At 43.6% G+C, this 57,671-nt stretch carries 57 protein-coding genes, 1 tRNA gene and 1 riboswitch (1 of these 59 cut by a window edge); of the genes, 6 read left to right on the top strand and 52 right to left on the bottom strand.

Annotated features, from left to right (window positions below; all coding sequences use genetic code 11):
- Nucleotides 1–27: 27 nt before the first annotated feature.
- Nucleotides 28–1,827, top strand: coding sequence for a M3 family oligoendopeptidase (locus FGL80_RS04115; RefSeq protein WP_147001817.1), 1,800 nt, complete (start codon nt 28–30; stop codon nt 1,825–1,827).
- Nucleotides 1,828–1,837: 10 nt separating this feature from the next.
- On the opposite strand, the gene thiE is transcribed toward FGL80_RS04115, so the two are convergent.
- From thiE to FGL80_RS04090, 5 genes are all read right to left on the bottom strand, one after another.
- The gene (gene thiE / locus FGL80_RS04110) at nt 1,838–2,491 is read right to left on the bottom strand and encodes a thiamine phosphate synthase (protein WP_147001982.1); all 654 of its coding nucleotides are present in this window, start codon (nt 2,489–2,491) and stop codon (nt 1,838–1,840) included.
- Complete coding sequence (gene thiD, locus FGL80_RS04105; protein WP_055308358.1) at nt 2,481–3,314, bottom strand: bifunctional hydroxymethylpyrimidine kinase/phosphomethylpyrimidine kinase; 834 nt, start codon at nt 3,312–3,314, stop codon at nt 2,481–2,483. The genes thiE and thiD overlap by 11 nt, the downstream gene beginning before the upstream one ends.
- Entirely contained in the window at nt 3,304–4,083 is a 780-nt protein-coding gene (gene thiM, locus FGL80_RS04100) for a hydroxyethylthiazole kinase (RefSeq protein ID WP_055308359.1), read from the bottom strand. Before thiM ends, thiD begins: the two co-directional genes overlap by 11 nt.
- A 21-nt stretch (nt 4,084–4,104) precedes the next feature.
- Nucleotides 4,105–4,629 carry an energy coupling factor transporter S component ThiW gene (thiW, locus tag FGL80_RS04095; protein ID WP_244297959.1) on the bottom strand — a complete coding sequence of 175 codons (525 nt, stop codon included), beginning with the start codon at nt 4,627–4,629 and terminating at the stop codon, nt 4,105–4,107.
- Between the two features lie 117 nt (nt 4,630–4,746).
- Nucleotides 4,747–4,836, bottom strand: a riboswitch (TPP riboswitch).
- 53 nt (nt 4,837–4,889) lie between these two features.
- Nucleotides 4,890–5,399 (bottom strand): hypothetical protein, encoded by a 510-nt coding sequence (locus FGL80_RS04090; protein ID WP_055308360.1) that lies wholly within the window; start codon nt 5,397–5,399, stop codon nt 4,890–4,892.
- A gap of 214 nt (nt 5,400–5,613) precedes the next feature.
- Between FGL80_RS04090 and FGL80_RS04085 the strand changes: the two genes are divergently transcribed.
- Nucleotides 5,614–6,225: an NAD(P)H-binding protein gene (locus FGL80_RS04085; RefSeq protein ID WP_055308361.1), complete on the top strand. Its 612-nt coding sequence runs from the start codon at nt 5,614–5,616 to the stop codon at nt 6,223–6,225.
- Nucleotides 6,226–6,254: 29 nt separating this feature from the next.
- Here FGL80_RS04085 and FGL80_RS04080 read toward each other — a convergent pair whose 3' ends face one another.
- Nucleotides 6,255–8,309, bottom strand: a complete 2,055-nt coding sequence (locus FGL80_RS04080) for a peptidoglycan D,D-transpeptidase FtsI family protein (protein WP_055308362.1) — start codon at nt 8,307–8,309, stop codon at nt 6,255–6,257.
- Nucleotides 8,310–8,405: 96 nt separating this feature from the next.
- Between FGL80_RS04080 and FGL80_RS04075 the strand changes: the two genes are divergently transcribed.
- The gene (locus tag FGL80_RS04075) at nt 8,406–11,012 is read left to right on the top strand and encodes a YfhO family protein (protein ID WP_055308363.1); all 2,607 of its coding nucleotides are present in this window, start codon (nt 8,406–8,408) and stop codon (nt 11,010–11,012) included.
- A 68-nt stretch (nt 11,013–11,080) separates the two neighbouring features.
- Nucleotides 11,081–11,563 carry a transcription elongation factor GreA gene (gene greA, locus FGL80_RS04070; RefSeq protein ID WP_010003959.1) on the top strand — a complete coding sequence of 161 codons (483 nt, stop codon included), beginning with the start codon at nt 11,081–11,083 and terminating at the stop codon, nt 11,561–11,563.
- Between the two features lie 81 nt (nt 11,564–11,644).
- On the opposite strand, the gene FGL80_RS04065 is transcribed toward greA, so the two are convergent.
- The 22 genes from FGL80_RS04065 to FGL80_RS03960 form a co-directional block, all read right to left on the bottom strand.
- On the bottom strand, nt 11,645–12,610 hold the full coding sequence (locus tag FGL80_RS04065) for a GRP family sugar transporter (protein WP_010681820.1): 966 nt from the start codon (nt 12,608–12,610) through the stop codon (nt 11,645–11,647).
- Nucleotides 12,611–12,883: 273 nt separating this feature from the next.
- Nucleotides 12,884–14,212, bottom strand: a complete 1,329-nt coding sequence (locus tag FGL80_RS04060) for an endolytic transglycosylase MltG (RefSeq protein ID WP_055308364.1) — start codon at nt 14,210–14,212, stop codon at nt 12,884–12,886.
- A gap of 108 nt (nt 14,213–14,320) precedes the next feature.
- Nucleotides 14,321–15,583: an acetate/propionate family kinase gene (locus FGL80_RS04055; RefSeq protein WP_055308365.1), complete on the bottom strand. Its 1,263-nt coding sequence runs from the start codon at nt 15,581–15,583 to the stop codon at nt 14,321–14,323.
- A gap of 117 nt (nt 15,584–15,700) precedes the next feature.
- The gene (locus tag FGL80_RS04050; protein ID WP_055308366.1) at nt 15,701–16,711 is read right to left on the bottom strand and encodes a class I SAM-dependent methyltransferase; all 1,011 of its coding nucleotides are present in this window, start codon (nt 16,709–16,711) and stop codon (nt 15,701–15,703) included.
- 31 nt (nt 16,712–16,742) lie between these two features.
- Nucleotides 16,743–17,039 (bottom strand): hypothetical protein, encoded by a 297-nt coding sequence (locus FGL80_RS04045; RefSeq protein WP_055308367.1) that lies wholly within the window; start codon nt 17,037–17,039, stop codon nt 16,743–16,745.
- Complete coding sequence (locus FGL80_RS04040; protein ID WP_055308368.1) at nt 17,032–17,457, bottom strand: hypothetical protein; 426 nt, start codon at nt 17,455–17,457, stop codon at nt 17,032–17,034. The genes FGL80_RS04045 and FGL80_RS04040 overlap by 8 nt, the downstream gene beginning before the upstream one ends.
- Nucleotides 17,458–17,627: 170 nt before the next feature.
- On the bottom strand, nt 17,628–18,014 hold the full coding sequence (locus FGL80_RS04035; RefSeq protein WP_055308369.1) for a prepilin-type N-terminal cleavage/methylation domain-containing protein: 387 nt from the start codon (nt 18,012–18,014) through the stop codon (nt 17,628–17,630).
- Nucleotides 17,998–18,309, bottom strand: a complete 312-nt coding sequence (locus tag FGL80_RS04030; protein ID WP_055308370.1) for a prepilin-type N-terminal cleavage/methylation domain-containing protein — start codon at nt 18,307–18,309, stop codon at nt 17,998–18,000. Before FGL80_RS04030 ends, FGL80_RS04035 begins: the two co-directional genes overlap by 17 nt.
- Nucleotides 18,306–19,352 (bottom strand): type II secretion system F family protein, encoded by a 1,047-nt coding sequence (locus tag FGL80_RS04025; protein ID WP_055308371.1) that lies wholly within the window; start codon nt 19,350–19,352, stop codon nt 18,306–18,308. The genes FGL80_RS04030 and FGL80_RS04025 overlap by 4 nt, the downstream gene beginning before the upstream one ends.
- Nucleotides 19,294–20,250 carry a competence type IV pilus ATPase ComGA gene (comGA, locus tag FGL80_RS04020; protein WP_055308372.1) on the bottom strand — a complete coding sequence of 319 codons (957 nt, stop codon included), beginning with the start codon at nt 20,248–20,250 and terminating at the stop codon, nt 19,294–19,296. The genes FGL80_RS04025 and comGA overlap by 59 nt, the downstream gene beginning before the upstream one ends.
- An 86-nt stretch (nt 20,251–20,336) precedes the next feature.
- A complete protein-coding gene (locus FGL80_RS04015) occupies nt 20,337–21,689 on the bottom strand; it encodes a glucose-6-phosphate isomerase (RefSeq protein WP_055308410.1) in 1,353 nt (450 codons plus the stop codon).
- A gap of 84 nt (nt 21,690–21,773) precedes the next feature.
- Nucleotides 21,774–22,475, bottom strand: coding sequence for a glucosamine-6-phosphate deaminase (nagB, locus tag FGL80_RS04010; protein ID WP_055308373.1), 702 nt, complete (start codon nt 22,473–22,475; stop codon nt 21,774–21,776).
- 123 nt (nt 22,476–22,598) lie between these two features.
- Complete coding sequence (locus tag FGL80_RS04005; RefSeq protein WP_147001816.1) at nt 22,599–23,711, bottom strand: sensor histidine kinase; 1,113 nt, start codon at nt 23,709–23,711, stop codon at nt 22,599–22,601.
- Nucleotides 23,711–24,400 (bottom strand): response regulator transcription factor, encoded by a 690-nt coding sequence (locus FGL80_RS04000; RefSeq protein WP_009999749.1) that lies wholly within the window; start codon nt 24,398–24,400, stop codon nt 23,711–23,713. The genes FGL80_RS04005 and FGL80_RS04000 overlap by 1 nt, the downstream gene beginning before the upstream one ends.
- A 12-nt stretch (nt 24,401–24,412) precedes the next feature.
- Nucleotides 24,413–25,117, bottom strand: coding sequence for a DUF1129 domain-containing protein (locus FGL80_RS03995; RefSeq protein ID WP_055308375.1), 705 nt, complete (start codon nt 25,115–25,117; stop codon nt 24,413–24,415).
- Between the two features lie 64 nt (nt 25,118–25,181).
- On the bottom strand, nt 25,182–26,282 hold the full coding sequence (gene ychF / locus FGL80_RS03990) for a redox-regulated ATPase YchF (RefSeq protein ID WP_055308376.1): 1,101 nt from the start codon (nt 26,280–26,282) through the stop codon (nt 25,182–25,184).
- 76 nt (nt 26,283–26,358) lie between these two features.
- Nucleotides 26,359–26,565: a DUF951 domain-containing protein gene (locus FGL80_RS03985; protein ID WP_055308377.1), complete on the bottom strand. Its 207-nt coding sequence runs from the start codon at nt 26,563–26,565 to the stop codon at nt 26,359–26,361.
- Nucleotide 26,566: 1 nt separating this feature from the next.
- A complete protein-coding gene (locus FGL80_RS03980; RefSeq protein ID WP_055308378.1) occupies nt 26,567–27,466 on the bottom strand; it encodes a ParB/RepB/Spo0J family partition protein in 900 nt (299 codons plus the stop codon).
- Nucleotides 27,456–28,217: a ParA family protein gene (locus FGL80_RS03975; RefSeq protein ID WP_147001815.1), complete on the bottom strand. Its 762-nt coding sequence runs from the start codon at nt 28,215–28,217 to the stop codon at nt 27,456–27,458. The genes FGL80_RS03980 and FGL80_RS03975 overlap by 11 nt, the downstream gene beginning before the upstream one ends.
- Nucleotides 28,218–28,293: 76 nt before the next feature.
- Entirely contained in the window at nt 28,294–29,013 is a 720-nt protein-coding gene (gene rsmG, locus FGL80_RS03970; RefSeq protein WP_055308380.1) for a 16S rRNA (guanine(527)-N(7))-methyltransferase RsmG, read from the bottom strand.
- Between the two features lie 76 nt (nt 29,014–29,089).
- On the bottom strand, nt 29,090–30,043 hold the full coding sequence (gene rihC / locus FGL80_RS03965; protein ID WP_055308381.1) for a ribonucleoside hydrolase RihC: 954 nt from the start codon (nt 30,041–30,043) through the stop codon (nt 29,090–29,092).
- Between the two features lie 305 nt (nt 30,044–30,348).
- Nucleotides 30,349–31,983, bottom strand: a complete 1,635-nt coding sequence (locus FGL80_RS03960) for a peptide ABC transporter substrate-binding protein (RefSeq protein WP_055308382.1) — start codon at nt 31,981–31,983, stop codon at nt 30,349–30,351.
- A 253-nt stretch (nt 31,984–32,236) separates the two neighbouring features.
- Between FGL80_RS03960 and FGL80_RS03955 the strand changes: the two genes are divergently transcribed.
- A complete protein-coding gene (locus tag FGL80_RS03955) occupies nt 32,237–32,446 on the top strand; it encodes a hypothetical protein (protein ID WP_055308383.1) in 210 nt (69 codons plus the stop codon).
- 55 nt (nt 32,447–32,501) lie between these two features.
- On the opposite strand, the gene FGL80_RS03950 is transcribed toward FGL80_RS03955, so the two are convergent.
- Nucleotides 32,502–33,356, bottom strand: a complete 855-nt coding sequence (locus FGL80_RS03950) for a glycosyltransferase family 8 protein (RefSeq protein WP_147001814.1) — start codon at nt 33,354–33,356, stop codon at nt 32,502–32,504.
- Between the two features lie 97 nt (nt 33,357–33,453).
- Here FGL80_RS03950 and FGL80_RS03945 point away from each other — a divergent pair, with 97 nt between their 5' ends.
- On the top strand, nt 33,454–34,614 hold the full coding sequence (locus tag FGL80_RS03945) for a DUF2075 domain-containing protein (protein WP_147001813.1): 1,161 nt from the start codon (nt 33,454–33,456) through the stop codon (nt 34,612–34,614).
- Between the two features lie 89 nt (nt 34,615–34,703).
- Here FGL80_RS03945 and FGL80_RS03940 read toward each other — a convergent pair.
- The 23 genes from FGL80_RS03940 to acpS all read right to left on the bottom strand — a co-directional run.
- Nucleotides 34,704–34,787: transfer RNA gene (locus FGL80_RS03940), tRNA-Leu, on the bottom strand.
- A 66-nt stretch (nt 34,788–34,853) separates the two neighbouring features.
- Nucleotides 34,854–35,186, bottom strand: a complete 333-nt coding sequence (locus FGL80_RS03935) for an ArsR/SmtB family transcription factor (RefSeq protein ID WP_029510288.1) — start codon at nt 35,184–35,186, stop codon at nt 34,854–34,856.
- Between the two features lie 7 nt (nt 35,187–35,193).
- Nucleotides 35,194–35,805 carry a cadmium resistance transporter gene (locus FGL80_RS03930; protein ID WP_055308386.1) on the bottom strand — a complete coding sequence of 204 codons (612 nt, stop codon included), beginning with the start codon at nt 35,803–35,805 and terminating at the stop codon, nt 35,194–35,196.
- A gap of 367 nt (nt 35,806–36,172) precedes the next feature.
- Nucleotides 36,173–36,634 carry a universal stress protein gene (locus tag FGL80_RS03925; RefSeq protein WP_009999766.1) on the bottom strand — a complete coding sequence of 154 codons (462 nt, stop codon included), beginning with the start codon at nt 36,632–36,634 and terminating at the stop codon, nt 36,173–36,175.
- 26 nt (nt 36,635–36,660) lie between these two features.
- A complete protein-coding gene (locus FGL80_RS03920; protein ID WP_055308387.1) occupies nt 36,661–38,064 on the bottom strand; it encodes an Nramp family divalent metal transporter in 1,404 nt (467 codons plus the stop codon).
- A 438-nt stretch (nt 38,065–38,502) separates the two neighbouring features.
- The gene (locus FGL80_RS03915; protein WP_055308388.1) at nt 38,503–39,207 is read right to left on the bottom strand and encodes an NAD-dependent protein deacylase; all 705 of its coding nucleotides are present in this window, start codon (nt 39,205–39,207) and stop codon (nt 38,503–38,505) included.
- Between the two features lie 12 nt (nt 39,208–39,219).
- Nucleotides 39,220–40,161: a hypothetical protein gene (locus FGL80_RS03910; protein WP_055308389.1), complete on the bottom strand. Its 942-nt coding sequence runs from the start codon at nt 40,159–40,161 to the stop codon at nt 39,220–39,222.
- Entirely contained in the window at nt 40,158–41,372 is a 1,215-nt protein-coding gene (locus tag FGL80_RS03905; RefSeq protein WP_055308390.1) for a hydroxymethylglutaryl-CoA reductase, read from the bottom strand. Before FGL80_RS03905 ends, FGL80_RS03910 begins: the two co-directional genes overlap by 4 nt.
- The gene (locus FGL80_RS03900) at nt 41,365–42,285 is read right to left on the bottom strand and encodes a Ppx/GppA phosphatase family protein (protein ID WP_055308391.1); all 921 of its coding nucleotides are present in this window, start codon (nt 42,283–42,285) and stop codon (nt 41,365–41,367) included. Before FGL80_RS03900 ends, FGL80_RS03905 begins: the two co-directional genes overlap by 8 nt.
- Before the next feature lie 156 nt (nt 42,286–42,441).
- Nucleotides 42,442–43,458 (bottom strand): phosphatase PAP2 family protein, encoded by a 1,017-nt coding sequence (locus tag FGL80_RS03895; protein ID WP_055308392.1) that lies wholly within the window; start codon nt 43,456–43,458, stop codon nt 42,442–42,444.
- Between the two features lie 117 nt (nt 43,459–43,575).
- Nucleotides 43,576–44,760 carry an LCP family glycopolymer transferase gene (locus FGL80_RS03890; RefSeq protein ID WP_055308393.1) on the bottom strand — a complete coding sequence of 395 codons (1,185 nt, stop codon included), beginning with the start codon at nt 44,758–44,760 and terminating at the stop codon, nt 43,576–43,578.
- Between the two features lie 35 nt (nt 44,761–44,795).
- Nucleotides 44,796–45,473: a metal-dependent hydrolase gene (locus FGL80_RS03885; protein WP_055308394.1), complete on the bottom strand. Its 678-nt coding sequence runs from the start codon at nt 45,471–45,473 to the stop codon at nt 44,796–44,798.
- A gap of 62 nt (nt 45,474–45,535) precedes the next feature.
- Nucleotides 45,536–46,789, bottom strand: a complete 1,254-nt coding sequence (locus tag FGL80_RS03880; protein WP_055308395.1) for an aminoacyltransferase — start codon at nt 46,787–46,789, stop codon at nt 45,536–45,538.
- Nucleotides 46,790–46,857: 68 nt separating this feature from the next.
- Complete coding sequence (locus FGL80_RS03875) at nt 46,858–47,898, bottom strand: LysM peptidoglycan-binding domain-containing protein (RefSeq protein ID WP_147001812.1); 1,041 nt, start codon at nt 47,896–47,898, stop codon at nt 46,858–46,860.
- A gap of 204 nt (nt 47,899–48,102) precedes the next feature.
- Entirely contained in the window at nt 48,103–48,453 is a 351-nt protein-coding gene (locus tag FGL80_RS03870; RefSeq protein ID WP_009999778.1) for an NlpC/P60 family protein, read from the bottom strand.
- Between the two features lie 10 nt (nt 48,454–48,463).
- Complete coding sequence (locus FGL80_RS03865; RefSeq protein ID WP_055308397.1) at nt 48,464–49,834, bottom strand: LysM peptidoglycan-binding domain-containing protein; 1,371 nt, start codon at nt 49,832–49,834, stop codon at nt 48,464–48,466.
- A 316-nt stretch (nt 49,835–50,150) separates the two neighbouring features.
- Nucleotides 50,151–51,122: a beta-ketoacyl-ACP synthase III gene (locus FGL80_RS03860; protein WP_009999780.1), complete on the bottom strand. Its 972-nt coding sequence runs from the start codon at nt 51,120–51,122 to the stop codon at nt 50,151–50,153.
- A 127-nt stretch (nt 51,123–51,249) separates the two neighbouring features.
- Nucleotides 51,250–51,933: a hypothetical protein gene (locus FGL80_RS03855; RefSeq protein ID WP_055308398.1), complete on the bottom strand. Its 684-nt coding sequence runs from the start codon at nt 51,931–51,933 to the stop codon at nt 51,250–51,252.
- 73 nt (nt 51,934–52,006) lie between these two features.
- Nucleotides 52,007–54,691, bottom strand: coding sequence for a valine--tRNA ligase (locus FGL80_RS03850; RefSeq protein ID WP_147001811.1), 2,685 nt, complete (start codon nt 54,689–54,691; stop codon nt 52,007–52,009).
- A gap of 236 nt (nt 54,692–54,927) precedes the next feature.
- A complete protein-coding gene (locus tag FGL80_RS03845; RefSeq protein WP_055308400.1) occupies nt 54,928–55,974 on the bottom strand; it encodes an acyltransferase family protein in 1,047 nt (348 codons plus the stop codon).
- Nucleotides 55,975–56,007: 33 nt separating this feature from the next.
- Nucleotides 56,008–56,373: a type II toxin-antitoxin system PemK/MazF family toxin gene (locus FGL80_RS03840; protein WP_029510310.1), complete on the bottom strand. Its 366-nt coding sequence runs from the start codon at nt 56,371–56,373 to the stop codon at nt 56,008–56,010.
- A gap of 39 nt (nt 56,374–56,412) precedes the next feature.
- Nucleotides 56,413–57,540: an alanine racemase gene (alr, locus tag FGL80_RS03835; RefSeq protein ID WP_009999786.1), complete on the bottom strand. Its 1,128-nt coding sequence runs from the start codon at nt 57,538–57,540 to the stop codon at nt 56,413–56,415.
- Nucleotides 57,537–57,671, bottom strand: the final stretch of a protein-coding gene (gene acpS / locus FGL80_RS03830) for a holo-ACP synthase (protein WP_010002253.1). It continues 276 nt past the right edge of the window; 135 of the gene's 411 nt are visible here — the last part of the coding sequence; the start codon falls outside the window, past its right edge; it ends in the stop codon at nt 57,537–57,539. The genes alr and acpS overlap by 4 nt, the downstream gene beginning before the upstream one ends.

Raw genomic sequence — 57,671 nt, 5'->3', positions numbered from 1 at the left:
AAAGAAAATCATAAAAGAGGTATTCACATGGTGTATTCACAGACATGGGATTTAGACAGTATTTATCCCGGCGGCATTACGTCTCCAGAACTGGCAAACAAGTACCAGGCTGTTGCGCAAGATATTCAAATCTTTGCACAACAGGTCGCTCAAGCCCAGCCATCTGCCGAGACGATTGCTGATTTGTCTGATTTAGCACAAAAAATCGGTTCTGGCTTAGGGACGATTAGTATTTTCATTAATGGTTGGGCATCAGTTGATTACGGTAACAGTGCTTACGGCCCTCATTTTGACAAACTTGGGCAACTCTTTGTCGCTTTTGCGGCACCTATGAATCAATTTAAAAAACTGTTATTGCAACTTGATGACACTGAATTTGCAGATGCTCTGGCAACAGAACGTTTGCGTCCCATTCAATTCTATCTCACCGAGCTACGCACTGATGCCAAGCGCTTACTAGATGATCACACCGAAGCCTTAATTAATCAATTTGATTTAGATGGGCAACAAGCTTGGTCCCAACATTATGATACGATTTCGGCTGGTCTATCCCTAACTTATACGGATGCCGAAGATGGCCAAAAGCGACAAATTTCTGCTGGTCAAGCCTTGAACATGTTAGATGGTGAACCTAACAACGAAACACGTGCCAACATTATGGCGAGCTACGAAAAAATGTGGGCCAGTGCCGAAAATCTCACCGCCGATACGCTCAATCATTTAGCCGGTTTCCGTTTAACGAACCAAAAGGCTCATGGCTACCAGTCACATCTTGAACAACCACTCGAAATGAACCGTATGTCACAGGCCACTTTGGATGCGATGTGGGCCGTCGTGGATGCCAACAAGGCGATGTTTAAACCCTACTTTGAACGAAAGAAGCAACTTTTGGGTCTTGAAAAGCTCGGCTGGCAAGACCAAGTTGCGCCTTTAACGCATGTTGGCGATTACCAACCAACCGACGTGTCTTATGATGATGCCGCAGCTTTCATTATTGAACAATTCGGAAAATTTTCACCTAAAATGGCTGATTTTGCTAAAATGGCTTTTGATAAACGCTGGATTGAAGCGGAGAACCGACCAGGTAAACAACCCGGCGGTTACATGGAATCTGTTCCTGACTTACATGAATCACGTATTTTCTTAACGTATACGGGCTCTGTTAATGATGCGGCGACAATTGCCCATGAGTTGGGACACGCCTTCCACTCGGCACAACTTGTTGACCTACCACTTTGGCGCGATGCCTATGCCATGAACGTAGCCGAAACGGCATCCACGTTCGCTGAACTCATTGTCAATGATGCCAATGTTCGCGGTGCAAAGTCTGACGCTGAAAAGCTGGTACTGTTAGATGCTAAAATGACCAATCCGATTGCGATGTTTTTAAATATCCATGCGCGCTTCCTATTTGAAGACGCTTTTTATACCGAACGTCAAAACGGGGTTGTGACGCCACAACGTTTGAACGAATTAATGGATGCTGCGCAAGAAGCTGCTTTTGATGGCATGTTAGAGGTGCGCCATCCTCACTTCTGGTCATCAAAACTCCACTTCTTCATTGATTCTGTCCCATTCTATAACTTCCCTTATACCTTCGGTTATCTCTTCTCAGCGGGTATTTACGCGCGTGCCCAACAAGATGGAGCTAATTTTGAAGATAAATATATCGCATTGCTACGAGATACGGCTAATATGACCGCTGAAGAACTTGCCAAAAAGCATCTCGATGTTGATTTGACGCAACCTGACTTCTGGCAAGCTGGGGCTGACTTAATTAAGCAAGATATCGATGAATTCCTTCAACTATCAGAACAATTCGTTTAAAAAAAGAGCCTTATGTCTCTTTTTTTGTGGTGAGTTGTTGCCAAAATGCCAGCGTTGCTGCAATATCTTGACTCTGACTAATCATACTAATTACCGCCGCACCGGCAACACCAGTTGCTAAGACATCAGCTAGGTTATCTGCTTGAATCCCACCAATGGCCACACTTGGCCACTGGCTTGTCGCCACTAATGTCTGTAATCCCGTAACGCCAATAGCCGGTTTGGCATCAGCCTTACTAGTTGTTGGATAAACAGGACCAATGCCGATATGATCAATACCGGCTAGGTGCGCAATTCGCGCATATTCTTGCTGATTAGATACCGAAATACCAACCACAAGGTCACCGGCAGCTTGGATATTTTCAACTGGCTCACCATCTCCCTGCCCAAAATGCACCCCATCCGCATGAACGACATACGCCAAAGCCACATCATCATCGATGATTAACGGTACATCGTATTGCCGGGTTAACTCACGCACCTGCTGTGCCACCCGTAATTTATCATTCCCCGTCAAAGCACCAGGCCCTTTTTCCCGATATTGGAACAGCGTAATGCCTGACTGTAGTGCTTGGGTCAACACATCCCAAAAAACTATCTCATTGGCCACGTCTTGTGTGCCACAGACAAAATAGCGTGCTAATACTGTTGGGTCAAATGTCATCATACACCTCCGGCTGATTCTCAGCCGTCACTTTTGGAAAATGGTTCAATGGCCCATGCCCATGACCGACTGCAATACCATCACGAATTGTGGCATCGACATACGCTTTGGCATGAATAATCGCTGTTTTCAGCGTCACGCCCAACCCTAGTTGGGCAGTAATTGCTGCTGAAATTGTATCGCCAGTGCCATGGGTTCTGGGCGTATCAAACCGTGTTGTTTGCAACCAAAAATGTTCGCCATTTTCTAAGCGCACATAGTCTGTCACCTTACGCGCATTGCCATGGCCACCTTTAATTAAAATATTTTTCGTTCCAAAACTATGCAACCTGTCAGCTGCTGCCATGATGTCACTTGGCGATTGAATTGTGAGACCAGTTAAAACCTCAGCTTCAGGAATATTTGGGGTAATTAAAGTGGCTAACGGCATCAATGTTGTCCGCACAGTTGCCACGGCTTCATCCGAAAGTAACTGGGCACCACCTTTAGCCACCATCACTGGGTCTAAAATTAACGGCCCAAAATCAAATTGCTGTAGTCCTTGTGCGACTGTTTCAACCGTGGCTGCATCACCGAGCATCCCTGTTTTTACCGCGCGAATTGCCAAATCGTCTGCTACCGATTGGAGTTGCGCCATCACCATGTCTTGGGGTAGCATATGCACGTGTTGGACACCCAATGTATTTTGCGCAGTCACGGATACGACAACATTCGCACCATAAATGCCATGTGCAGCAAAGGTATTTAAATCAGCGGTCATACCCGCGCCACCACTAGAATCAGTACCTGCAATTGTCATGACTTGTGGGGTTTCATTGACCATTTTTCACCTCTTGTGCCACAAATGTTTCTAATGCGTCTGCTGTCAATAAGTAGAGTTCATCTAAGACTTGATTGACAAAATAACCAGGGGTTGTGACTGTTTTTGCAGCCTGAACACCAGCTAACTTCATCATCGCCATGGCCCGTACCGTATTGGTAACTGATATCTCATCGCCGTTAAAAGCACCAATCAAAGCAGAAAGCGCATCGCCCGTTCCCACGTTTGTGGCCAATAAGGGGACATCAACGGCAATGGTTTGCGTTGTCATCCCATCGCTCACGACGTCCATGGCCCCACTCATCGCAATGATGGCGCCAGTTTTTTTGGCAGCCTGCTGTGCAATCGTGAGTAAATCGCCATCACCGGTGGCATCAATGCCCTGACTAGCAAAATCAATACCAGCAAACCAGGCAATTTCCGCTGCATTACCGCGAATAATATCAACTTTGGCATCTGTCATCACCGCTTTAACAGGCACACTACGCGATGGTATCCCAACTGCCACTGGGTCCAAGACCACAACTTTTTTGGCTTGGTTAGCCAATTGCGCTAATTTAATGGTTTCCAGTAATTCTGCCCGACGCCAAGTGCCTGTATTAATCACCACGGCATCACTGACGTTCACTAAATCTGGAAATTCAGCAATCTCGCGGGCCATAATTGGCGAACCACCAACCACGTTGATAACATTAGCCACAAATTGGGGCGTCACATAGTTGGCATAGTTAAACACCAAAGGCGATGTTGTTTTTAAAGTTTTTAAATCCATGATTAACCTCGTTCATTTTGTTTAGAAACGATCCATTAAACGGCCCAATAGGCCAGTTTTTTGGGTCACTTTTAAGAATAAGTAGCCTAACACAGCCCCGAAAGTTGCGGCGGGTACAAAGAAAGGGATATAAAAGAAAAGGCTTGGTATATGGGCATGATATAGTACATTCATCAGTGGCACGGCCACTATCGCTGAAATCACCCCAGTCCCAATCACTTCACCAATCACCGCCGCACTATACTTGCCGGTCCAGCGATATAAAAAACCGGCCAAGCCCGCACCAATCACAGCCCCAACAATCGCCAAAATTGGACGCCCTGCCAAAATCATCCGCAAACTACCGGTCAAAAACGCCACGGCAATCGCATACCAAGGCCCTAACAACACCGCTGTGATGACATTAAAAAAATGTTGAAACGGTGCCATATTGGGGAGCACCACGACACTAGATGTCGCAAATGATAAGGCTGTTAGCACACCTGCTAACGCCATTTTTCGTACGGTTCGCTTAGAACCAAGCCCTGCTGTTATCGTCGTTGCCACAATCGTCTCCTCTGCTGAGCTGGGGCTGATCACCAAGAAAAATAAAAAACCGTCACCTTTTTTCGCACAGGAAAAACAGGTGACGGTCATAAAAAGTATGGTTTAACCCACTTATTAGTCTTCATCAATGAATCTCCCTTCGCGCGCATTACCGCGATCAGGTTCAATGGGTATTTCTCAGCCAACTTGGCACCCCAGATCGTGTTATTTAATTATGACATCATTCTAGCGTATAAATTTAGAGATTGCAAGCAACGATGTTAAACGCCTTGTGTTTGATTGTTGTCATCATCTTTTTTATGCATCAATGAGAGATGATCTTCTGACATCACATGAGCGTAAGTTGTCGTATAAGCATTACGCATTAGTCGTTGCATTTGCTTATAAGTATCACTTTCCAAAAATTCAACAAGCGTTGCTTGATCTGGCCAAAAAGTCCATAACATATACTCAGACTTACCATCCGCACTTTGTGCCAAAATGGCATTGGCTGACACCAATTGACCAATCAATTCATCGTTATGTTCTTTACTTTGGAACGCAATTTGATGAATAAAATTACCCTGCAGTTGTCCATTAATGACGCGACTATTAAAAGGCATTGGTCGCTTAAATTGCTGAACTAATGCCGGTTCACCAACAATCAAAAGATTAGTACCGGATAGTTGCGACACTTTCCCCAAATAAAAGAAATTTTGCGGATGCGCAGCCTGCATCTCTAGTAATGTAGCTGGCGATTGTTCAGGTGCTAGAACTAAATTAATTTCCATGAGTATGGCTCCTTTAAATAACTTTTTGCGGTTCGTGGCGACATCATCAGTTAGTGCTATTTGACCCCCATCTTTTCAACAATGATCAGTTGCACCCACCCGTCTGCTGCCAGGAGACGGGTATCCAGTATTGTCGATCAGATAGCACACTGTCATGCTGCCATTACTAATAACCATTGTACCCCTTCTGACCGTTTCATGCTAAAATAAAATCATGACAAAACTACTAATTTTAGGGGCCAATGGCCAAATCGCAAAACTTGTGGTGCCTATGCTTGCCCATACTAATACAGAAACGGTCTTAACCTCACTTCACGCACGGCCAGACCATGGCATTCAAGCCTTAGATGCCGTTAACGAAGATGCCCTCGTCACAGCAATGAAGGATGTAGACATCGTTTATGCCAATATTGGTGCTGAAGGCCGCCAAAAATCAGCCGCAAATAGTGTGGTCAATGCTATGCACACTGCCGGTGTGAAGCGTTTGATTTGGGTTGCGACAATTGGTGTCCATAACGAATTATCCGATGACAAACGTGACCTTTGGGCCAATCTACTCGGCACAACCGATAACGAAAATACCTATATGGGCGATCAAGCCGCCGCAGTCGCACGGATTATGTCATCTGCACTCGATTATACGATTGTTCGACCAAATGAGCTACTTGATGATAACATCATGCAAACCATTCATGTGCAAACCGATCCCCATGAACAAATTGTTGGTGGGCCAATTACACGCACGAGTGTTGCCGAATTTATCACACAACTTATTTTACACCCTGATACTTATATCGCCCAATCAGTTGCGATTTCACAGCAATAAAAAACACCTGAAAGTTATTTTCAGGTGTTTTATTTTGCATCTGGTTTTGCTTCAACATACTGCCAGTAAGCATCAATAATTTTAGCTGATATTTTACCGTTCGTACCATCCAAGTAATTGTTCATCCCCGGAATGGCCATCGCGACAGCAAAAGGTTGTCCTGGCACATAAGCAACCATCGATTCGGTAAATGTATCATGGCCGTTGGTCTTGGTTTCCGCTGTTCCTGTTTTAGCATAAACTTTTGGTACCAATTTGTGCATGTCCGAACCACCCGTATTCCAAGAATCCGAGCCATTGGCAACACGGTTCATCCCTTCTTTAATGATTGCCCACTCACTTGGTGAGAGATTAACCTGACCTTGAACAATCGGCGATGCTGTCCAAACTGTCTTGGCACGATCACTATTGGGCTGGCTTTGCAAAATTGAACCGACCACATGTGGTTGTACTAAGTAACCGCCGTTGGCAATCGTTGCGACATAGCGGGCGAGTTGTAATGTCGTGTAAGTATCATATTGTCCAAATGACTCATACAAATATTTACCACGCGCTTCACCGGTAGTTGGGCCACGATAACCGGCCGTTTCCCCCGTGATGTCGATGCCAGTCTTAGTTCCCAGACCAAACTGGCCTAACCCATTACGCAAAGTCTGGAAAGCATCAGCATGTAACGCTAACGGTGATTCAGGACTATAAGTCTGACCACCAATTTTCATCCCCAACTGCACAAAGTACGTGTTGGATGAGCGTTCTAGTGCAGTTTGTGCATCAATTGGGATTGCTTTCCCGCCACGGTTCCAATAAGACGTAATTTCTGGTGTCCCAGCAATTTTAATCGCTTGGTCATTTAAGACCGTGTTGTTAGCTGAGATAACCCCTTTCTGGAAGGCCGTTGCTAACACCGCTGGCTTCACAACCGACCCCATGACAATCCCACGATTAATGTTACCGAGTGGATTAGCTGTCTTCTTCCCCGTCGCCGCGTCGCGATCAACCCCAGCCATGGCGTAAAGTCCACCAGTATAGGGGTTAATTACCGTGGCATAAGCGCCTTGAACATCACCACCTGGCAAATTATCTTCCAAAATTTTTTGGACTTCACTTTGGAAACGGGCGTTAATTGTCAACTTAATGTTATCCCCAGCTTGCCCATTATATTTAACTTGTGATGATTTGACTTGGCCATCACTATTTGTTGTGACCAACGTCTGAGACGCTGATCCCTTCAGGATCGACTCATAATCCATTTCAAGACTGGAGTTACCCACTGGCTCATTTTGTGAATAGCCTTGCGCTAGCAAAGTGTGCAAGCGGTTTTCTGGCAAACCAGTCGCTTCGTTCGTCACTGTACCAACAAGTGCTTTAAAGGCATCCCCTTCTGGATATTGACGCGTCCAACTCGTCCCTAATTTAACCCCTGGGAACTCACTTAAGCGCTCACCAATTTCGGCTAATTCCTGATTCGACACGTCAGATTCTTTAATGAAGGTTGTGGACAAAGTGTAGGCGCCACTCATGCGTTGAAAAATCATCGCGGCGTTATCATCCACATTATCCGTCAAATGATGTGTGAGGACATAATTAACCATCAGATTATTCACTTCAGCAGGTGTTAGGGTTGCCCCTTTTTTAGCATTTGCTTTTGTGACCTGCTTGGCGACCTTTTGACTTTGTTTGTCATCGGCCAAGTAAAATTCCGCTTTGGCACGCTCACTTAAGCGTTGCGTATCCACCGTTAAAAATCGGCTCAACTTAATAGCGGTTTGCCGCATACTCGCTGCTGTAACGGACGTCCCACGAGTAAAGGTAATTGCTGCCTGCGCTTTATTACCAACAATAACGCGGCCAGTTGAATCGTAAAACATCCCACGCGGCACGTTACCTTTTTCAATCGTTTCATCGCTACGATTGACTTCGCCTTGGTAGTAGGACCCTTGTTGAATCGTTAAAAACGCCAACTGGATGACTAAGGCAATCATCAACGTTAGCGCAATGCCTAATAATATATTTAAGCGTACTGGCAAGTTTGCACTGACGCTATTTTTTTTATTCCGATCTTCTAAATACGGATTTCGTTGCATATTTATCCCCAATTTAACAATAAACTACTTAAACTAGATTACCACAAATCCAGTTTTTGCGCTAAAAATATCCCGATAATTTGGTATATTAGTAATATGACTATCAAACGATTTTTTATTTCCCCAATCGCGTTAAGTTTTTGGTTCCCAGCCGTGATCATGCTAAGTTATTATGCTTATCGCGGAATGGCACCCTTTGGTACGAACTCCATATTAACGGTGGATCTGGGACAACAATATATTGACCAGTTTGCTGCCTTTAAAACGGCTTTTTTGTCCCATCCAAGCAGCTTCTTTTATTCGTTTAGTAACGGCCTTGGTGGCGATATGATTAGTGAATGGGCTTATTGTTTAATGAGCCCTTTTAATCTCATCTTTTTAGTCGTTCCCAATATCAACTTACCGGCAGCCATTTTAGGCGTCACTGTTCTAAAATTTGGTGCCGCTGGGCTCACTATGGCCTACTTGCTAACGCGCTTAAAGCTACAAAGAGGCTATTACGTGATGCTTTTTGCCGTCAACTATGCCCTGTCTGGTTGGTTTGTGGCCAATGATTTAAATCTCCTTTGGCTGGATGCGGCGATTTTGTTACCGCTTGTCATTCTCCAGCTTGAACGCCTATTTGTGCAAGCCACTTGGTGGCGTTATGCGTTGCTGTTAGGCGCCACCATTATTTGTAACTATTATATTGGTTACATGATTGCTATTTTCCTCGTCCTTTATTTTTTCTGGCGCCTCACTTGGCCACAACAAGTCCAACCGCGCTGGCAAATTTTTAAACGTTTTGTCTACGGGAGCTTAACGGCCGGCGCCTTAAGCGCCTGGTTACTCTTACCCACGATTTATCAATTACGCATCGGTAAATCACAGTATAACTCACCACTGACTTGGCGGTTTGATAACAATCCACTACAACTTGTTTTTAAACTCATTCCCGGTAGCTTTGATTTTGATCAAATGCAGACCGGTTTAGCAAACTTTTATGTATCAGCCTTCGTGTTGATTACTTTGATTACCTTTTTAACCACCAATTTATGGCACTGGCGCGTGAAAGTCGGCGGTTTTATCATTATCGCTTTCTTAATCGTGGCCACAACTTGGGCGCCGTTGACGTTACTCTTTCACGGGTTCCAATACCCTGTTTGGTACCCTTACCGGTTTAGCTTCATCATCAGTTTTTTCATTATTTATCTTGCAGCGCTCTCATGGCAACCAACTTGGCAACCACAGTTCGTCACGGTCGTTGGGTACCTCGCTGTCATGATGGCAATTGTCAGTTACGCACTGATGTCAAATCAGCACGTTTCTTATATCAACCACCGCACCATCGCCATCTTTGCAGGGCTCTTCTTAATCACGCTATCCTTATTGCTCTTCCAATCATCTGATCGTCTGCGCCTGCCCCTCTTATTTTTGGTAACCCTTGGCAGCCTGACTGTCAATGTCTATGCAACGCTCAATCATTTTTCTTATTTAACAAATACCGAATATCAACGTGCCATTCAATCCCTACAGGGCGCCGATAAAACCCTAAAGCAAGACAAGACTTGGTATCGTGTCGCCCAAACCTTTCAACGAACGCGCGGGGATGCCATGATGTTCAACTACAATAGTGGCGCCCATTTCAGTTCATCCATCTCAAAATCAACGCCAACATTCTTCGGCTATTTTGGTCAGCCAGATGGAGATAACTTCGTCAACTATAGTAACGGTAGTCTTTTATCGGATGCTTTGTTAGGCATGAAATACGTCATTACCCCGAGTGCGCAAACGCCAGGACAACCTGGTGATCCACAAAACTTGCGGATTGGCCACCGGCCAGATACCAGTTTTTACCATCTAAAAGCGCGCAATCAGACAACCGCTGTGTGGCAAAATTCCTACGCCCTGCCAGTTGCCTTTGCAGCAAACAACGCAGCGCTTTCAACAAAATTACTCACCAATAATCCACTGCAAAACCAAGCCAATTTATGGCAAAATTTGACTGGGGCAACAACGTCGCCTTTGCAAGTTGCTAATTTTAATCAGGTTATTGGCCATAACATCACGACGCCACCAACGATCATTACTGATGCCGTCATTACCAAAAAGGATCCTACGCAACCTGCCAGCTTAGATTTGCAATTCACGCCAACAACCAATGACAGTTACTATCTAACGATTGGTAGCGGTCTGCAAATCAAAGATTTCGATTTGTTGCTCAATGGTCAAGTCATTAAACAATTTAGCTCCTATCGTCATACGATTGTGATTAACCTCGCCGCTAACGCTAAGTCACAGCCACAAACTGTTACCATCCGGTTTAAACAAACGAAGTTTTTAGTGCTCAATAACGTGACCTTATACCATATTGATCAAAACCTGTTCCAGCAACAAGCTGCCACATTGGCTAAGCAACCATTACATCTCACGGCATTTAGTCCACGTCAACTAACCGGTACTATCACGACAACAGCTGACCAACCTCTCATCATGACCACCATTCCCAAAGCGCCAGGTTGGCACATCATCCTGGATGGCCATCCCATTAAACCCGCATTAGCGGCTGATTACTTTATGGCCATTAAAACAACCCCTGGTCGGCATACCGTCACGTGGCGCTATACGCCGCCACTTTGGTGGCTAGGCGTTGCCATTTCCAGTGTCGCACTACTTGGTCTTATTTTCTCATTTGCCCGACAAAAAAAGCTTGCAAGTTCATAGCCTGCATGATATGCTCATTTTGCTTATTATTTGCGATAATGTCGCAAAATTGAAAGGAATTATTTTTTATGTCAGAAGAAAAAGTATTTCCAATGACAGCTGAGGGTCGTGAAAAGCTACAAGCTGAATTGGAAGATCTCATCTCAAATCAACGTCCTGAAATTACCAATCGTATCCAAATCGCCCGTTCATACGGTGACTTGTCTGAAAACTCTGAATATCAATCTGCCAAAGATGAACAAGCCTTCGTTGAAGGTCGTATCTTGACTTTGAAGAAGATGATTGAAAATGCTCAAATCATCGATCCAAATGCTACGGCTTCTGATGAAGTGTCACTTGGTAAGACAGTAACCTTTAAGGAATTACCTGACGAAGAACCTGAAACATATGCAATTGTTGGGTCAACAGAATCAGATCCACTTGCTGGTAAGATTTCAAACGAATCAGCTATGGCTGTGGCCTTGCTTGGTAAAAAGGTTGGCGACAAAGTTGCTGTACCATTGCCAAGTGGTGACAGTATTGAAGTTGAAATTCTAAAAGTTGAAAAGTAATCACTTAAAAGACTAACGACAACATGTCGCTAGTCTTTTTTTGTAAACAAAAAAACCAGACGCATCTGGTTTTTAAGTATCTTATGCAAATTGGTTGATATTGCCGATGATGATTGCACCGATGACAACAAGAATTGTACCGACAATAATCATCTTCATTTGGTAGCTTGACTTCTTTTCACCAAGCAAGTAGATACCACCGAATGTTGCGACAATGATACCAAGTTGTGAGAACGTTGTGGCAATTGTTTGCCCAACGGCTGGGTTAGCGGCTGAGATGAACATAAAGATGTTACCTGTTGCCCAAACCAAACCAGTCAAAATATTCTTCCAAGTTGGCTTTTCAAACATTTGATCTGCTTCTTTCAAAACAAAGATCACAATCAAGAAAGCACCGATAACTTGACCGATGGCTTGTGGGCCAACGATTGCTGTCATATAATCAACACCGTTATTCTTTGCCTTGATCGCATCTGAAATGTAACCAATCTTGTTCAAGAAGTTTGGCAAAACGAAGTAGAACATATAACCAGCGGTTGAAATAACCAGATAAACCAACCCTTTGGTCATACTCTTTGTTGCGGCTTGTTGCGCTGCAACATCTGACTTTTGTGCCTTATCACGGGCAGAAATCAAAGTTGCCCCGATCACCACGGCAACGATTGAGATAATACCAATCGCCCACATCTTACCTGTCTTCCAGTCGCCAAGGACCACAGCGGCCATCAAAGCGTTAGTGACAATTTGACCCGCAGTTGACAACGGAATGGCAAGTGACACACCCAAATCCTTAATGGCTAAGAATTGGCCGGCAGTTCCAACTGCCCAAACCAAACCAGAAAGAATACCAACAATCCAAATTTGTGACCCAAGATAAGCATGATTTGGCATTACGTAGAAAAACATTGTGGCCAAGCCAAAGATCAACGCACCAAAAGTCATTCCAAGTGTTTGTTGACCGGCTGAACCACCCATTTTAGTATTAACAAGGCCAACTGAGCCCCATGCTAGTGCTGGCACAAGCGCCAACAAAAGTGCTGCATTCATTTTTATATCGCTCCTTATTTCTGATCATGCATTGATTGCATAACATATTTACTAGAACTATTTTACACGAATGAAAACGTTTACACAAGTCTTTTTGTTACTTTTTGTAAACGTTTTCATTTTTTTATTTATTTTTCAACGTTTTCACACGTAATTATCATAATGACAATCTGACGCTTATTGTTTTATCAAGCATTCATCAATGAATATGACGTTATTGCCATAAATCGTCATCATCTCAAAAAAAATAAAACTACCAAAATTTTGGTAGTTTTACTTATCAAAGCGTTGTAAGTTCCATGTTTCAATCAAATTAATCAACAATTTTGTATAGTTGATGTCTGTTGCATAATGATCTTCATACAAGGCTTTTGCTGCTTCTTTATAATTTTTTGCTGCTAAGACATCCTTAAACTGATCAGGATTCCAAGTATTACCGTTAACAATCGTTTCCGCATGTTCCTTCATACTGTCTTTCCAACTATCATACACTGCAAAACGTGCTTGTTCAGTTTGTGGCTTGCCGTCGACATATTCAGTTGTATCCAGGACCACTGACTTGCCAGGCGTCGTATCCTGTGTCTTAACGCCGTAAAAGTTGTTATACTTTGACGACAATTTTGAATTATCCCAGTTGGATTCATGGGCGGCTTGGGCAATTGAGATAGAAGCCAAAATACCATATTGCTTAGCCAATTGCTGTGCATAAGGGGCAATCTTGTTAATGAAAGCTAAGCGTCGTTCGAATTCAGCTTTCCCTGATGTCGCAATAAGTGCCATGACATTTGGTGTTGCCATACCATTAGCCCGTAAGGTCTTATAGTATGGCGTCATTGTCTTATTCGATGTTTCAAGCAAAACGCCAACAATATCATCAGCTGTCTTGGCTTGTCTTAAGTCAAAGGCTTGCGGATACACATAGTCTAATAACTTGGCATCTTTCGTACTTGATTGCTTCACACCGCGTAGTAAGTCTGGGTATTTTTGGTACATCTTGTTGATTAATTGCTTGTCATTAAACGCTGTCAAGATATCTTGGACTGAAACAGATTTCACCTGATCAGCTAAATTCACCGCCACTTCATCTGGTGTTTGCCCAACACTCACATAACCGTAACCCTTTGGCAATATTGGTGCTGATGCTGGACCAGCCGCCATTTGATTAAAAATGAGTTGCATTGGTTGTGCTGGTGACAATCGGTACGTCCCTGCTTGTAGCTTTTCTGCCCCTTGTGACATAGCGTACTTATAGAATACCTTGCCGTCAGTAATCACCTTTTTATCTTGCAACGTTTGTCCCATCTGTAACGCCGTCGCGCCTTCCGGAATTTTAACTGTAATAAACGTTGTATCTTTAGGATCTAAGGCCGCGTACTTATCCGTAAACAATGCTTTAAGGGCAAACGCAACGCCTAATAGAATCAAAAGCAACGCCAACATCGCTACGAATCGTTTCACTGGTCCGCGCTTTTTACGACGAGGCCCATTACCATATACGTCATTAAATGGATTTTTGGGATCATACGATGCCTTATTTTGCGCCGCATCAAGTGCTTCAGCAGCTTGGATTTCATGCTGATGCCGTTCTTTTCTCGATTCCATAATTCACCTTCTAAAAATGTCTTCAATATTAAAGCGACTAGCGTGCTGACACACTAGTCGACTTGTTTTATTCTATCATATTTCGTTTGACGAAAGATTAAAAGGAGATTACTTGAATAACTCCACATCGCGCGCAATCATTAATTCTTCGTTCGTCGGAATAACCAGCGTTTTAACTCGAGCATCTTTGGCAGAAATATCAATTTCTTCGCCCCGCTTTTGGTTGGCCGCTTCATCCAAAGCAACCCCGAAATAGGCTAACTTATCGGCAATCATTTGACGAATTGGAGCTGAATTTTCACCAATACCCGCAGTAAAGACTAAGGCATCAACACCACCCATTTCGGCAATATATTGACCAACATATTTGACAATGCGATTCACGAATACTTTAATCGCTAATCGTGCATGGTCATTAGTATCGTAAACTGCCAATAAGTCGCGCATATCAGACGAAATCGTTGATAACCCTAACAAGCCAGACTTTTTATTTAAGATGTTCAACATCTGGTCGTTTGTTAGACCCTCACGTTCTTGAATATAGTAAATCAACGACGTATCGACATCCCCAGACCGCGTAGCCATCGCCACACCAGCTAGTGGTGTGAAGCCCATTGACGTATCCAATGCTTTCCCATCTTTCACCGCCGTAATGGAATCACCAGCACCTAAGTGCATCGTGATGACTTTCAAATCTTTAAGTGGTTGTCGTAACATATCAGCCGCGCGATCGGCAACATAGCGATGCGATGTCCCGTGCGCACCGTATTTACGCGCACCATAACGTGTGTAATACTGATACGGTATCGCATACAAATAGTTTTCTTCAGGCATTGTTTGATAAAAAGAAGTATCAAACACAGCAACTGAGACAGCATCTGGTAATAACTTTTGAAAGGCTCGAATTCCCATGGCATTCGCTGGATTGTGCAAGGGCGCATAATCTGCCAGACGATCAATCTTTTCCAAGACCGCCTTTGTCACTTTAACAGAATGGTTAAACCACTCACCACCAGCCACAACACGGTGTCCAACGCCAGTAATTTCATTGAAATCAACGATAATGCCCAAATCAGTTAATTTTTGTAGCATAAAGTTGATAGCTTGTTGATGATCTTTGATTGGCAAAACAGTTTCATATTTTCGTGTTTGCCCATCTTTCGAAATTGTAATATTGCTGTCATCCACTGATTGATCGTCCAAACGTACGCCTTGATTCATTGCTTTGGCGTCGTACTTAATCGTCACAATGGCATCATCCATGCCAATCCGCTCGATCAATCCTTGTGCAAGTACCTGTTCAGCCGGCATTTCTAACAATTGAAATTTCAATGAAGAACTACCAGCATTTACAGCCATTGTTTTAGCCATGATTAAATTTCTACCTGTCTTTCTTAAACGTGTACTGATCCGCGACATGTTTAAAATATCAGATATGGTAGTGTTTCGTTATGTAAACACTCTAATATTTAGTGCATTGTCACAACATCAGGCTTTGTTCTGCTCTTTATCCAGTTTAACCCAAGCTTTGATATCTTGCAAAAATTTCTGTAGCGCTTCAATATCTTTCAATGGTGGGTATTGTCCCATTAACACTTCGCCATGACTACCCACTCCATGTTTACGAAGTACAAGAATCGCCTTGGCAGCGCGTGGGTCTTTGAAGAAAGCAGCTGGTAATTGCAAAAATGCTTTAAGTTGTGCTTTTTGTGTCAAAAATTTCAACAGATCTTTTGCTTGGTCGCCCATCATGACATTGGCCGGTACAATCAAGTAGACCCAGCCATCATCAGTTGCAAATTCCAAGCTTTTTTCAATCAACAAATGGTGAACAAATGATTTGTCATCGTGGTTACGTGTTTGATAACTTTCTGCTGGCTCTAATGGATAATAACCCACTGGTAAGTCAGCGATAACCGCCTTGGCCTTTGGCATTTCAGTCAATGCGACAACATCTGACTCATAAAAAGTCGTTGTCCCTTTGGTCAACAACTGATCAACCGCCGTTGCCAAGGCCAATTGTGTCTCATCGTTATCAATTCCAATACGCTTAACATCTAGGTCATTCATTTTCAAGACGTCATTGACAGTCTGCAATAAGTTCCCAGCACCGACTGTCATATCCAGAATTGTATCTCCTGATTTAAGGTCTGCCGTTTGCAACAAAAAATCAGCCAACAAATAACCAATACCGTCAGGTGTAATTTGGAAATTAGCCTGCGTATGGTCATCCCGAGTGACTTTTAAGATTGCTAATTGCAACGTCTTTCGGAGATCGGCTGGCGACATACTGCGCCAGTCAAACGCCGCAATAAACTTTTCAATCTGTTCAGCAACTGCTGGGGTTGGCTTATCATCTTCAATGGCTACTTGCCCGTTTGCGACATCTTCTAAAAGCTCAATCAATGCATCTGTGAGACTGATGTCGGCATCCTTGGCTAAGGCCTGTGAGTTTGTTGTTAAATCATCGAAATATTGTGCTATTTTATCTTGTGTCATAGCCTTATTTTAACGTGTTTTCATAAGGTTTTCAAGGCGCGTGCCTGAGCAACGCCCGTGTATAGGTTGTTTGCCCCAAACGAATACGCAGGTCATCATCCTGAACGGTCACGCTAGCACCTGCTAAATTAAACGTGGTTTGCTGTGTTTTGGCATACAGGGTACTCGCCTTAAATTGTATGGTGTCCAACTGTGCCATTACCGTTAATTGTTGACGCGTTTGTAATTGGGCATGCCAGGCAATGTTTTGTAACACCATTAGACTGCCAAGGAGCGCCAAAATAATCAACGCTGAGCCAAAAACCGCCCCGCGTTGACGCTTAATCACCCATCTGCGCACGCGGTAGGTAGAGAACTTCGGTTGCTTGCTGATGCTGTTGTCCTGATAATTCAAGTTGTACATATGCCGTATAATCTTTAACATGAAATGCTGTTACCTCGGAAATAAAAATAACTTGGCCGGCGCCCTCACCCGACAATTGCAGGCGATTTTTAACAATACTGAGTGTCATTTTTTTGCCATCATGACTCATCAGCTGTAATTCATGCGGCAAAATCCCCTTTAACGCGTATTTTTGTGTCGTGATTTGATAGATAGCTGCACGTAATGCCATATCTAAAGGCGGTTCATGCGACACACGAAAACAAGGTAACAGTAATTGAATCGTGACAAATAACAAACCAGTTACGCCCAACGCAATCACTGTTTCCAATATGGTAAACGCCGGTAATTTACGGTTGGTCATCGGTATGCCATGCTTTCATTGCCGCTAAGCGTTCTTGTTGGGCCATTTGATACCGTTTTTCTAAACGTTATACCTGTTGTTTATAATGGGTTACTTGTTCATATTCTAATAAAAGTAACCCATTTAATAAGCCAAAGGTAACTAAAGCTTCACCAAGAATAAAGGCTGACCTACGACTGTGTAATACGATACGCCCCACCTCCTAAACTAAAAATAATTTTGATCACATGTTGACCATTACTGAGTGTCACTGTCGTCGGGGCAACATAACCTGTTGGTAAAATTTGGATTGTCTGTGTCTTGTCGTGATGATACCCTTTGGGATAGGCCAGATGATTAAAAACAATGCCATTTTCTCGAAAGTGAACCGTCTGCCGACATTGCTGTGTTTGCGCCGATATCCGTTCTTGTTGCCAACTTGATTTGAACGTGGCAGACCATTGTGACATATTTGGTGTTGACACTGGCATCCGACTACCGATCAAAAATAAGCCAGCCACAATACCGAGTACAACCAGTGATTCAAGTAAGGTATAGCCTTTACTGATGTGCTTCATTATTATCAAGGCTGATGTGTAGTTCTTTCGCCTTTTGGACTTGCTTGGGCGATAAATAACCCGCAGCCACTAAGTCTGAATACGTCACAATTTGATCATCCGGATGCTCGTTAATATATAAATCAATTTGCGATTGCACGGTTGATACCATTGCGGTTGCATGGGTTGCAACCGCTTTTTTACGTTGCGCATTTAAATTGGGCAAAATCAGTAACATGAGTAAACTGATGATAAAAAGGACAATTGCTGTTTCAATTAATGTAAATCCTGGATGCTTACGTTTAAAAAATGTCATTGATATAAACCGCCAATCGTTTGGTACATGGGTAACAGCATCGACAAATAGACTGCAATGATAGCGATGCCAATCACACCAAAAAAGATAGGTTGCAACATATCAATCAACCGATTCGTCCGTTGCATCACTTGTTGATACTGTAACTTGGCATAATACGCGAGATAACCTGCGAGGCGTTTGGGTTCGTGCCCACGAACAAAATAGCCTGCTAATGCCTGATTCAAGTAAGGTTGTTTAAGAATATATTCGGATAACGTACAGCCTGATTGTAAGGCTATATGCGCATCTTCAGCTAATAGAATCGCCAACTGCTGATTTTTCTGGCCCTGAATAGCACACATTTCTGCTAAAATTTCTGGTACCGTCAAACCATTAGCCAGTAACACCGCTAGTTGTTGCGCGACTTGATAAGTCACAATTGTTTTCACAATTGGTCCTATCAACCATAATCGTGATAGCATTTTCAGTCGCTGACGTGCCGGCAAACGACGCCAATGCCAGATACCAAAACACAACGCCACGACAATCATGCCTATGACATACCACATTACCTGCTGTGTTTCACCCGAATCTAACACTGCTGTATCTTGCCACTGTTGTAGAATCGGATATAAAAAAAGCTTCATACCCATCAGCATCAGTCCAAGCAACCCAATTAAAACGATTGGATATTGTAATACTTGCTTAATTTTTTGTTGCTGTTGTTGCACTTGGGCTAAATGCTGACCAATTGTGACCAATGTTTCGGACAAATTACCATGCTGATCCGCCAGTTTAATTTGTAACAAAATGGCTTGTGAGACAGTTTGATCTAACACAACGTGCAACGGCACCCCTTGATTTAAGCGCGCATTGACAGTTGCTAACCAAGCCGTCCACGGTGTGTGCGCAGCAGCAAGAATATCTAAACTATGCGCAATACTATAACCTGATTGTAATAGTTCCCCAAGCTCTTGAAAAAATAACACTTGATGTTGCCGTTTAAAGTTGCGTGAAGTGGTGATAATGCGCTTTGGAAATTTTATTGGTCGCCAATGCATGTGCTAATACCTCCTGCCACTGATTTGAAAACTTTGGCACTGTTTGTCCTTGCAGTACACGCGCAATATCATCACTGCCTAAATGATCAATAATTGCCGCCTGTTGTTGCTGCGTGGTCGTGACCAGTCGCTGGTACACGACATCCGTTAAAGCAACCGCTAATTGTGCCGGTTCAACGCCTAAGTCGCGTAAGCGTAAAATAACGTCACGTGCCGATATGGCATGAATCGTACTCAATACCAAGTGCCCACTTAAGGCAGCTCTGACTACGGCCGCAGCTGTTAATTGATCTCTAATTTCACCAACCAATAAAATTTCTGGTCGATGCCGCAAGGCCACTTTGATAAGATCATCATAGTGGATACCCGCATCATCATTGACTTGTAGTTGCACAAATTTTGACTGCTGAATCTCAACTGGATCCTCAATGGTTAGGACTAACTTATTCTCTGCTAGCCGTTCAAGTAACCGATAGAGGGTTGTCGTTTTGCCGGACCCAGTTGGACCAGCAATTAAAAACAAGCCGGCACTTGGCATCTGTTGATAAAGTTGTTCAAATTGCGTTGTTGCTAACCAGTTCTGTCGGCGACCTTTTTGATAAATCAGTCGTAATACCAAGGTTTCGCGATTGAGAAAATCACCGACTGTCGAGACACGAATCCATATATCCTTGTGGCTAAACCGCCCAAGTTGCGGGCGCCGACGCTCAGAGATGTTCATCTTGGCACGATATTTCACCGCAGCAATCATCTGTTGGGCAGCAACCGTAGTCAATGTGACATGCTGTGTCGCACGGCCATCAATATGAAATTTAACGCTATAGTGTGTTTCGAAAAGTGGTAATAGATAAATATCATTGGCATGATTTGCAATTGCTGCTTCTAAAATAGTCTCCATATTACCCCCTCTGTCACATCAATATGATACGCGGGCACTAATATTTGCTCACAAAAAAAGCACTCAATCCTTGAGTGCTTAAATCATTATTCACCTAAACGCGCACGGAATGCTTGCGTTTCTGCTTCATAGCCTGGCTTACCCAGTAAGGCAAACATAGCTGTCTTATAGGCTTCAACGCCAGGTTGGTTAAATGGATTAATACCAAATAGATAACCTGATGCGCCCACTGCTAGTTCAAAGAAGTAAATCATGTAGCCCAATGTATAAGCGTCTTGTGCAGGTAAATGCACAGCCAAGTTAGGCACACCACCATCGACATGCGCCAAGATAACGCCTTGTGATGCCTTTGTGTTGACTTCATCAATTGTAATGCCTTCAAGATATTGCAAGCCATCATTGTTATCTGCTTCGCGTGGCAAATCCAAATTTGAAACCGGATTATCAAGCTTAACAACTGTTTCAAACAAGTCACGACGACCTTCTTGAATATATTGACCAAGTGAATGTAAGTCAGTTGAATAATTGGCTGATGAGGGATAAATCCCCTTTTGGTTCTTACCTTCTGATTCACCCATCAATTGCTTCCACCATTCAGATAGATATTGCATTGAAGGTTCCCAGTTAATTAAAAGTTCTGTTGTATACCCCTTATCGTACAAAATACGACGGGCAGCGGCATACTTATAAGCCGCGTTTTTATTCAAATCAGCATCTGAGTAAGCCTCTTGTGCATCTTTGGCACCTGCCATTAATGCGTCAATGTCAGCACCGCTGGCAGCAATTGGCAATAGGCCAACCGCTGTCAAGACTGAGAAACGCCCACCGACACCATCTGGAATCGTGAACGTTTCATACCCAGCTGCCACAGCTTCATCATGCAGTGCCCCACGATTGGCATCAGTTGTGGCATAAATACGTTGCTTAGCGGCCTCAGCACCATACTTCTTTTCAAGTAATTGCTTGAACACACGGAAGGCAATTGAAGGTTCTGTTGTTGTCCCAGACTTTGAAATCACATTCACGGAGAAATCTTGGTCACCAATGACACGTACCAAATCGTTAAGGTATGCGGCTGACGTTGAGTTACCGGCAAAGTAAATCTTGACACCTTGGCGTTGGTCATCTGGCAATTCATTGTTAAACATTGGATTCAAGAAATCCACTGCCATCTTAGCCCCAAGATATGAGCCACCAATACCAATGACAACAAGAATCTTTGACTCGCTTTGAATACGTTTTGCGGCTGCTTTAATCCGCGCAAATTCTGCCTTGTCATAATCTGTTGGCAATGTGAGCCAATCCGAATATTCAGCGCCTGCACCCGTCCGATTGCGTAGTTGTTGATCCGCCATCGTAATTAATGGTTGCATTTCAGAAAATTCGTGTTCGCCGACGAAATTTTCGATGTTTTTTGTATCAAGTGTGATGTGTGCCATAGCGTTAGCCAAGCGTCCCCATCAAAATAAGATGGCGGCGCATTTCCTCCTTAAAATTTGTTAAGCGCTTACAATTTTATTTTATCACAATTTTGATGCAGCTGCGTCATCAATAATAATGGTCACATCGGCATGTTCTTGTAGAATTGACGCCGGTAAAGCCTCAGTCACTGGGCCATTAACCATTGCTGCCAAGGCCGCTGCCTTAGCTTCTCCAAAGGCTAGCAGGAGAATCTTTTTAGCCGACATGACTGACGCAATGCCCATTGAAATGGCTTGCGTCGGTACTGATGCCGGATTGTCAAAGAATCGCGCATTAGCAGCGATTGTTGATTCGGTTAGATTCACCACGTGCGTCGTTGAATTAAACGGCGTCCCAGGTTCATTAAAGCCAATATGGCCATTTTGCCCTAAACCTAATAATTGTAAATCAATGGGATGTTGCGCAATGATGTCATCATAAGCCTTAGCGGCTTGTTCAATATCATCACTGGCACCATCTGGGATAAAAGTTTGCTTAAACGGCTTGTATTGAAACAAGTGTTGCTGCATAAAATAATGGTAACTTTGTGGGTCTTGTGGCGTCAAGCCAACGTACTCATCAAGATTAATTGCTGTCAAATCGGAAAAGTCCAGTGAACTATCCACAAACTTTTCGTATAATTTAATAGGCGTGGCGCCGGTTGCTAAGCCAAGTACCTGCGTGCCCTTGGCAAGTGCGTCTTCATAAATTTCAAACGCACGCTGTGCGCCAACATCTGGATTGCTTACTTTAATAATCCGCATCATACTCTCCTTATTGGTCTATACCACTTTGGTCTATACCAATATAATAACACACTTTTGCCATTTTGGAAATAGCCAATCACTATTTTTACCCAAATAAAAAACAGGTCAGCAGACCTGTTGCTATACTTCCGGTGACGCTGTGGTCATATCCGTTTGTCGTAAAGGCAATGTCACAATAAAAGTTGTGAGTTCATCATCTGATGTGGCCCGCACTTGTCCATGGTGTTGTGCAATAATGCCTTTTACAATGGCTAAGCCAAGTCCCGTTCCACCCGTTTGACTATTCCGTGAACTTTCAACACGGTAGAAACGATCAAAAATATCGGTTAGCGCCTCACTTGGAATTTTGATGCCGTCATTAATGACACGAATTTCCACATCAGTCCCTTTAACTTGTGCCGTCAATTTGATAAATGTCGCGCCATCCCCATACTTAAAGGCGTTACTGATTAAATTCATCAATGCGCGTGCCAATTTATCGGAGTCTGCTTCTAAAACGATTAACTCCGGTTTCACAATTTGTGTTAACGCCACGTTGTGTTCTTGTGCTTCAATTTCATAACTGGCAATTAACTGCGCAAATAAGTCACTCAAGCTCAAAGTCGTCAAGTTCAACACGGCATCATGCGCCTGTGTCTTGGAAAATTCAAACAAATCTTCCACTAACACTTTCATCTGATTGGATTTGCTATAGGCGGTGTGGATGTATTTGGCGCGATCGGCTTCACTTAATTGCTCACCATTCATTTCAACTAAACCGAGATACCCGATAATGGCTGTCAGTGGTGTTCTTAGATCATGCGAAATATTCGTAATCATTTCGTCTTTGGAACGTTCACTTTCTCGTTCCTCTTCACGAATTTTTTGTGTTTGTTTGGCGATGGTGTTGGTCACATCAATTAATGCTTGGGTTTTTGGCGCATACATGACTTGCCAATCAATCAAGCGATCTGAATTTTCACTCGCGATTTGCTGCATATCATGAATCAGGCGTGTGAGACTTTCGACTTGTCGCATTCGCACATATTGCCAAATGATAATCACGACATCACCAACACCAATCAATGACCACGTCCCCCATTGCCAGATCGTTGGGGCACTTTGTAAATCACCTTGCATCAGCATTGCTGCCGCAAAAATTGACCAACTAAAAAGCAGTAGTAACAAAGTTGTCACTACCGCATAATAGAGTTTTGTGCGATTGTGCTTTAAAAACAACGCCAATTTTTTCATTAATTTACTTCAATCTTATAGCCAACGCCCCAAACGGTTTGAATAACTTGATCTCCGTTCGTTGCTTCTTCAATCTTATCACGTAAATGGGACACGTGAACCATGACCGTTTTTGCCGACACAACTGATTCTTGTTGCCAAACGCGTTCAAAAATATCATCTGCTGAAAAGACACGATTTGGGTGTGACGCCAAAAGATACAAAATACCAAATTCCAACGCTGTCAAATTGACTAAATCGCCATCAGATGTCTTCACTTCGTGGCTATCTTTATTAATGATCAATGACCCAATATCTAAGACATCCGGTGTTTGATCTTGCACAGCATTTTCCGCACGACGCAAAAGTGACCGGACACGAGCCATCACTTCCAACGGATTAAATGGCTTCGTCACATAATCATCAGCCCCAGTAATCAAACCCTGAATCTTATCCATATCCCCTGACTTGGCAGACAACATCAAAATTGGAATCCGACTATCTTTACGTACTGTCTTGACCACTTCCAAACCATTCATATTTGGCATCATGACATCCAGAATCATCAACGCAATATCCGGATTGGTATTGAGCTTTGAAAGTGCTTCTTTACCATCAGTTGCCATGATAGGTTCATAGCCTTCATTTTTGAGATAAATTTCAAGTAATTCAGCAATTTCAATATCATCGTCGACAACTAAAATCTTCATCTTCGGCTCCTTCTACTTCTTAGTTTGGGCAGCCTCTAAACGGGCTTGCTGAGATAATAGGCTAATGGCTAAGAAACCACCACCCTTTAGGCCAGCTTGTTGTCGATTCCAACGGAAAACACCATAAGCCACAGCCGCAACAACGATGTAAGCCACTGGTGGCAAAGTTGGATTAATCACTGGTGGTAACAAACCAAGAACGATAAAGCCAACGACCCAAGCCACTAACGCTAGGCCAAGATACAACCAGCGTCGTGATTTTGGTTCCGCTGTTTGTGCTTTTGGATTAGGCGTTAACTTCAACACAACCGCCGTGTAAAGTGAACCACCCAAGAACGCAATCAACAAGAGTGAGACAATACCGGCACCTTGACCACCTGCTTGCTTTGAAAAGAATAATGACAATCCAAAAACACCAGCAAATAACATCAAAATTGCCATTGACGTATCAAGTGCTAATTCCCAGAACTTATACTCATGCAACTTGCGCGCTGTTTGCTTGGGATCAAGGAACTGTGCGACCGCTTGTGTAGGTGTCCCATACAATTGAGCAGCTGTTGTCCCAGTTCGTTGTGCTTCAAGTAATTTTTCAGTGACTTCATTTGTCACTGATTCAATTTTTTCGGGCGACAATTGGCCGTTTTGTGCCAATAATTTTTTAAAGTGAAACATAAAATCTTCATTTTTTTTCGTTAGTCGCTGTTTTTCTTCTGACATTTTTGCTTCCTCCGGCAATTATGTACGCGGCATCACGCCGCTTCATCACGTCGCGTCGTGATGCTTACACGTTAAATCTAAATTCGATAATGTCGCCATCATTGACAACATATTCTTTACCTTCTGAACGTAACTTACCCGCTTCTTTCACCGCTTTAACTGAACCCAAAGTATCTAGGTCATCAAAAGCGATTGTTTCGGCACGAATAAAACCACGTTCAAAGTCGGAATGAATCACACCAGCAGTTTGTGGTGCCTTCATCCCTGCTTTAAATGTCCAGGCGCGTGTTTCCTTACCACCAGCAGTAAAGAATGTCCGCAAGTCCAACAAATGATAAGCAGCCCGAATCAACTTGTTCAAGCCTGGCTCTGTGACCCCAGCCATTTCTAAGAATTCAGCCTTATCTTCATCAGCTAATTGGGCAATTTCTTCTTCTGCACTAGCTGATAAACCAATCACATCCGCGCCTTCACTTGCCGCAAAGGCTTTAATGTCATTAAAGTACTTTGAACTTTCTGGATCAGCCATGTCGTCTTCTGCTAAGTTGGCAACATACAAGACAGGCTTCGTCGTTAATAGGAATAATCCTTTGACGATTTTTTGTTCATCATCATTAAACGTGATTGAACGGACTGACTTGCCGGCTTCTAACACTGGCTTGATTTTTTCCAAAACGGCAAATTCCGCTTTGGCATCTTTATCTTGCCCTTTGGCTGCACGCGCAACTTTTGCGTAGCGCTTTTCCACTGTTTCCAAATCGGCCAAGATCAACTCGGTGTTAATGGTATCAATATCGTCTAATGGATTAACTACCCCATTAACGTGAATAATGTCATCGCCATCAAACGCACGCACTACGTGCACAATGGCGTTCACTTGACGAATATTTTCTAAGAACTTGTTCCCCAAGCCTTCACCTTGTGAAGCCCCTTTTACAATACCAGCAATATCAGTAAATTCAAACGTTGTTGGAATGATCTTATCAGCAGGTACGAGTTCTTGAATCCGTGCTAAACGATCATCTGGGACTTCAACCATCCCCACGTTAGGTTCAATCGTCGCAAAGGGATAGTTCGCCATTTCGGCGCCCGCTTTAGTGATTGCATTAAAAAGTGTTGATTTGCCGACGTTTGGTAAGCCGACGATTCCAGCAGTAAGTGCCATATCTTAAGTATGTGACAAAGATGCCCACGTCATCGTTAGCATCTTTGGAGCACGTTTCCTTTCTTAATCAAACCCATTACATCTCAGTATCTGCTGAGTGTAAAATTTTCTTTAAACGTTTATTGAAGTCAAAGCGTGACATCATAATGCCACGGCCACACTGCGTGCAGCTCAACTTAATATCCGCACCTACGCGGGTAATACGCCAAGCATTGGCACCGCAAGCGTGTGGCTTTTTCATTTCAACAACGTCATTTAACTTGTAGTCTAATGGTTGCACCATATTACTCGACCTCAATGTCTAATAAATCTAAAATGCGATTCAAATCATCGTTAGAAACATAGTTAATTTCAATTTTCCCGTTACCTTTAGCACCGGCATTGACTTTGACTTTTGTCCCAAATTTTTCTTCTAATTGTGAGGCAATAGCCACAACATAAGGCGACACAACCTTTTCTGGTTTGTCACTAGCACCCGCATTCATTTGCTTCACGAGCGCTTCGACTTGGCGAACACTTAATTGTCGTGCCACAACAAGCGCAGCGGTTTTTTCAATTTGCGACTTCGCCTTCAAGCCCAAAATGGCCCGTGCTTGTCCCATTGATAACTCACCGGCTTGCACCAAATCTTGGACTGACGTTGGTAAATTCAACAATCTGACAGCATTGGCCACAGTTGTCCGTTCTTTACCAACCTTTTCAGCAACTTGTGCTTGCGTCAATTGCAGCTGCGTCATTAATGCTTGGTAAGCTTGCGCTTCTTCAATCGCATCCAAATCATCGCGCTGCAAGTTTTCAATCAAAGCCACTGCCGCCATCGTCTCGTCATCAACTGTCCGAACAATGGCGCTAATTGTCGTTAGGCCGGCCAACTTTGAGGCCCGCACCCGTCGTTCACCCGCAATAATTTGGTATTCGCGTCCCAAACGGCGCACAATGATTGGTGTCAGCACCCCAGAAGCCTTAATCGACTTGGCGAGTTCGTTTAACTTAGCCGCATCAAAATGATGCCGTGGCTGAAAGGGATTAGGCATAATTTTATCTAACGCCAACCGTTCAACTTGCTCAGTATCACTCGCCTTTTTTGTCACTGACTTGGTATGTTCTAAAGCTTCTTCCGTCACATTGTTGGCATTGAACAAGCCACCGAGTCCTTTTCCCAGACCACCTTTTTTAGTTGCCATATTGCTTCAAGACCTCCTGTGCCAGTTCTGTATAGACTTGTGCACCAACTGAACGTGGATCAAAATCAATAATTGCTTGGCCATAAGATGGCGCTTCACTCAACCGTACCGTGCGCGGAATCACCGTGTCATACACTTTGTCGCCAAAGTAATTCCGGACTTCTTCTGCAACTTGCTTGGCTAAATTCGTCCGGCCGTCATACATTGTCAACAAGATACCCGCAATATCTAAGTCCGGATTAAACTGCTGACGCACCAGTTCAATGGTGTTGAGCAACTGTCCCAAACCTTCTAAGGCATAAAATTCCGTTTGAACCGGAATCAAAATGGCATCTGCTGCCGTAAAAGCATTAACCGTCAATAACCCTAAAGCTGGTGGATTATCAATCAGAATGAAATCATAATCATCAGCCACTGTGGCAAGTGCGGCTTTGAGGCGATATTCACGTTCTTTTTTATCAGCTAGTTCAATTTCAGCACCTGATAATTGAATCGTTGCTGGTACCAAATCATAGTTATCCGTTGGCACAATCACTTCGTGTAACGGCGCACCATCAACGATGACATCATAACTATCACGTTCAAGTTCTGATTTATCAATGCCTGAACCACTGGTTGCGTTCCCTTGCGCATCAATATCCACAAGTAAAACACGTTGTCCGGCCTGGGCAAGCGCCGCACCTACGTTTACACTCGTCGTCGTTTTGCCGACGCCACCTTTTTGGTTGGCTAATGCGATTATTTGTGCCATTTGGTTTTGACGTCCTTTCTGTCAACACTAATTATTTGTTCCGATCGGCACGCATCGGCGCCAAGCGTTTTTAAGATTATCCAATCGGTTTTTTGCTAGGGGTACCAGCTTGTCGTGGATACTTCTTTGGTGTTTTTTTATTTTTATCAACAATTTGCACGTAGCGTGTATCACCATTAGGCAGCGTGAATTCAAATGACTCACGTAACTGACCACCTAACGTGGCTAAGGCTTTTTGGCCATCCGCTAGTTCTTGCTCTGCAGCAGAACCCTTCATCACCAAGAATTCCCCACCAATTTTCACAAACGGCAAGGTGTATTCAGCCAGAACACTCGTCCGTGCCACAGCCCGTGCCGTGGCATAGTCAAATTGTTCACGGTACTTTGGGTCTTGACCAATATCTTCTGCACGGCCATGCACAATTGTCACGCCTGTGAGACCCAGCGTTGTGACCACATCTTGCAAGAATTTCACGCGCTTTTGCAACGCGTCAACCATGGTAATTTGCAAGTTTGGAAAGGCAATTTTAAGTGGTAGTGATGGGAAACCTGCCCCCGTGCCCACATCAATCAGCGTCCCAGTCGTCTGCTGAAGGTCTTTCTCATATTGCGCCACCGTCAAAGAATCGTAGAAGTGTTTTAAGTACACATCCTTTTTTTCCGTGATCGCTGTGAGGTTCACATGCGCATTCGTGGCCACCAACATTTCAAAATATTGTTCAAATTGTTGGATTTGATTTTCAGTTAACTGGATACCAGCGTTTTTCAAAGCTGAAACAAACTCATCGACTGTCAATTTCTTACTCCGTTTTCAAGTTTTTGCAGCACAAAAAGCGCCAATTACAACTAATACTAGAATACCTGAAAAAAGCCTAATTTTCAAGCTTTCCAGCATTCACAGCCGCATCATTAATTTGCGCAATTTCTAATAAATACCACGCATTAAGGGCAGCCACATCAATGTCGGTCGCCACATGGACATTCGTGGTCGTATGGGTTCTCGCATGGCTATCTGCCACTGTCGCCCCGATGGCTGGTCCTTCAGTCACCACATCAATCCAATAGTCCTTAATTGTGTACTTTTCCGGTGAAAGTAAATAAAATAACGTGTTCACATCATGCATGGGTTTTCCTGTTGCCATGGCACCATCCCCATAGGCATTAAACAACGCCGTTAGCATTTCACCCGTTTTGTTCATCGCCGCAAGTGTTGCCATTGATTCAGCCGTCAGCAGCGCCTTTAGCGTGACGTCCAAACCAATCATGGTCACATCTAACCCACTATTAAACACGATTTTGGCTGCATCTGGATCCGTGAAAACATTAAATTCAGCAACAGACGTCATATTACCACCGGATAAACTGCCACCCATCACCACAATACGCGCAATTTTATCGGTTACTTCTGGATAGCTTTGGAGTAACATGGCAATATTTGTATAGGCGCCAACAGCGACCAAAGTGATTTTTTCATCACTCGCCAGCAACGTTGCCCGCATCGCCTCAACCGCTGATAGGGACACGGTTTTAGTGGTTGGTTCGGCAAAGTGATACCCAGCCAAGCCATCGACACCATGAATATTAGCCGCATCTTGATAGGCTTTCACGAGTGGTTTTGCCGCACCACGCGCAACCGTAACATCTGGCCGGTTAAAGAAATGGGTTAATTTTAGAACATTTTTGGTTGTTTTATCCACAGAGACGTTACCAGCAACGGCAGTGATTAACCTCACGTCAAAACGATCATCCGTTAACAGCACCGTGAGTGCCGCCGCATCATCAATCCCTGGATCTGTATCAAAAATTACCGGTATTTTATTTATCATCGATCATGGGCGTGTTCGTCACGCCGTGCCTCCATTTTTTAACTTTATATCTTTCATTATAACAAACTCATCTCAAGCAAATGATTTGATTTTAACGGCATGAACTTGTACACTGTAAACAATCTAGGAAAGGGGGTCATAACTTTTGAGTCATACAGCAATGTATCGCGCAATCGTTTTGGCCGCTTAAAGGAAAAGCGGTCATTACGATTGCAGCAGCCATGTTAACAATTGGGTTAGCATGGTTTTTCTTATCCTGAAAAAAGAACAGGTCGCGATAACGCAACCTGTTCTTTTTTCATTTTTTATTGGCGCACAGCCGTCTTGAAATCAAGTGGTACTCCTACCGCATGGTGGTAGAAGCCCTTAACGTTTGGATTAACCAATTCTGGTTGTGCCTGATAATAAAGCGGGTTCAACAATGCTTGTTCATGGATAATTTTTTCCAATCCCAACTCATCCGCCGACCGTTGCTTATCGTCAGTCGCATCAACACCCTTAGCCTTTGCTAACAAGGCATCATAGGCCGGTGTGCTATTGTGATTATAGTTGTTCGGGTTGTCAGTGGCTGCCAAATCCAAGAAGGTTGTTGGTTCAGCGTAATCAGCACCCCACTGCGTCAGCATCACTTGGAAGTTCTTATTACTACCATCCTGCAAACGTTGCTTAAATGGCACAAACTTTTGGGTCACGGTCAAACCTGGTAATGTTTTGATCCACTGGCCTTGCAAGTAGTTCACGACATCTTTGGCATTAGCCACACGGTCAGTGTCTGCTTCAATTTCCAACGTGACAGCGTTGACCCCAAGTTCAGCCAGTCCTTCCTTGAACAATTCGCGCGCCTTAGTTGGGTTATATGCATAATCTTGCTTGGCATACGTTGCAAAATCTTCTCCGTTAGCTTGACTCAAGCCCTTTGGTGTAAAGGAATTTGCTGCTGTTGACGTGCCAGATAGCACTTGTGAGTTCAACTCAGAACGATTTGTCGCCAAATTCAACGCTTGTCGGATTTTAGCATTCGTCAGGGCCTTCACGCTACCGCTTTGGTTATAAGCCAAATAAACAGTTGTCGCTTGTGGTGTGACGCGATAGCCTTTATTGTTTTTGTTGGCCTGTGCTAACTGCGGTGTATTCACTAGCGCTGCATCTAACTTCCCAGTCTTGTACATTTGCACAGCCACTTCGGGTTTTTGAATGACTTGGAAATCAATTTCTGGTGTTTTAACATTTTTGGCATCCCAATAATGCTCATTTTTCACAAGCTTAAATTGGTTGTTCGTCCCTTGCCAACCTTCAAACTTGTATGGTCCGTTATACAAAGACTTGGCCGCAGTGGTGGCAAATTGCTTGCCCTGCTTTTCCACAAACTTTTGCTGCTGTGGGAAAAATGTTGGGAAGGTCAATAGACTTTCAAACTGCGGGAGTGGTTTTTCTAAGGTGACGGTCAAAACGTTGCCTTTAGCGCTAATGCCCAAAGTTTTCTTGTCAGCGTCACCGCTTTGGATTTTATCGGCATTTTTAATGCCACTATACAAATACGCATATTCCGACTTCGTTGCCGGATCGTTAGCGCGTTGCCAACCATAAACAAAATCATTCGCTGTTAATGCTGAACCATCTGACCACTTCAAGTCTGGTCGCAAAGTGATGGTCCAAGTTTTACCATCAGCAGACGCTTTAACCGACTTTGCTTGTGCGGGTTGTGGCGTACCGTTTTTATCAGCACGCATCAGACCCTCTCCAGCATTACCAACAATATCCATTGAATACTCATCCGTGACGGTTGCAGTATCTAATCCGTTTAATGGTGTTGGCAGTGAAAAGTGCAACACCTGACTATCTTTTGCTTGTGATGTGCCCCAGAGACCTGCAGCGCGTGTTCCTACCAATGCAACGACCACGACTGCGCCGCCCGCTGCATATTTTTGCCAATTTTTCATACATCCCATTTCCTTATTACTTAATAAAACTAATTATAATCTAACCAAAATAATATGACAAGCTCATTATTTTAAAAATTAAACCACTTGTGCAACTTTTTAACGCTATGATAAAATGAAATTATTATTTGATTTAACTTGAAATATACTAACCTATTACTTTTAGGAAGCAAAAAAATAGGTACGTATCATTTTATATGTTATATTGGATATCTAATAAATTAAATTTTTTACACTAAAGGTATGACATTTTATGCTCGGACAAGAATACAACATTATTGCAGAGTGGAGCCGTAACGCTTATAGCCAAGCTACGGGTGACACGACACTGGAACACGTGCCAGCACGCGTTCAACAGCTTTGGGATGATTTCCATCAGGCGTATCATCTACCAATCAAGGAACAGATTTTAGAATTTGATCGCATTTTAACCGATTTTCAAACTAACCAATGGTCTGTTTAAACAGCAAAAAAGCAATTTCATTAGCCACGCTGGCTAATGAAATTGCTTTTTTATTTTACGCAAACTGCGTATTGACTAGTAATTGTTCATAATGTTGGTAGAGAACGGCATAGCGATTAATGATACTCTTCTCCCACGGCTTTGGTCGGCCGCAGAAATGGAGAATGACCGTATTTTTCATTACCCACTGCATATCAACTTCGCCAAAACTCTTGGCATAATGCACAATATTGTCACGGGTATCATAATTCCAAACCTCCTCTGGGATTGGCAAAATATCCGCTCCGTACAGATAATTTAAGATATCTTGATCGGGTAAAATCAGTTCCCGACCACGCGACGCAATGACATCAAAAATATCTTGCAACCGCACCTGTTGTCGCATTTTATCCAGATCCATCAACATCACGCCGGAATTAAAATAAGCTTGGCGTGTGCCAAGGCGTACATGATTAATCGTTTGCGTAATGCCCGTCAATCCCATGTGACTGGCGGCTGCCAACATATGCCCCGCCAGTGGCATATCATACAATGGTTTAATCGGATTGATCACTAAAATATCTGGATCTAGATAAATGACCCGATGCAAAGTATCCGGTAAATAATCCCCACACAATAGCCGGAAATACATTTCTGGTGGGTATTGTTTGAATTTAGCAGTAGGCGCTTCCGCCCATGCGTCAAGTGGCACCTTAATCGCATGCAAACGAAACCCCAACTGGTCAACAAAAGTCCCCAGCGCCTGCAATACTGATGGCGTAATATTGGCATGTAGTAGCCAAACATCAAAGCGCTGCCCAGGATTGGTTTGCTTAATCGAAAATAGTAACACTTTTAACGGCTTCACATAGTTGTCATCAACCGTCACGAGCAGGTCTATCGTTGCCTGCGTTGTTATCACTTCACTCATTTTTTCATCTCTCATATCTTATATTATACACATGCTAACCGGCTACTTCATGATGAACAGGCAATTATAGTATAATAGAGCGTATTGGAGCGTAATCATGAATAAAATTTTAAAAGAACAATTTCTCATTGACAATCTTTCTGATGATCAAAAACATGTCATCGCTGACATGAACACCTACATTAAGCAACATTTAGCCGGTAAAGAACATGCCGTGGCCGTTATCCAAGGTGCAGCTGGTACTGGTAAATCCGTGGTCCTCATGCAACTTGTCAAACAATACATGACAGACAAACGGTTTAAAACCGCGCTCGTTGTAAATCATCCTGAACTGTATAAAGCGTACCAAGATATGGCCAAAGATTTCCCTAGCCTCAATCCTAAAGCTATCCGCCGGCCAACGGCACTGATTAACGATGCCCAGAAAAATCATCGCCAATACGATGTGATTTTTGTCGACGAAGCGCATTTACTCTATTCAAAGTCTGAACCTTACGCGCATTACCGCGGCAATAATCAGCTGACTGATTTGATGAATTTAGCCAAAGTCGTTGTCGTCGTTTACGATTTTAACCAAGTGTTCCAATCTAAAATGTATTGGTCACAAGAATTACTACGCAAAACGATTGGCCAACATCCTTATCGCCAATTCGATATGGATTTCCAGTATCGCATGGTGGCCAGTCAAGCCCAAGTGGACTGGATGGATCGCCTCACGGCACAACAACCATTGACCCCCTTCCCCAAAGACAGCGATTTTGAATTTGAAGTATTTGCCACGGCTGGTGAACTCTATGAAAAAATCAAGGCACAAAACAAAGCCGTTGGCCTGAGTCGTGTGGTCGCCACCTCTGGTTTCCCACGTATTGATGGTCGCCACAACGTTGAGATGGATACTTTCTCATTGCCTTGGGATGAATGGGATCCGCAGCGTACGCACTGGGCGAAGCGCGAATCATCCATTACCCAAGTTGGCACAATTTATACTTTGCAAGGCTTTGATTTGAATTATGTTGGCATGATTATTGGTCCATCCTTTGGTTATGATCCCAAAACCGATCAAATGACCATTATCCCAGAAAAATATTCCCACAAAGAAATTTTTAAGAAACGCCAAGATATGCAATTTACACCGGCACAATACCAAGATTTCATTGCTAATGTCTTAAACGTCCTCATCAAGCGCGGTAAATATGGTCTTTACCTGACCGCTTACGATGACGCTTTGCGCAAACGGCTGTTAGAACTACAAGCCTAATCACAGCACGCCAACTTATTGGCGTGTTTTTTTATGGCCTTTATTACGACAAAAAAAGCTATCTCATTAAGAGATAGCTTTTTTAAGGATGCCGTCGGTGGGAGTCGAACCCACACGGTGTTGCCACCACTGGATTTTGAGTCCAGCGCGTCTGCCAATTCCGCCACAACGGCATGTATTCTTATGCTGTTTTTTCGTATCAAACAACTATATAAGAATACCAAGAATTAACCAATTCGTCAACCCTTTTTTTCAAATTTAATCTCAGATTTTTCCTGATCGTTGTGAAACACATGATCAACGTGCTTGAGTGCGTTATCTAACAAAATCAAAATGTGTGAATCACTCAGACAATACAAAACCAAACGCCCTTGACGCTGCGTTGTCACCAGTTGCGCTTCACGCAATACCTTTAGTTGATGTGACACGGCAGATTGCTCCATATCGAGCTGTGCCACAATTTCCGAAACGGTATACGAGCGTTCCTGTAACAATGCCAAAATGGTCAAACGTTGGCGATTGCCCAAGACTTTAAAAATTTTTTCTAGTTCAGTAATTGATTTCTTGTTCATATTCCTATTATAACAGGCTAAGCAAATGCTGGATGGTACCGGCATCAAATAAGACATAACTACCCAGCAACACATAAATAATCAATTGAATCCAATCACCATACTTGTTCATGAGGCGATGAACTGGCGCAAAATCAGTAAACTTTTTAGCCAAATAAATTACAACCGTTAGAACGAAGATAAAAATCATCAAAATGGCTGGTAAGTAGGCAAAATTAGCCATCGTAAAGTAAGGAATATAGAGCGCCAAGTTATCAGCGCCACAAGTGCCTGCTGTGATGCCAATGACAGTGATCACAATTTTACGTTTATCCAGTTGGGCTAACTTTTCAGCAACCTCTTCCCCCTCATTCTTTGACGAGAAAAATTTTTGTAAGCCCAGCGCAATTGGCACAAATCCCAACAAACCAAGCAACCATTCTTCAGGCACGCGCTTTAACAAGAGCGCAATCACCACCGCCACAAACACCAGCAACGCATTTCCTAGATAAGCGCCCCAGATAATAGCTTGTCGTTGCGGTTGCGTACGAAATTGGGCAAATAATAAGAGCAGTACCACGAAATAATCTGACGTGGTCCCAATATATGATGTTAAGGCCGTTAAGAGTGTTTCAACCATAAATATCTCCTAATTTTATATGAATTATTTTTCATGTATTATAACATGAAATTTATTTCATGTGTTAAAAACAACGCTATTTTATACTGATTTAATCTCACGACGTTATAGTATAGACAATCAAAAAACAAGTCATCTCAAACAACGACGCGTTTTAGGAAGGTAGGTATTTGCCATGTTTGGCACCAGTTGGTGGGTCCCATCAACGCACGAAACCCCGTACGGGTCACACTTCTCATCGAATAATCTCTCCCAAATATTCTTTTCTCTTAAATAAATCTCTCAAAAAAGACCCCAGCAGCCGCGTTAGGCTACTGGGGTTTCGTGTGTACAAAAAAAATCGCCGATCGGCGATTTTTTTATTATATTACTTACGGGCTACCATTGATGAAATCTTGGCATGACGTGCGATATAAGCGGCTTGAGAACCTAATGATTCCCAGAACCCTTCACGCGAATGTGCGCCAACAATAATCAAGTCTGCCTGAACTTTTGGTGCCACGTCTTGCAACAGTACTTCACCAGCCTTGTCCCCATCCGCAAAGATAGTTGTGACGTTTTCAGCGCCTTTTGACTTGGCATAAGCAGCATACTTGGCTAAATTAGCTTCGATCGTCGCACGCCGTTCTTTAATGGCATCTAAGTGGAGGGCATCAATGGTTGATAGGTCATCCATTTCCAGTACTGAGGCAATAATCAAGTGCGCATCATCTTCACTTGCTTGATGAATAGCATTCGCCAACGCAACATACCCTTGTTCAGACTCATCAACACCAACCAAAATGCGCTTAAATTGTATTGGTTCGATGTTTAGGTTTAATTCACTCATACAGTCTCTCCTTTTTTAACACACAATTAACGACTCATTACCTTTGTCACTAAGTCAATAATAATCTGAAGGTTTAAAATCGTCAAGACAGCAAAGATAATCCAACCTAAAATGGCCATCCAACGTGGGTTAGCAAACTCGCCCATGATTTTCTTTGATGACGTAAAGTAAATCAACGGTGCCATCGCAAATGGTAAGGCAAGTGATAAGAAGACTTGTGAATAAACCAAAAGTTGATCTAACTCAGCTTCGGCACCACCATACAACAACGTAAAGATAATAACTGGAATCAATGCTAAGCCACGCGTGATAACACGACGGATCCACATTGGAATACGCAACCGGATAAAGCCTTCCATGACAATTTCACCCGTTAGCGTCCCTGTGATCGTTGAGTTCTGACCAGAGGCCAGCAAGGCCACCGCAAACAATGTTGATAATACTGGTGACGCAACCGCCCCAGCAATGGCCTTATTGTCCAACGCATCATACATTGCGCCAAACGTCCCAACCTGATCGGCATGGCCAAAGAACAAGGCCGCACCTAATACCAACAACAATGAGTTGATAACAAAGGCTAATGACAACTGAATGTTAGAATCCCACGTCATCAGACGTACGGCTTCTTTTAATTCACCTGGATTTTCACGATCAATTTTACGCGTTTGTGCAATTGATGAATGGAGGTATAAATTATGCGGCATGACGGTCGCACCAATAATACCCAGTGACATCAGCAATGGGGAATCGACCCCAGCTGGGCCATGGGTTGATACTGCTTGCAATTGTGGCAAATAGCCCCCAAACATCGCCACAACATCTGGCTTTGATAAGAGCACAAGATAAGCGAAAATTAATAAGATTGTCAAAATCAATGTCATGACAATCGCCTCAATCTTGCGGAAACCAAATTTCATCAGTAACAACAAGAGGAGGACATCAAAGGCCGTGGTCAGCACTGAGGCAATCATTGACCAGCCAAACAACAAGTGCAAGGCAATGGCCGCACCAATAACTTCGGCAATATCAGTTGCCATCAAGGCTAATTCAGTAATCACCCATAATGCATAACCGCCCGCTTTATTTGTGCGGGCACGTGTGGCTTGCGCCAAGTCTTCTTGCTTAACCATCCCCAACTTACCCGCCATGTATTGCAACATCATGGCAATCAGTGAGGAAATCAAAACAATTGACAACAAAACGTAGTGGTACTGAGCACCACCATTAACAGATGTCACCCAGTTACCGGGATCCATATACCCAACGGCAACGAGCGCACCTGGCCCCGAAAAGGCTAAAAGTTTGCGCCAAAATGAGCCGTCCTTTGGGGCTTCGATTGAACCATTTACATCGCCTAAACTGAGTTGCTCCTCAGTTGATTCGACGAAATGTTTCTTAGTGTTTGCTTGATCTTTTGTTGAATCTTGCATTCTACTTCTCCTTTGGATTTCTCTTCAGGACAAAAACATACGAATTCCGACTAAAGTACGCATTTAGTATTCACTTTTTTTGGCGCAGCTTAACCGTGAGCTAAACGCGTATTAAAGTGCTAAATATTTTTCATAAAGGGTTTCATTCAACTCAGTTGTTGAAAGCTTATGAAAGGTATCTAACTCGGCTATTTACGCCCTAATATATATTAAATATCCCACTTTTCCCCCTGTTCGTCAACACAATAAAAACGCCGGTCATGGCTCACCGACGTTTTTTTGATGTATCTTTGGCTAAAATGATAAACCTAACTTATAACAACTGGAACCGTAAGCCCTTTCATTAAATAATTACATTTGTGTAACAAAGCGTCATTAACGGCATTTTATCCCTGAATTTTGCGTTGTCCACGACATAAAAAAAGCCAACGCTGTTGGCTATACTGTCAGTGTGTCAAAAAAAGTCGTGGCATCCCCAATGATTTGTGTAACAGGATAAGACGTCTCAATCGGTGTCAGATTAATGGCTAATATCGGTGTACCCGCGGCAGCATACTGCAATAACCCAGCAAAAGGATAGACCTGAAAACTCGTCCCGACAATCACAATCAAATCAGCTTGGTTGACCCACGTCACAGCCTGATCAACCGCAAACGGCATTTCTTCATAAAATGTAATCCGTGGCCGCAGTAGCGCCCCATCAGCACGGCGCATACTTGTCAAATACTCAGCCACCGTTGCCGGCCGTTGGTCAACTGGCGCATAAATATCATACAATGACCCATGAAACCGAATTAAGCGTGACGCTACTGTATTGGCTTTAACATGTAAATCATCCACATTTTGGGTGATAATGCGCGCTTGGCCTTTTTGGGTGAATTGTGCCATTTTGTCATGGATGACGTTCGGGGCAGCATCTGGGAAATACATATTCTCTTTCATAAATTGGTACTGCATTTCCGGTGCCACTTGAAACGCAGTCGCTGACAATAAGTATTCCGGTTGTAACGTATTGCCTTGGTATAACCCATTTTTTGAGCGATAATCCGGAATCCCTGATGGTGTGGAAATCCCCGCACCAGTCATGAAAACAATGTTTTTAGCCGTATCAAATTGTGCTTGAATCTCTGGGGTAACCAACATCTCGTTCACCCCTTAGCGCCGTTGGATATATGGCAAGGCAAGCTTATGAAAGAGGTCCCCGACTTTCATTTGATAAAGCGCCTTAAAGAATGTCGCTGAATCTTGATCATCTGGCTTTGACACAACAAAACTATTTTGTGAATCGATTTTTCCCAAGCCAACATAGGCGGACTTCTTTGTTTGGAAATCAATCATTTCTGAATGGTAAATCGTAAAGACTTGGCTGACCGGCAATGATAGTTGACGTTCAGATAGCACACTCATCAATGTGACATATTCCTTGGCGTTCACTGTTGGCTTGCCCCAGGCCGTTAACACCTCATCGACACCACCAAACAACGCGGTCATTTGACGACGGATGTGCCGTGGTTGCTTTAAGTCAGCAGCTAGAATTGGTGCGACCAATTTGGCCGCCGCTGTATACGCCAATGGGTATAACGTTGCCAATTCGGAAAAGTCCGCTCCACTCGCGTCAGCAAATACAAGGGCGTCCAGCAAAGCCAACAAGCGCCAGAGGCTTTCATCATCTAATTCGCCGTTTTCAACCGTTAATTCTGACTTCACACCAGCCAAATAAGCGCGTTGGGTCGCCTCAGTCACAATACCTTTTTGTTGTAGTTCGCGATACGTAATGGCATGTACAACCGTGCGGTGCATCCGTGTGGCGATTTGAATGAGTTGCTGATCTAATGCGTCATCCTGGAAGGTCAACGCAAAAAATAGTTGTGGCGTCACACCATTAAGCGTCAGTAACATTTTTAATAATTCATTACCAAATAGAAAGTCACTTTCGGTACCTTCTGCCAATTCAATTAATAACCGATCTTCAAATAGTTCTTGTGACACGCGATCAATATGCAGTTCATCGGTCGCCGGACCACCGATACGCGTCATCACCGTCCCTGGATAAAGGTCATTGACCGCAGTTAATAATGTTTGAATTTTTGGATTCATTTTCTCATCTCCCTTAGTAGGTTTGTTGCAACGGCTGCATCTACTTGCGCCGCCGCCTGTAATTGTGTGACCAATGTGGCAATTTCATCGTCATGCGCGCCAACCTGCAAGGCTAAGGCACGATAATGCATTTTCATGTGGCCCTTTTGAATACCCCCATCCGCAATCGCTTTGAGTGCCGCCAAATTTTGAGCCAACCCAACAGCCAAAATAATCCCACGGAGTTCATCAGCCGTTTGCGGTGCCACAATCGCTAAGGCCCGCTGTGCTTGTGGCATTGCCGAAATGGCCCCACCAACAGTGCCAACCGAAATCGGCATCGTTAACTGACCTGCCAAAAAGTCCCCATCAATGGTCCAGGTCGTTAAGGACTGATAGCGTCCGCTCTGACTGGCAAAGGCATGCCCAGCCGCTTCAACTGCTCGCCAATCATTGCCTGTTGCCAGCGTCACCGCCCCAATACCATTAAATAGGCCTTTATTTTCAGTTGTAGCGCGGTAAACATCTTGATGACCAAATTGATTGAGTTGCACGAGCCGTTTTGCAACTGCCTGGCCGCCAATACTGGTGATTGGCACCCGTCCCGTCACCGTCACGCATTGTGCAGTGGCATAATTAGATAAGATGGCCCCGACAAATTGTGCCTGAAAGTCTGCAAATAGCGCTTGCTCAGCTTCTAAAATTGTATTGACAATGTTAGCCCCCATGGCATCACGTGTATCGATTGCAAAGTCGACACTCACACTTGTGGCCGACACTGCACGGGCGGTTACCGATAGCAATCCACCACCACGCCGATAAATAGAGGGTTTTGCTTCTTGCGCAACAGTAAAAAACGCCGCTTGTTGACGCGCAACAAACGCTGCCAATTCGTCATAAGCCACCCCAGAAAATAACAATTGGCCAATGAGCGCCGTTCGTTCTGGCAAACGCACTGTCACACCGCCACCTTGATTCAATAGTTTGGCCCCGTGATTAGCCGCGGCAATCACACTGGGTTCTTCTGTGGCCATTGGCACCGTCACATGTCGATCAGCAACGATAATATCTTTTAGTACACCCATCGGCACACGAAAATCACTAATGTAGTTTTCCACAATTTGTGCATTGGTCGCACTTTGATTGGCATGCCACGCTTGCACCGTTTGTTCATCTAAATTCAAAGACGCCAAACGTTCATCTGGCGTCAATTCGTAATATTTTTTAGGCATTATTTTTCATCATTTCTGCAATTAACCCCTCACGCACGCCACTTTCCGAAAAAATAACGTTCGGTGAGTGTATGACTGTCATTAAATTCAACAAGGGCAATAAGCCGCTGACAATAATATCAGCCCGTGATACTTCTAAACCAGCCATGCGTTCACGTTCTGACCGGCTCATTTGACGTAAGTGGGAAAAGATTTGTTGTACTTTCTCAACCGACATATCAAACCCTTGTAACGGCATCGCCGCTTGATTAGGCGACAATTTTTGACCCATTCGGGCAAGTGAACGATTAGCGCCCCCCAACAAGACCACCTGTTGCCCGATATATTTTTTCAACCAAGGTAACGTCTGATACTGTGATAAGATATCGGCACATGCCGCGGTAATATTGGCTTGATCAATGTCATTTGCCAAATGGAACTTTTCCGATAGCGTCACCGCCCCAAAAGGTAAACTAATGGCCGCTTTATCTTGACCAGCCGATACCCCAATTAATTCAACTGAAGCCCCACCCGTATCTAATATAACGGCATCTTTAATCGGTAACGTTGACACCACACCCAAATAATCATAGTAGGCCTCTTCTTCCCCCGTCAACACGCGAAATTGGAGACCTGTCTCACGTTCAACGCGCGCTAAGAACGCTGCTTGATTTTTCGCCACGCGAACAGCAGCCGTCGTAATAGCAATCACGGTTGGTGAAAACGGTGCATAGACCGATTGAAAATGTTTGAGTGCCGCAATCGTACGCGCCATGGGCACTTCTTTTAAAATCTGCTCTGCTCCCATCCCCTGGGCAATGCGCGTATCTTGTTTTTCACGGATAATTTCCGTATACGTCCCATCTTCGTGTAGTGATTCCACAACCATTCTGGCTGAATTACTACCGAGATCAACAATAGCTAAATAGCTCATCTGCCTATCCTAGAAATAATTTATTACTTACTAGTATAACAAATAAGCCTATCAAACGGGCATCTAAGCATATTACAATCTCATTATGAAGACGGTTTGGCACAATATTAAAAACGACAGACCTTTATGATCTGTCGTTAGGGTAATGCTGATCGCTTATTCGTAGGATAACTGGCGCAATGTTGATCGGTTTTCAACAAAATGTGCCCCGATTAAGCGACTGGCCGCAAAGATTAATAGGCCGGTCAAAATGCTAGAAACTGTCACATCACTCAACCAGTGCGCCCCAATTCGCACGCGACTCAAACCAGTTAAAATGCCCATCGCAATCCCAAAAATCGTCATTTTCTTTTGTGCGGAAATGTTTTCTCGTGGGACAAACAAGGCCAAATATAAGAATAACCAACCCGACATCGTATGACCTGACGGGAATGAATTATGACCATTGGCAGCATTCATATGATACCAAGGCGTAAATTCACTAAATGTCTGCCCAGACACGGTCGTCATTTCATAAGGTCGAAAACGCCCCCATAAGGTTTTCATTTCACCAATCATGGTTTGGGCAATGAAAACAGTTGCAATACCAACAACAGCCACAACAATCAGATAGTTCATATCGTCATCTGACTTTTTGTTAAGCCAATTGGCAAAGATCAGTGATAGTGCCGCAGTCAAGATAATCGCCAACCCCCAGCGTAATGCTTCGGGGTAATTTTGTACCGCTGCGGTATTGTTAGCAATCCCCATTGGGACACCTTTTTGAATATTATTTAACATTGAGAAAGTGTAGCTTAGCGCATCTTGCAATAGCGACAACATTTGGTTAAATGCCAAGATAAGCATACCGGCAGTCATGATGTACTTAATCACTACATCATCGATCCGGCGCCAAATAAACCACGCAATCACTTCAGCAGCGGTGAAAGTCACGACTTGTGCCCCTTGATCCGCATAGTTTTGAAACAAATTACCAAAAATTGAGTTTTGATCCATGATCACTTGCGTCACATTTTTATCAAAAAATGTTGCAATCACTAATGATAACGCCCCGATACCTAACAAAACGAGCACCACCCGTTTTTCCGCCGGTGTCGTGTGAAAGACGTGCCGTTTGTGTCGTTCACCAAATTGAACGTCGTGGTATTGTAAAGTATCCCCTGCTACCTGCATGAGCCATCTCCATTTCTTTTATTCAACACCTTTATTGTACCCAAGCATTATCGTTATTACGTCAGCAATATATCTAGAAGACGTAAAAAAACGATTACATCTGTAACCGTTTTTTGTTTATTGCGGATCTAGTGTTTCGTTAATCACGTTAAGATTTCGCTCAGCAATCCAGTAATCAGACGCTGGTACCGCACTCCCAAACTGCGTCCCAGTCTTTTTAGCCGGTAAGTCTAGTGATTGTCGTAATTTATTCGTCACACGTTGTTTCTCCGATTCAGGTACCATTTGGTAACTAACCCCAGCATACATGTCACCAACACCTTGCATATGTTCAGACACTTGCTTTTTAGTTGCCGGCATATATTTCTTGGCTAGATTCATCAGATCATTGTAAGTCATATCGGTTTCAACGTTTGTTGCAATCGAGGCCATAAACTTGTCGTTCAACAGCGTTGATACACTAGCTGATTTTTTCAGTAATGCTTGCAAAACGAGACGTTGCCGTAACTGGCGACCATAATCGCCTTGCGGATCTTCATAACGCATTCGCGAAAATGACAAAGCGGCATTACCATCCATGGTGGTATAGGATTTGAAATTTTTACCATCCTTGGCATATTCAAACTGTGATTTGCCCTTAAAGTATTTAAAGGTTTCAGGTGTTGTATCTGCTTCTGGCGTATAAGTAAAAGTCAATGGGGAGACCACTTGCACACCGCCAACTTGATCAATCAACTTTTCTAAACCACCCATGTTCACCAACACATAAAAGTCAATCGGCACGTTTAGATAGTTTTGTAAGGTCGTGATTGTCGCACCCACCCCAGCAATTGGAAAGGCTGCGTTTAACTTTTGTGGGAAAGTCGATTCTGCTCCAGCAATGGCGACCATGATATCCCGTGGAATCGACATCATCGTCGTTGTTTTCGTCTTTGGGTTCACCGTAATGAGCATCATCGAGTCAGTTAAGCCAGTACGATCACGCTTTAACGCCCCAGTATCAGTCCCTAAGACAAGCATTGAAAACGGCTTCCCCGCTTTCAAGAGATCAGTGACATTACGTGCTTTGGTAACATCAGCACTACGATACATCTTATCCACTGACTTGTGGACGTTACCTAAAATCGTAGCAAAGACGATCCCACCAATAATACCGAGTACCACGATTAATCCCAATAACCAGCGCCACCATTTACGACGCCGACGCGGCTTTTTTGGTGGCTGCCCGCCACCATTTGGCATCTGTGGTGTTTGTTGCTGTTGTTCACGCCGTGCTGACCGGCTCATGATTTCATTGTCCATACTGGCCCCCAATTAAATATTTAATCATTATACCACTAAAAATTAAAGGGTTGACCAATCGCTGGTTTGAAGCCAACACCAGCCGGTAAGTCAGCAATAAAACGCGTCACATCAGCTTTAATTTTTGGAAAAGTATCGTAGTGGATTGGCAGCACGTGCGCTGCCGTTAAGAAACTCGCTGCAATCAAGGCATCATCTTGTGTCATCGTATAATAGCCACCAATGGGCAAAAACGCCATATCCACTGGCTGTCGCAATGCTACCAATTTTAAATCAGAATACAACCCCGTATCGCCTGCAAAATACAATAATTTGCCTTCAATAGTTAAGGCAAATCCTGCCGACATACTAGCATGTCCATCAGTCGTCACCGCATGCCAGGCTGGGTAGAATTTAACTTTAATGGTTGGGGTGAGTTGCACCTCACCGCCAAAATTAGGCGCAATAACCGGCAAGTCGTTGGTCGCCAAAAAATCATAGTGCGTATCTGCTAAGACAACAATTGTGGCCCCTGTACGTTGTGCAATCGCCAACGTGTCGCCCACATGATCTGCATGAGGATGGGTCACGATAATAAAATCAGCCGCCAGTGTCTCAACTAGTTCATCAGCGTGATTTAAAAAAGGGTTTTGCGTGATAAACGGATCCACTAAGATCGTTGTGCCATCTGACACGATCCGTAATGCTGCATGTCCAAAATGTGTCAATTCCATAAAATTGCCTCCTCATACAGATAAAACCAATGATTTTATCGCGATCAATCTCAAAACACTGTTTAACCGCGGCCTGTTAAACGCTTTAGTAACCGGTAAAGCCGGTATTTTGTGCCATTCACCGGTAAAATAAAGTCGCCGACTAACTGACGCGCATGTCCAGCAAATGCTGTTTTAAAGCCTAACACACCATCAGAGCCATCAAACCGGCCTGAAATACCATAAAAATTATAAAGCGGTATGCCCTGCGCCACTGCCCGTTGAATCATCGCATCTTGGATCTGATATGGTGCATAGTAATCCATATAAGCCTCATATGTACCAGAATACAAATAGGTCATTTCTTGTGGTTGCGCAATAAACAGTGCCCCAGCAACAACAACCGTTGCTTGACCGGCGGCTGCAAATTGTTGGTTGGCTTTTTCAACACGCTTAATGTGATGTTGCTTTTGATCATCAAATTCGGCAAATTGCCGCTTAAACTTATCCTGATGCGGATATTTATCAATTTTTTCTTGAATTTTAGCTAACTTTTGATCCAACGCCGCAATTTTGTCGTTTTCTTCCGCTATGTAGCGTTCGAAGTTCAATTCCGCAAAAATAAAGGTCGCGTCGTCACCATAATTATCATAAATCGCCTCATAAAACGATAAGTCTTTATCATGATAGTGAAGCCGGTCTGCAGTCGTTTGGGTTAACTGTTTAAACGCCGGTAACTCTTCCCGTGATAATTCGCGTAATTGAATGCCAAATTGCTGATTCTTCTTTAAATAATATTGTGCGTTCTTCGTGTAAGATTGGCGAATCTCTCGCTCATTATCTAAGCCAGCTAATGGCTTCACATATTCCCAAGTTGGCGACCCAGTAGTTGACATACCAAATTGGAATGGCTCATGTGTGAAGCCTGCAGTCGTCATCATCGTTAAGAACTGATCATTTGTACCGCCAATTAATTGCCCCTTATCATCCGTATCGGCATAAGTGATATTCGGACGCCAAATGATATAGAGCGCCCCTTGCTTTTTAGCAAAACGACGCACCGACCGAGCAAAAAATGCCAGCAACTCACGATCATTGAAATCCATCAACGGCCCACGATCAAACAGATAGACCTGTCCAAAACGTGTCATTTCGGTGGTGACTAATGCCGCCGCAACGATTGTGTCATCATCTTTAACACCCAACAAAAATGCGTCACGCTGGCGTTGACGCAAAAGGTGATATTGTAAAACAGATTGCGTATAGCTACCCAATGGCTGCTGTAATTCAAATTGGTTATATTCTTCTGGTGTTAGTGTTGTAAAGACTAATGTCATAAGACTATGTTCCTCTACCTACTATTATACAAAAAAAGACGCCGACAAGGGCGTCTTTAAAGATTTTATTAGTATTGACCAACGTTAGATACGGCAACAATTGTGCCACCAACAACACCAAAACCAACTGATGTTGCGCGTGGGTTAGTGACCCACATACGGTGCCCTGGTGTACCATTTGTCATCATGCCTGTTTCGTTGTACCAAGCACTGATTACTTGGTTGAAACCAAAACCAATGGCAACGACTTCACCATTTGTACGGAAGTGGTTTGTTGGCAAACCACCATTTGCAACAGCGTTGTAAGCACGTGATTGTGCTTGCGCTGACAAACCAGCATCCAAAGTTACTGGACGTAGTCCCAATGACGCACGCAATGCGTTCAATGAATTCAACATCGTTGCTGCAGCTGAGTTACCGGCTGTTGAAACTTGCGTTACTTGTGGTGCTGCTGGCGCTGGGGCTGCAGGAGCTGCTGGGGCAGTTGTGCCACCATTAGCTTGATAAGCCAAGTATTCAGCAGCTGTCATAAAGCCATCACGGTTTGTATCAGCCGCTGCAATGTATTTCACATCATCAGGAACACTACCAGAAGCAGCTGGTTGGGCTGGCGCTGCTTGTTGTGTTTGCGCTGGCGCAGCTGGTTGAGCCGGTGCTGCTGCTGGGGCAGTTGCATCAGCAGACAACTTCAATACTTGACCAACCGCAATCAAGTTAATGTTTTGAATACCGTTAGCAGTAGCAAGTGCGGCAACTGATGTGCCGTTAGCAGCGGCGATACGGTTCAATGTGTCGCCAGCCTTCACTGTATAAGTACCATTAGCAGCTGCTGGGGCTGAAGTTGCTTGTTGCGTTGCAGCTGGTTGAGCTAACGCTGCAGCGTTAGCAGTTCCTTCAGTTTGTAATTGTTGCCCAACAAAAATCAAGTTGGGATTTGAAAGACCGTTGGCCTTTGCTAAGGCATCAACAGTTGTGCCATTTGCACGTGCTAACTTTGATAATGTATCACCAGCTTGAACAGTAATTGTATCAGCATTGGCAGTTGCCACACCAGCAACAGCAAATGCGCCGGCAGCAACAGCAGATTTAAGCATAGTGGATGTTTTCATAATATAGGTAACTCCTTAAAAGTTAAAGACTTGATTAAGTATCATTGTTTGAGGTCTTCTCGACAATGATAAGTGTACCAAATTAGCATAACGTAGATGTTGTGCATTCTTTTCACTTCGTTATCAAGAACACAAACATGTCACAAAAAAGTGTTTTAAATGTCTTTTGTGACAATTACATTTCTTTTTGGTTTCAAACCAAATCTAAAGGACTGTTCCAGCAAATGTCGGATACCAACTCTGACTCAGCGTTTGAATCTTAACCTGGGCGTCATTCTCATCAACAGCAATGTAATGACTGCCACCGACATAGATGCCAACACTATAAGGCTGTTCGGGAATCCCCCAAAACAACAAATCTCCGGGCCGCGTATTTTCAACGGTATTGAGTTCATACACATCATAAAGTAAATCAATCAGGTCTTGTGACCAGTGACCCGTTTGACCATCAGCTTTGATGTTGGATGTATTCATGACAAAAGCAACAAACGCACCTGAGGACTGGTATGTTTTCCCCAACTGCGTTAGTGCGATATCTAGCCAATTATTAGCCATGCGTCATGTATTAATATTGACCGGCGTCAGATACACCGACAATTGTGTTACCCACAATACCAAAGCCGACAGCTGAGGCACGTGCGTTAGCAACCCACATTTGGTGTCCTGGTGTGCCATTTGTCATCATGTTGGTTTCGTTGTACCAAGCATTGATCACTGTACCGGCACTCCAACCAATGGCAACAACTTCACCATTTGTACTGAAGTGATTTGATGGTAATCCACCATTATTCACGGCGTTGTAGGCACGTGCTTGGGCACGGGCTGACAAACCGGCATCCAAACGAACTGGCGCCAAACCAAGCGCTGCACGCTTTGCATTCAATGAGTTCAAAATCGTTTGAACAGCTGAAGAAGCGACTGGTGCCGCTGCTTGTTGTGTTGAAACGTTTGTAACACGGGCTACTGGTTGTGCTGGTGCAGCCGTTGCGCCACCATTAGCCTTATAAGCTTGGTATTCAGCAGCTGACATGAAGCCGTCTTTGTTTGTGTCAGCAGCAGCGATGTAAGTCACATTTTCAGGCACACTAGCAGCTGCTGGCGCTGCTTGTTGTGGTTGTGCAGCAGCGGCTGCGCCTCCGTTAGCTTGATAAGCTTGGTATTCAGCAGCTGACATGAAGCCATCCTTGTTTGTATCAGCGGCAGCAATATACGTCACATTTTCGGGCACACTAATAGCTGCTTGTTGTGATTGTGCGGCAGCAGCTGCGCCACCGTTAGCTTGATAAGCTTGGTATTCAGCAGCTGACATGAAGCCATCTTTGTTTGTATCAGCGGCAGCGATGTAAGCCACATTTTCAGGCACTGTCACTGTTTCGGCTGGCTTGGCAGCTGTTTGATTCACATCGCCACCATTTGCTTTAAATGTGTTGTATTCGTCAAGTGACATGAAGCCGTCTTTGTTAGCGTCGGCAGCAGCAATGTATGTCAAATCTTGTGCTTGTTCAGCTGCCGTTACTGTTGGTGCAGTTGCTACTGGTGCTGCTTTCAATGCCAATGTTTGACCAGTCACGATCAAATCAGCTGATGACAAACCGTTAAGTGCCTTAAGCGTTGCCACATTCACACCTGTGTGTTCGGCAACCTTCGACAATGAGTCACCAGCTTGTACTGTATAAGTTGTCCCATCAGCTGAAATAGCAGCTGGCTTGGTGTCAGCAACTGTCAATGTTTGTCCGGCAATAATCAAGTTGTGATCACTAATATTGTTTACTTTAGCTAATTCATCTGTTGTTGTGTTATTTGCTTGAGCAATACCACTCAAAGTGTCGCCTGCCTTAACTTCCACTGTATCAGCTGAAGCAGCAGCGTGACTGCCAACAAGTGCTGCAACACCTGCAGCTGTTGCCAACATTGTTTTCTTTAATTTATTAACCATTGCGATATTTACTCCAAAGATTTAGATTTCATTATAATTATTAATTTTTAGATTTGTCTTTATACAAATCTTAAGAACATTTACTAGTATAACGGTAGAGTATAACGCCAATATTGATCGAATTTATCAATCATGTAACTTTGTTACAGAACCGTTACAATAATCCATAAACCTTGTCATAACAACATTTGCCGCCCTTTAAATTCAAATTTTGCACGCCTTTTTGGACAAAAAAAACACCATAATTCGGTCAATTTTTGATCCGATTACGGTGTTTTTTTAATCTTTTAATTTATTAGGCGTCTTAACCTTTTCTTTAAAATTCCAAAAGTAAGCTACCATAGGTGAACCCAGCACCAAATCCAGTTAATAACACACGTTTGCCAGTAAGATCAACTGTCTGATTGAGTTCATCTAACCCAATGGCAATCCCTGCTGACGACGTGTTCCCATTATGTACCACATTTGTCGCAAATTTCGCCATCGGTTCATCAAGGGCATTGGCAATGTATTCAATCAGACGCAAATTCGCCTGATGCGGAATGAAATAATCCACATCCGCCGGCGTTAAACCATGGCCGGCCAAAAAATGACGAATATGTTGTGGAATGCGGGTTGTGACTTCATCAAAAACAGCCCGACCCATTTGTGAAAAAGCGTCAATTTTTGGATAATTGTCAGCCGACAAGGTCTTCAAAGGAGCAATGCGACCAGAATGGACGACATCGGCATCCCCAATTGTATGCATCTTTTCACCGACAACCACACCATCTTCCGCAACAGCTGTCAACACCACAGCGCCAGCACCGTCACCAAAAAAAACCGTACTTGTTCGGTCGGTAAAATCCATCATTTTAGAATTGACTTCTGCTGAAATAACCAAGGCATTGCGATACATCCCTGAACGCATAAACTTATCCGCAGTACTGAGTCCGAAAACAAACCCAGCACAAGCGGTCATAATATCATACGCCCACGCATTATCAGCTTTCAAGTTACGCTGCACTAAGGCTGCAGTTGATGGCGCTAAACCATCTGGTGTAAAAGTCGTGACAATAATTAAATCAATGTCTGCTGCTGTCAGTGACGTTTTAGCCAAAGCGCGCTCCGCCGCTTTTGTAGCCAAATCACTGGTATTTTCACCTTGTAATGAAATATGTCGCGTTTTAATCCCTGTGTGTGATTGAATCCAATCATCACTTGTATCCATAATTTCAGCAAGATCATCATTTGTCACAATATCACTTGGGACATAATGCGCACTTGCTAATATTTTACTTCCGGGCATCGTTATTTCCCCTCTAAACAGCTGTAACGGGGCATGCCATTTATCAAATTCAGACACATTGGTCATCACATTGACAAACGTTACCACGTTACACCCTCTTTTTATACTTATATTATTGTAGCGGATTTTATATAATACGCAAGTTGTTTGCCGTGTCACGCCATATCATGGTGGTTTGCACGGGTTGCGTGTCGTGCCAGTTAAACATGTCATAGACACTCATGGCTAAGACATCCGTTGATTCAAAAGCAGCGTGTAACCGACTGCCAACGGGTAAAATGCCTAACAAATCACGCCACAAATCGTGTAACGTTCCCACATCATCCCCAAATGTCCATTGAAGTTCATACTGATCATCGGCTTTAAAGACTAATATAGCGGCAACCACATGTTGTTTTGCCAATCTCACAATACTATACTCAGGATCAAAATCCTGATGACCAAAGAGCCATTTTGAATAGTCAACGTTTGCTACTGGTGGATTGAAGCGATGGGTACGTTCATAATGATCGCGCAGTAATAGGACGAGTTCTGTTTGTAAATCACTATCTAAATCAGCCACCGGCACCACCGGTTCGCCAGAAAAATCTCGAATATTTAATGTCGCAAAATAGGTTTGATTCACACTTTCAAAGCCATTATCAGCCAAAAACCCCCGACTGATTGGATTGGCAACAGACGCTATGAGTCCCTTTTTTTGTTGACGGGCACGTGCTTGTAGTGCCCAAAGTGTGGCCGCATCGAGATCATCCACTTGTGTGAGTTGATCGTACTGCGGATGATCAGGATCGGAAATAACCGTCATTGTCATAGGCTTTACCCTGTCTCTATCCATTCACCAACCAAAAAATCAGTTCAGAAATCTGAACTGACTCTTTAGTGGTTTACTTAGTTGCCTGTAAGGCTTGTAAACGTTCTTGTGTTGCAGCTAACTTCGCTTGCCAATCGGCTAGCTTTTCTCGTTCAGCGGCAACAACGGCTTCCGGCGCTGAGTTGACAAACTTTTCATTGCCTAGCTTGCCTTCAGCACGCTTTACTTCGCCAGTGAACTTCTTCACTTCACCTGACAAACGCGCAATTTCTTCATCAATGTCAATCAATTCAGCCAATGGCACGTAAATTTCAGCCCCTGAAATGACTTGTGACATCGCCAAGTCTGGTGCGACAATATCGGCGCCAATCGTTAACGACTTTGGATGAGCAAAACGATTAATATAATCCGCGTTATCTTGGAAAATCTGAACCAATCCAGCATCTGCTGTCTTAATCAACAAATCAATTTCCGTTGACATTGGTGCATTGGCTTCTGAACGAATATTACGCACAGCCACAATCAAGTCTTGTAATGACTTAAAGGCTTTTTCAGCCGCCACATTCGTTAATTCTTCGTGAACAACTGGATAACGGGTCACGGAGAAGTCCGCGTTTTGACCCGCTTGAGCTGGCATTTCTTGCCAAATGGCTTCTGTCACAAATGGCATAATCGGTTGCAAAAGACGTAATGTTTGGTCAAGGACATAGGCCAATGTTTGTTGTACTGGCGCCTTGTCTCCATCACCGTTCAACGTTTCCTTTGTCATTTCAATATACCAATCGGCAAAGTCTGACCAGATAAAGTTATACAATTCACGGCCAGCTTCACCAAATTCGAACTTGTCAAAGTTACGGGTCACATTTTCAACGGTCGTGTTCAAACGTGACAAAATCCATTGATCAGCGAGGGTCAGCTTATCCAAATCAGGTAATGTTGATGGGGTATCTTCTGACAAATTCATGATGACATAACGGGAAGCATTCCAAATCTTATTGATAAAGTTCCAAGCTGCATCCATTTTGTCATAAGTGAAACGCACATCTTGGCCTGGCGTTGAACCCGTTGCTAAGAACCAACGCAACGCATCGGCACCATACTTTTCAATCACGTCCATTGGGTCAACACCATTGCCCAATGACTTTGACATTTTACGGCCCTCACCATCACGAATTAAGCCGTGAATCAAAACATTTTTAAATGGGCGTTGGCCAGTAAATTCTTTTCCTTGGAACATCATCCGGGCTACCCAGAAGAAAATAATGTCATAACCCGTCACCAACGTGTTAGTTGGATAATAACGGGCATAATCACCGGTTGTATCTTCTGGCCAACCCATCGTTGAAAATGGCCACAAGGCTGAACTAAACCAAGTATCTAAGACATCTGGATCGCGTTCCCATCCTTCACCTTCAGGCGCTTCTGTGCCCACGTAGATTTCTTCTTGGTCAGTACCCTTATGCTTGTACCAAGCCGGAATTTGGTGTCCCCACCAAAGTTGACGTGAGATAACCCAATCGCGGATGTTTTCCATCCAACGCGTAAAGGTATCTTCAAAACGTGCTGGGATAAATTCAACTTTTTCATCCGGATTTTGTTGCATCGCCAACGCTTGTTCAGCCAATGGTGCCATTTTCACAAACCATTGTGTTGATAAACGCGATTCAACCGGCACACCAGTTCGTTCAGAATGACCAACGGAGTGTACAATTGGTTCAACATTTAACATGTAGTCGCCAGCTTCAAGATCTGCCACAATCGCTTGACGTGCTTCAAAACGTTCCATGCCATTATATGGGCCAGCTAACTCGTTCAAATGACCATCATCTGTCATCGTGTTGATCCGTTCCAGATCATGGCGGTTACCAACTTGGAAATCATTAGGGTCATGGGCGGGCGTGATTTTAACCATCCCAGTCCCAAAGTCTTTTTCAACGTATTCATCGGCAATAATTGGAATTTCACGGCCGACAAGCGGCACCATAACTGTCTTGCCAATTAAATCCTTATAACGCTCGTCACTTGGGTGAACGGCCACAGTCACATCCCCAAACATCGTTTCTGGTCGTGTTGTGGCAATTTCGATGTAGTCTTTACCATCAAATGTCGTGCCGTCAGTAAATGGGTACTTCACGTGATAGAATGCGCCTTCATCATCTTGATAAATAACTTCGATATCCGATAAGGCTGTTCGTGCTTGGGGATCCCAGTTAATGATATATTCACCACGATAGATCAAGCCTTTATTATAAAGGTCGATAAAGACTTTGTTGACAGCCTTGTTCAAGCCCTCATCTAACGTAAAACGTTCGCGGTCAAAGTCGAGTGACAGCCCCATCTTACCCCATTGTTGCTTAATCGTGGCTGCGTATTCATTCTTCCAGTCCCAGACTTGTTCAACAAACTTTTCACGGCCCAAGTCATAACGTGAGACACCTTCACCACGTAAACGTTGTTCCACTTTGGCTTGCGTAGCAATACCGGCATGATCCATACCTGGCAACCATAACACATCCATGCCTTGCATTTTCTTTTGACGAATAATCATGTCTTGCAGCGTTGTATCCCAAGCATGCCCCAAATGCAACTTACCCGTGACATTTGGTGGTGGGATTACAATGGCATAAGGTTCTGGTTCTTGCCCCTGAATGGCTTGGTTAGATTCTGGTGCAAATAACTTTTTTTCTTGCCAATGGTCGTAACGGCCTGCTTCAACAGCCGTTGGGTCATATTTTGTTGACATATCAATGTCGCGCATACTATTCTCCTTTTATTGATGATACAAAAAAAATCGTCCTAAAAAATATATTAGGACGATTTTCACCGTGGTACCACCTGTATTGCTGATCGTCTGTTTTTAGCACAATGATCAGCCACTCTTATTATTCAACTTGTTAACACTTAGCAACCTTGGGCATTAACATGACTGATTCACAGCACCATCAGCTCTCTGGGCATGTATTTGCTTAATCCTCTAAGATAAGCATTATCTTACTAGAATTTCAGCCGTTCGTCAAGTCTTTGCTTAGGTGACGCTATTTGTCGTATATAGGCTACCGGATTAAATACCGCATTTAACAACGGCCATTTTTTCGTGCCATAAATCACTATGAGACTGGTTCCCCAAGCAAAAGCAACCAACAGCACTAGCAACAAGGCATAATGGTTAACGCCTAGTTTTAGTAGGAGTACTCGCCCAATCGAAGCCATCGGCGCATGCACCAAATAGATAATCAGTGAATACCGCCCATACGTTGTAAAGTATCTGCTCACGAACCCACCACGATTTTTTTGGTACAAAAAAAGAAATAGTGGCACACTAGCCAATTTAGCCCAGACATCAGTTGTCGTCATCATATCAGTCGCAAACCAGTCATGCCCTTGTTGCATTTGCCAAGCTAACCCACCAACAAACAAGAAACCACTCAAACTGACCGTTAACCAATGGGTCAACCAGGTCGGATATCGCTTGAAAACATAACCGATATAAAAACTGCTCGTCCACATCAAGACGCCCACTAAAGCATAAGGCAATGCTGTCGTATGTGTGACGGCAAGCCACAAAAACAAACTATAAATGACGCCCTGGATAAGAAGCGATAAACGCAATAACGTCAGCAAGCCGACAACACCGTACACAAAAAACAGCACATATAAATACCAGAGATAGCCGATAGGTAACGCATAAATATGTGCTAAATCTTGCCATGAGTTCAGATGATGTACAGCCTGTGAGCCATGCTGTAAACCGACATAAAGAACTGAAAAAATGACATATGGCACCCCGAGATTCACGAGTTTTTTCCCGATACCGATAATATATTGCCGGCCATTTCGCGGTGGCGTATAGACATAGGCAGATAACGCAAAGAAAACTGGCATCACAACTGTAAATAAGACCCCCATGATATCGGTCGAGATATTTTGTTGTGCGGGAAATTGTCCTGTTTTATACAAGCCTTCAACAACATGAACAATGACCACCAAAAAGATGGTTACGCCTTTGGCAAAATCTAACCATGCAATTCTTTTCGATGCCACAGCAACTCCTTCATTTACCAGCGCGTAACCCCATTACTTAATTCCGATACTAATCCGTAATGCCTGGGCAACTTGTTGCATTTCGTGTGAATTGGCATTCAGATGCGCAATTTTATCGCGTAATCGTCGCTTATCAATTGTTCGCAACTGTTCCGCTAAAATGACTGAATCGCGTTTAATGCCACCTAAATGTGCCGGTAGTAGCACATGTGTGGGTAATTTTGGTTTAGAAATTTGTGACGTGATCGCGACAACAATCGTTGTTGGCGAATTAGCATTTCCCACGTCATTTTGCACGATAAGTACTGGCCGTACACCAGACTGTTCAGAACCAATACCTTGCTTCAGATCAGCATAGAATACATCGCCACGTACCACTGTTTGATAAGCTTCTTTCATCATTATTCTCACTTACTATGTACGCGCTCATAGCGCTTTTCATTGATAAATTCTTGGTAATCTCGGTCCAAAAGTTGTTAAAATCTCATGCGGAATTGTTTGCGCATACTGGGCAAAGTCTTCGACCGTGATTTCAGCATCACCATCTTGACCAATTAAGGTGACCACTGTCCCCACCGGATAGTCACGATCTAACGTAATCACAATTTGATCCATTGTTACACGCCCAATCACTTTTTCTTCATGACCATTAACTAACACCGTCATCCCGCCCATTCGTCGGAGATAACCGTCAGCATACCCAATGGGCAAAGTCGCAACCCATTGCGGTTCTGTCGCTGTATAAGTCGCGCCATAACTGACTGATTCACCTGCTTGTAATTGGTGAACCGCCCCAATGCGTGACTTTAAAGACAGCACATTTTTAAGCGCTACTGGCATGGGTAATTCTGGTGCACCTGGATTGTAGCCATACAATACCGAGCCAACCCGAATTGTGCCAGTCTCAATTTGATCATGATGCCACAAAGCAGACCCTGAATTTGCTAAATGCCAATATTGTTTTGGAATACCAACAGCAGTTACCCAAGCGTTAAAATTCGCCACTTGTTGATCGTAATAAGCTTGATTAGTATCATCAGCTGTTGCAAAGTGGGTGAAGACGCCACTCAGTTGCAAACTTGGGGTGTCTAACACCTTGTCATACATTTCCTGCAGCGCGGCCTCAGAATGGGCCCCCATGCGTCCCATTCCTGTGTCAACTGCTAATTGGATCATGAGTTGATCGTCTGAGTTAAGTAGCTGTTCAGCCTCATCTAACCATGCCAAAGTCCCAACAGCCGGTGTCAACCGCTGTGACACCATCACTGGCACATATTGCACGTCTTGAACGCCTAGTAAGATAATATTAAAATCATCGTATGGTACTTGCTGACGTAATGCCACGCCTTCAGCAATCGTGGCTACGGCAAAGTCACGTACCCCAATTTCATACAGCGCAGTCGTCACTGCTACTGCGCCGTGACCGTAGGCATCAGCTTTGACCACAGCAATTAAACGTATGGCGCCAGCATGAGCCATAATCTGTTTGGCATTATATTGTATCGCTGCTAAGTCAACTGTCAGCCACGACGGCCGCATCATTAGTAACTCATTACTATTTGTCATGACAAAACTCCACGTTTCGGAAATAGCTTTAAGCTCACTCTTTCCCAGATTGTTAGCCGTTCAATCACAACGACTGTATTGACGAAATCACCACTATGGGTAATCGCCACATGTATCGTATATGGAAAATT

The organism is Leuconostoc lactis (assembly GCF_007954625.1).
In the GTDB taxonomy this organism is placed as follows: domain Bacteria; phylum Bacillota; class Bacilli; order Lactobacillales; family Lactobacillaceae; genus Leuconostoc; species Leuconostoc lactis_A.
The sequence above is the reverse complement of the archived record's forward strand: the minus strand, read 5'-3'. Positions and strand labels throughout refer to the sequence as shown.

Coding starts and splice junctions, on each gene's coding strand:
- FGL80_RS04030 (WP_055308370.1), bottom strand. CDS start 18,309: ATGACATTTTTTAAACGTAAGCATCCAGGATTTACATTAATTGAAACA.
- alr (WP_009999786.1), bottom strand. CDS start 57,540: ATGACAAATAGTAATGAGTTACTAATGATGCGGCCGTCGTGGCTGACA.
- FGL80_RS04035 (WP_055308369.1), bottom strand. CDS start 18,014: ATGAAGCACATCAGTAAAGGCTATACCTTACTTGAATCACTGGTTGTA.
- nagB (WP_055308373.1), bottom strand. CDS start 22,475: ATGCGGATTATTAAAGTAAGCAATCCAGATGTTGGCGCACAGCGTGCG.
- FGL80_RS03960 (WP_055308382.1), bottom strand. CDS start 31,983: ATGAAAAATTGGCAAAAATATGCAGCGGGCGGCGCAGTCGTGGTCGTT.
- FGL80_RS04000 (WP_009999749.1), bottom strand. CDS start 24,400: ATGAAGATTTTAGTTGTCGACGATGATATTGAAATTGCTGAATTACTT.
- FGL80_RS03925 (WP_009999766.1), bottom strand. CDS start 36,634: ATGAGTGAATTAAACCTAAACATCGAACCAATACAATTTAAGCGCATT.
- FGL80_RS03895 (WP_055308392.1), bottom strand. CDS start 43,458: ATGCAGGTAGCAGGGGATACTTTACAATACCACGACGTTCAATTTGGT.
- FGL80_RS03915 (WP_055308388.1), bottom strand. CDS start 39,207: ATGTTGGTTACCCCAGAGATTCAAGCACAATTTGATACGGCTAAAAAC.
- FGL80_RS04050 (WP_055308366.1), bottom strand. CDS start 16,711: ATGACACAAGATAAAATAGCACAATATTTCGATGATTTAACAACAAAC.
- thiM (WP_055308359.1), bottom strand. CDS start 4,083: ATGGATTTAAAAACTTTAAAAACAACATCGCCTTTGGTGTTTAACTAT.
- FGL80_RS04040 (WP_055308368.1), bottom strand. CDS start 17,457: ATGACCAACCGTAAATTACCGGCGTTTACCATATTGGAAACAGTGATT.
- FGL80_RS03930 (WP_055308386.1), bottom strand. CDS start 35,805: ATGGTTGAAACACTCTTAACGGCCTTAACATCATATATTGGGACCACG.
- FGL80_RS04015 (WP_055308410.1), bottom strand. CDS start 21,689: ATGGCACACATCACACTTGATACAAAAAACATCGAAAATTTCGTCGGC.
- FGL80_RS03850 (WP_147001811.1), bottom strand. CDS start 54,691: ATGCGCGACATTGATATGTCAACAAAATATGACCCAACGGCTGTTGAA.
- thiE (WP_147001982.1), bottom strand. CDS start 2,491: ATGACATTTGACCCAACAGTATTAGCACGCTATTTTGTCTGTGGCACA.
- FGL80_RS03890 (WP_055308393.1), bottom strand. CDS start 44,760: ATGGACAATGAAATCATGAGCCGGTCAGCACGGCGTGAACAACAGCAA.
- FGL80_RS04055 (WP_055308365.1), bottom strand. CDS start 15,583: ATGGCTAAAACAATGGCTGTAAATGCTGGTAGTTCTTCATTGAAATTT.
- FGL80_RS03855 (WP_055308398.1), bottom strand. CDS start 51,933: ATGACAATGACGGTTATTTCCGATCCTGATCATCCGCAGTACGATCAA.
- FGL80_RS04085 (WP_055308361.1), top strand. CDS start 5,614: ATGACAAAACTACTAATTTTAGGGGCCAATGGCCAAATCGCAAAACTT.
- FGL80_RS04060 (WP_055308364.1), bottom strand. CDS start 14,212: ATGGAATCGAGAAAAGAACGGCATCAGCATGAAATCCAAGCTGCTGAA.
- FGL80_RS03880 (WP_055308395.1), bottom strand. CDS start 46,789: ATGACATTAGTCTTTACAACACTAACACCAGAAGAATATAACCAATTT.
- greA (WP_010003959.1), top strand. CDS start 11,081: ATGTCAGAAGAAAAAGTATTTCCAATGACAGCTGAGGGTCGTGAAAAG.
- FGL80_RS04005 (WP_147001816.1), bottom strand. CDS start 23,711: ATGAAAAAATTGGCGTTGTTTTTAAAGCACAATCGCACAAAACTCTAT.
- FGL80_RS03985 (WP_055308377.1), bottom strand. CDS start 26,565: ATGGTGCAACCATTAGACTACAAGTTAAATGACGTTGTTGAAATGAAA.
- FGL80_RS03945 (WP_147001813.1), top strand. CDS start 33,454: ATGAATAAAATTTTAAAAGAACAATTTCTCATTGACAATCTTTCTGAT.
- FGL80_RS03950 (WP_147001814.1), bottom strand. CDS start 33,356: ATGAGTGAAGTGATAACAACGCAGGCAACGATAGACCTGCTCGTGACG.
- rihC (WP_055308381.1), bottom strand. CDS start 30,043: ATGATAAATAAAATACCGGTAATTTTTGATACAGATCCAGGGATTGAT.
- FGL80_RS03955 (WP_055308383.1), top strand. CDS start 32,237: ATGCTCGGACAAGAATACAACATTATTGCAGAGTGGAGCCGTAACGCT.
- FGL80_RS04080 (WP_055308362.1), bottom strand. CDS start 8,309: ATGCAACGAAATCCGTATTTAGAAGATCGGAATAAAAAAAATAGCGTC.
- FGL80_RS03885 (WP_055308394.1), bottom strand. CDS start 45,473: ATGGAATTGACACATTTTGGACATGCAGCATTACGGATCGTGTCAGAT.
- FGL80_RS03910 (WP_055308389.1), bottom strand. CDS start 40,161: ATGAATCCAAAAATTCAAACATTATTAACTGCGGTCAATGACCTTTAT.
- thiD (WP_055308358.1), bottom strand. CDS start 3,314: ATGGTCAATGAAACCCCACAAGTCATGACAATTGCAGGTACTGATTCT.
- FGL80_RS04025 (WP_055308371.1), bottom strand. CDS start 19,352: ATGCATTGGCGACCAATAAAATTTCCAAAGCGCATTATCACCACTTCA.
- FGL80_RS03980 (WP_055308378.1), bottom strand. CDS start 27,466: ATGGCAACTAAAAAAGGTGGTCTGGGAAAAGGACTCGGTGGCTTGTTC.
- FGL80_RS03840 (WP_029510310.1), bottom strand. CDS start 56,373: ATGAAAGAAGCTTATCAAACAGTGGTACGTGGCGATGTATTCTATGCT.
- FGL80_RS03995 (WP_055308375.1), bottom strand. CDS start 25,117: ATGTCAGAAGAAAAACAGCGACTAACGAAAAAAAATGAAGATTTTATG.
- FGL80_RS04115 (WP_147001817.1), top strand. CDS start 28: ATGGTGTATTCACAGACATGGGATTTAGACAGTATTTATCCCGGCGGC.
- ychF (WP_055308376.1), bottom strand. CDS start 26,282: ATGGCACTTACTGCTGGAATCGTCGGCTTACCAAACGTCGGCAAATCA.
- FGL80_RS04090 (WP_055308360.1), bottom strand. CDS start 5,399: ATGGAAATTAATTTAGTTCTAGCACCTGAACAATCGCCAGCTACATTA.
- FGL80_RS03870 (WP_009999778.1), bottom strand. CDS start 48,453: ATGGCTAATAATTGGCTAGATATCGCACTAACGCAGTTGGGGAAAACA.
- FGL80_RS03865 (WP_055308397.1), bottom strand. CDS start 49,834: ATGGTTAATAAATTAAAGAAAACAATGTTGGCAACAGCTGCAGGTGTT.
- FGL80_RS03905 (WP_055308390.1), bottom strand. CDS start 41,372: ATGCCTAAAAAATATTACGAATTGACGCCAGATGAACGTTTGGCGTCT.
- FGL80_RS03920 (WP_055308387.1), bottom strand. CDS start 38,064: ATGCAAGATTCAACAAAAGATCAAGCAAACACTAAGAAACATTTCGTC.
- FGL80_RS03935 (WP_029510288.1), bottom strand. CDS start 35,186: ATGAACAAGAAATCAATTACTGAACTAGAAAAAATTTTTAAAGTCTTG.
- comGA (WP_055308372.1), bottom strand. CDS start 20,250: ATGGAGACTATTTTAGAAGCAGCAATTGCAAATCATGCCAATGATATT.
- FGL80_RS03900 (WP_055308391.1), bottom strand. CDS start 42,285: ATGAGCTATTTAGCTATTGTTGATCTCGGTAGTAATTCAGCCAGAATG.
- FGL80_RS04075 (WP_055308363.1), top strand. CDS start 8,406: ATGACTATCAAACGATTTTTTATTTCCCCAATCGCGTTAAGTTTTTGG.
- FGL80_RS03875 (WP_147001812.1), bottom strand. CDS start 47,898: ATGAAAACATCCACTATGCTTAAATCTGCTGTTGCTGCCGGCGCATTT.
- FGL80_RS03975 (WP_147001815.1), bottom strand. CDS start 28,217: ATGGCACAAATAATCGCATTAGCCAACCAAAAAGGTGGCGTCGGCAAA.
- FGL80_RS03860 (WP_009999780.1), bottom strand. CDS start 51,122: ATGCCCGGAAGTAAAATATTAGCAAGTGCGCATTATGTCCCAAGTGAT.
- FGL80_RS04065 (WP_010681820.1), bottom strand. CDS start 12,610: ATGAATGCAGCACTTTTGTTGGCGCTTGTGCCAGCACTAGCATGGGGC.